We start from the raw sequence: 57,671 nt of genomic DNA on the forward strand, positions 1-57,671 counted from the left end.
TAACGCTGATAATATCAACGATCTGGCTGTTATCCTGCGACACGGACTGCATCATACCGATGGTCTCTTTCATCATCGCTTCACCGCGGTGTGCGCTGTCGCTGGTGCGATCGGCCATCTGGATCGCCTCGTTCGCGGTTTCCGCCGTCTGCTTCACCGCGCTGGCAATCTCTTCTACTGCCGACGCGGTTTGCTGCAGAAAGTCTGCTGTTTCTTCAGAGCGCGTCTGTAGCGCCGCACCTTCTTTGGCAACCTGCTGGCTGATGGTGCTAATTCCGCTGATTTGCGCCCCGACATCGTCAACCAGCGAATTCAGGTTCAAACCTGATTGATTCACCAGGCGCATCATCAGCCCGATGTCATCGATCCTGTCAAAATGGTAATAGTCCGTTTTACGTCCTGAAACCACGCGCTGCATCTGTTGCACAATGGATTTTAACGGACTGGCGATCTGCGCATGAAGATAATAAGCCAGGGAAGTAAACAACAGCACCAGACTTGCCGATTGCACAAATTTATCAGGAAATAAATACACGGCCAGACAGGAGAGTAACGCCGTCGTCGCAATACCAAGATGGATTCGTTTACGGGTGCTGAGACATTTAAAGAGCGAGATAAATGAAAATAAACCGCGTCGAACCAGCAATCCTTTATAAAAACGGTAATGTTTTAATTCGTTATTACGCACTTTTGTATAGAGTTTTTCACTGGCCGCAATCTCCTCGCGTGTGGGTTTATTTCGCACGGAAATATAGCCCGTCAGGGAGCCGCCCTGCCAGACCGGCGTCACGTTTGCTCGCACCCAGTAGTGATCGCCATTATGACGACGATTCTTCACCAGCCCGGTCCAGGTCTCACCTTGCTGCAGGGTAAACCACATGTCGCCAAACGCTTCGGCAGGCATGTCGGGATGGCGGATGAGGTTATGCGGCTCGCCCAAAAGATGCTCTTCTTTATATCCGCTGGCTTCAATAAAAGCGGAATTAGCGTAGGTAATATGACTTTTTGTATCGGTGGTCGACATTAACGTCGAACCATCGTTAAGTAAATACTCGTTTTGTGTAACGGGAGTGTTACGCCTCATGAGTAACTCCATGGTGATGTGCAAGAATAAAAAACAACCGGAAAATGCTCCGGCAAGATGAGGGTGATTATTTTTTATAACTGTCTTGTTCTTATTCTCTCTGAAATTCTGACAGCCTGAAATACCCACCGTTCATTATTTTTAATCTGTTAATTTTGTCGGATGTAATAAAAATGAAAATATTTTCAGGGGCATTTTTGGATGGCGATGCAAATAAATGACATAACCCAAACTGCAAGAGGGAGATCGTCACTCTGGAAAAATTGTCATGCTGAAATAGCGTTTCGTTAACAGGATGAAAACGCTATCATTTGGTCAGTTTTCGTTAACACAGTGAGGCTGAGGTGAAAATTAACGTCATCGGAACCAGCGGGAGCGGAAAAAGCACGCTGGCGAAGCAGATTGCGACCGCGCTGTCTATTCCCTGTATCGAGATGGACAGACTCTACTGGCAGGCTGACTGGCAGGGCACGCCGGACGATGAGTTTCAGGAAAAGCTGGAGCAGGCGCTACAGGCTTCGCCAGACTGGGTGCTCGACGGAAACTACAACCGTACGCGACCGGTGAAATGGCGCAATGTAGACGTGGTGGTGTGGGTGGATTACGGGTTTACCCGCACCCTCAGGCAGGCGGTTACCCGAGCAATAAAACGGGCCTGGCATAAACACGAGCTTTGGCCCGGAACGGGAAATAAAGAGAGTTTCCGGCGCGCGTTCTTCAGCAGAGAATCCATTATCATCTGGACGATCAAAACCTGGCGTAATAACCGCACGCGCTATGAAGCCGATCTGCAAAACCCGCAATACAGCCATATTCGCTTCGTCCGCATTACCCGTCGTGAGCAGGTGGAAACGCTGATCGCCTCCTTAAAGTCTTATTCTTAGCATGGTTTTATATATCTGATTTCCGGCAAACTAAATGTAAATTAATTGTTTCTCAGTGGTGAAATGCGCCTTTAATAATGTCGACATGTTAAGTCAAACGAGAACGCAACATGTCATGGCGAATCAGCATTCTGGATAAAAGCCCCATCGCTGAAAACGAAACGGCTGCCGATGCGCTGGCGCGTACCCTGGCGCTGGCGCAGCAGGCAGAAAATCTGGGCTATCACCGCTTCTGGATTGCCGAACACCACAACACCCCACAGCTTGCCAGCCCTTCGCCGGAGCTGCTGATTGCCTGGATCCTCGGGCAAACCACGCGCATTCGCGTTGGCTCTGGCGGCGTGATGCTCCAGCACTACAGCCCTTATAAAGTCGCTGAGAATTTCAACGTGCTGGCCGCGCTGGCGCCTGGCCGCGTCGATCTCGGCGTCGGGAAAGCCCCCGGCGGATTACCGCTCTCAACCCGCGCGCTGCAGCAGGGCCTGAATCAACAGGAAAAGGGCAGCTTTGCAGAACAGCTGGCTCAGCTCGATCGCTGGATCCGTCCTGAGCATCAGTCAAATGAAGAGGCCGTCCGCGCCACGCCGCTGCCGCCGTTGCCTGCTGAGGGTTTCCTGCTGGGCGCGAGTATCGATAGCGCGCTGCTGGCCGCCGGGCTCGACTGGAACTTTGTGTTTGCCGCGCACCTGAACGGCGATCCGGATCTGTTGCGCGAGGTGGTATCGACCTGGCGTAAGCACAGCGCACGGGACGTGATTGTGGCGGTGCAGGCGATCGTCGCGCCAACGCAGGCCGAAGCAGACGCGCTGGCGCAGAAGGTCGAAGTGTGGGGCGTTGAGCTGGCAAACGGACAGCGTGTCACCGTGGCCAGCGAAGAGCAGGCCTACGCGTTTGCGCGCCAGGCGGGCAGCGAGCCGGTGCGCATCGCACGTCGCGCGCAGTCGCTGCTGGCGGGCACCGCTGATTCGGTTCTGGAACAGCTCAACGCGCTGCATCAGCAGTGGGGCATTGACGAATTTATCATCGACACGCCGGTGGCGGAGGGAGCAACGCGCGTCGCGTCGCTGCGTCTGCTGGCCGAGGCGCGTCTTAACAAGGAGGTCACCGTATGAGCTTTGGCGAACAGCTGATTGCCTGGCGTCGCGAACTGCACCAGAACCCGGAGCTGTCCGGCCAGGAAGTGGAGACCACAACGCGCCTGCGCCAGTGGCTGACGAATGCCGGGATTACCCTGCAGCCTTACGACCTGTCGACCGGGCTGGTGGCGGAAATCGGCTCGGGCAGCAAACTGATTGCGCTACGGGCGGATATTGATGCCCTGCCGATTGAAGAGCGCAGCGGCGTGCCGTTCAGCTCGCAGCGTGCAGGCGTAATGCACGCCTGCGGACACGATATCCACACCAGCGTGATCCTCGGCGCCGCGTTAAAGCTGAAAGAGCGAGAAGCCTCGCTAAACGGCCGGGTGCGGATCCTGTTTCAGCCTGCCGAAGAGAATTTTGGCGGTGCGAAGAGCATGGTGCGCGCCGGTGCCCTGCGCGATGTCAGCGCAATCTTCGGCATGCACAACGAGCCCGGCCTGCCGGTCGGTGAGTTCGCCACGCGCGGCGGGCCGTTCTATGCCAACGTCGACCGCTTTGTGATCCGCATTACCGGTAAAGGCGCGCACGCCGCGCGTCCTCACGAAGGCAACGACGCCATTGTGCTGGCAAGCCAGCTGGTGACGGCGCTGCAAAGCGTCGCCAGCCGCAACGTCAACACGCTGGATTCGGTGGTGCTGAGCGTGACCCGCATCGCGGGCGGCAACACCTGGAACGTGCTGCCGGAAAGCGTCGAGCTGGAAGGCACGCTGCGCACCCATCGCACGGAAGTGCAGCAGAATGTGAAAGCCCGCGTGGGTGAAATCGCCGCCGGGTTTGCCAGCGCCTTCAGCGCGCAGATTGATATCACCTGGTATGCCGGGCCTACCGCACTGGTGAACGATGAGCGCTGGGCTGATTTTGCCACCTCGGTCGCGCGTGACGCCGGATATGAAACCCGGCACGCGGAACTGCATATGGGCGGGGAAGATTTTGCGGTCTATTTGCAGTCAGTTCCCGGCGCGTTTGTCAGCATTGGCAGCAACAGCCCGTTTGGTTTACATCACCCGGCCTTCAACCCTGATGAAGCACTGATTGAGCCCGCTGCCCGCTATTTTGCACAGCTTGCGGAAAAAGCCCTGCAACACGTTTAATTCAGGAGAGGTAAATATGTCTGCAACCCGACAACTGCGGCTGGGCACCATTCTGCATGGTGCATCCGGAAATATGTCCGCGTGGCGCCATCCTGCGGCGATCGCCGACGCCAGTATTAATTTCGACTTCGTGAAAGCGACGGCGTTAAAGGCCGAGGAAGGGAAGCTCGATTTTCTCTTTGTGGCCGATGGTCTCTATATTAACGAGAAATCGATCCCTCATTTTCTGAATCGTTTTGAACCGTTAACCGTGCTTTCCGCACTGGCCAGCATCACCTCGCGCCTGGGACTGGTGGGAACCTTATCCACCTCCTACAGCGAGCCCTTCACCACGGCGCGCCAGTTTGCCAGCCTCGATCACCTCAGTAACGGCCGCGCGGGCTGGAACGTGGTGACCTCGCCGCTGGAAGGGTCGGCGAAGAACTTTTCCCGCGAAAAACACCCCGAACACGCGCTGCGCTATCGCATTGCCGATGAGTATCTCGACGTGGTGAAAGGGCTGTGGGATTCCTGGGAAGGCGACGCGTTTATCCGCAACAAAGAGAGCGGTCAATTTTTTGACCCGGCCAAACTGCATACGCTCGATCACCACGGTGACTTCTTCCAGGTCGCCGGTCCGCTGAATATTGGCCGCACGCCGCAGGGTCGCCCGATTGTATTTCAGGCCGGGGCGTCGGACGACGGGAAAAAACTGGCGGCGAAACATGCCGACGCCATTTTCACCCACCACGAGACCTTCGACGAGGCAAAAGCCTTTTATCAGGACGTAAAACAGCAGCTGGAAACAAACGGCCGCCGCGCCTCGGATCTCCATATTTTCCAGGGCGTCAGCGTGATTGTGGGTAAAGACGCCGATGACGTGGAAAATCAGTACCAGACCACGGCGGCGCTGGTGTCGATTAACGACGCCCTCAATTACCTCGGACGCTATTTTGAACATCACGATTTCAGCCAGTATCCGCTCGACGAGCCGTTCCCGGATATCGGCGACTTAGGCAAAAACAGCTTCCGCAGCACCACCGATGAAATTAAGCGTAATGCCCGAGAGCGCAACTTAACCCTGCGTCAGGTGGCCCTTGAAGCCGCTTCGCCGCGTCCGCGTTTTTCCGGTACGCCGGAAGAGGTAGCCGATGGTCTGCAGGCCTGGTTCGAAGGCTATGCCGCAGACGGCTTCATCATTCAGGGCGGCACGCCGGACACCTTCCCGCGCTTTGTTGACCAGGTGGTACCTGTTCTGCAGGCCCGCGGCCTGTTCCGTTCCGACTACCCGGGCACCACGCTGCGCGAAAGCCTTGGCTTAGACCAACCGAAAAACCAGTACACACAACAATAAAAGAGAACCCCGCTATGCAGAAATCATCGCTTATTCTGGCGCTCGCGCTGGCCTTTACCCCTGCCGTCTGGGCAGAGAACGTCAATATTAACGGCACCGGCGTGAGCATTGAGGCCAATAAAACGCCGATTAATACCGCCAAAAACAATGATGCGGTGGCACAGCTGCCGAAAGACTATCGCTTTGCCGTGCCGGGGAAATTTACCGTGGCGGTGGCGGGCCTCAATCAACCGCCGCTGACGGTTTTCTCCGACGACAACAAAACGCTGCTGGGAAGCGAGGTTGACGTCGCCCGTCTGGTCGCCGACAGCCTCGGGCTGGAGCTGAACGTAGTGCCAACCTCCTGGGAAGACTGGCCCCTGGGAGTGGCGTCCGGGAAATACGATGCGGCCATCAGCAACATAACCGTCACCAAAGAGCGTAAAGAGAAGTTTGATTTCGCCACTTACCGGAAGGATTCCCTCGGCTTTTATGTGAAATCCACCAGCCCGATTACGTCGCTGCAGAAGGCGGAAGACATTGCCGGGCTGCGGATTATCGTCGGCTCTGGCACCAATCAGGAGGCCATCCTGCTGGCATGGAATGCTGAAAATCTGAAGAAAGGACTGAAGCCCTTTACCCCGATCTATACCAAAGACGATGCCGCCCAAACCCTGGCGCTGCAGTCCGGGCGCGCGGATGCCTACTTTGGTCCGAACGTGATTGGCGCATGGAAAGCGGCGCTGAACGGGAAAACCAAACTGGTAGGCAGCGTCGACGGCGGCTGGCCGAAGGCTGCGCACATCGCGGTCACGCTGAAGAAAGGCAGCGGGCTGGTTGAGCCGGTGCAAACCGCGCTGAACGGCGTCATCAAAAACGGCGATTACGACAAAGTGCTGAACCGCTGGGGTGAAGGGGTTGAGCGCATTCCTCAGTCAGAAGTGAACCCGGCGGGCCTGGGTGATTAAGGAGGCGTGATGAGCGAACGATTTCGTGATGTTTCACCGGAAGATGCCGAGCTTCAGCCCATTATCGAGGGGCTGTTCGGGGAATATGCGGCCCGCTACGGGGACTACTTCTCCAAAGATGCGGAAATTGAGCTCACCGAGTGGTATTTAGCGCCGCAGGGGCTGTTTATCGTGCTGGAGCGCGACGGGAAGATTATTGCCACCGGCGCGTACAAACCGTTCGACGAACGCACCGCAGAAATCAAACGCATCTGGACGGACAAAACCCTGCGTCAGCAGGGGCTTGCCGGGCGCGTGGTGCAGGAGCTTGAGCGCAGGGCGGTGCTGGCAGGGTACAGTCAGATCTACCTGACAACCGGCTTTCGCCAGCCGGAAGCGGTCAGGCTCTATCTCAGCCAGGGCTATCAGGCGCAGTTCGATCTAAACCGCGATCCGGAAGAGTACAGCCAGCCGCCGTTTGACGGTCGGCTGCGATTCACTAAAACGCTGGTACGCGAAGTGTTCAGTAAAACCGCATGAGGAACGACGATGAGCAACGTTGAAACCATTAAGGTGGTCCCGGCGCGTTATCCGCTGCGGGCCGTCGGCGCCGCGGTGGCGCTGTTTGTCCTGGCGGTCGTGATTCAGTCAGTCGCCTTTAACCCGCGCTGGGAGTGGGCGGTGTTCGCCCGCTGGTTCTTCGACCCGGTGATCCTCGAAGGCGTCGGGCAGACCCTGCTGCTGACGCTGATCGGTACCGCGCTGAGCGTGGTGTTTGGCGGCATGCTGGCCCTGGCGAGACTCTCTTCTTCCTGGCTGCTGAGCAGCCTGGCGTGGGCCTACATCTGGCTGTTTCGCTCGCTGCCGCTGATCGTCGTACTGATTATCCTGTACAACTTTTCCTATCTCTACGATACGCTCTCGCTCGGCGTGCCGTTTACCGGCATCACCTGGGGCAGCTTTGAAACCATCAACGTGCTGGGGCAGTTCTCTACCGCAGTGGTGGGGTTAACCCTGGTGCAGAGCGCCTATACCGCCGAGATCGTTCGCGGCGGATTCCTCGGGGTCGATCACGGGCAGTATGAGGCCGCCGCCGCGCTCGGCCTGCCGGCCTGGCGCCGCACGGTCCGCATCATTTTGCCTCAGGCGCTGCGCACTATTCTGCCGTCGGGCTTCAATGAAATCATCAGCCTCGCCAAGGGCACGGCGATGGTGTACGTCCTGGCGATGCCGGAGCTGTTTTATACCATTCAGATGATCTACAACCGCACGCAGGAGGTGATCCCGCTGCTGATGGTCGGTGCCGCCTGGTATCTGGCGATCACCACCGTCCTGTCCGCTATCCAGTACGGTGTTGAACGCGCGCTTGCCCGCAGCGAACGCCGCTCTGCGGTTAATCAGAACCGTGCCGCTCGTCGTATCCGTTCCGTCACCACCACGACAGCACAGGAGCCTATCCATGCAAGCCTCTCCTGAAGGACATATCTCGATTACCGGCGTCAGCAAGTATTTTGGACGCCATAAGGCGCTCGACAACGTTTCGCTTGAGATCCCGCCCGGTTCCGTGACGGTCATTCTCGGGCCGTCCGGGTCGGGCAAATCGACGCTGCTGCGCACCATTAACCACCTGGAGCGCGTCGACGAAGGCTTTATTCAGATTGACGGGGACTACATTGGCTACCGTCGTCAGGGCGACAAGCTCTACGAGCTGAAGGAGAAAGAGATCCTCAAACAGCGCGTCAACGTGGGCTACGTTTTTCAGAACTTCAACCTCTTTCCGCACCTCACGGTGTTGGAAAACCTGATTGAGGCGCCCATCGCGCATAAAAAGCTCAGCAAAAAAGAGGCGGTGGAAAGAGCGTACAGCCTGCTGGACGTGGTCGGGCTGCGGGACAAAGCCGATGCCTGGTCCCGGCATCTTTCCGGCGGGCAACAGCAGCGTATTGCCATTGCCCGCGCGCTGGCGTTACGTCCACGCGTGATGCTGTTTGATGAACCCACCTCGGCGCTGGATCCGGAGCTGGTGGGGGAAGTGCTGGACGTGATCAAAAAACTGGCCCGCTCCGGCACTACGCTGGTGGTGGTCACTCACGAGATCGGCTTTGCCCGGGAAGTGGCGGATCAGGTGGTGTTTATGGTCGACGGAAAAATTGTCGAGCAGGGCAGCAGTGACGAGGTGTTAAACCGTCCGTCACACGCGCGAACGCGCCAGTTCCTGTCAAAAGTGCTGTAAGGAGCGCAGATGAAATACGGACTTCTGGCGGGGCTACTTTTTACGACGGCGAGCCACGCCAGCATCGATCTGCAAGCTAACGAGCAGCCGCTGCCGGTGACGGTGGATCGGCAGGCCGTGGCGAAGATCCCCGCCGGTTATAAATTCGTTGAGCCGGGTACGCTGACGGTCGCCGTCTCGATGCTGAACTCCCCGCCGCTGGCGCTGCTGGCCAGCGATAACCGCACGCGGATTGGCAGCGATCCGGATATCGCCCGCCTGCTGGCGGGCAGCCTGGGGCTGAAGCTAAAGCTGGTGCCGACGGCGTGGGAAGACTGGCCGCTGGGGATCGCTTCCGGGCGCTACGACGTGGCGCTGGTGAACATTGCGGTGACCGAACAGCGTAAAGAGAAGTTTGATTTTGCGACCTACCGCGTCGATTCGCTGGCGTTTTCGGTGAAATCGACCAGCGAGATTCAGTCAATCAAAAGCGCGGCAGATCTGGCCGGAAAAAGGGTGATTGTTGGCTCTGGCACCAATCAGGAGCGCATCCTGCTGGGCTGGAACGAAGAGAACAAAAAGGCGGGGCGGGCGCCAGCGCTGCCGGTCTATCTCCACGACGATGCCTCGGGCAATCTCTATATCCAGTCCGGCAGGGCAGATGTGTTCTTTGGCCCTCAGTCGGTTTCATCCTGGAAAGCCGCGCTCACCGGCAAAACCCGCGTCGTGGGGTTAGGGCCGAAGAAGGCGTTTGTTGCCACGACCACTAAAAAGGGCAATGAGCTGGTTTACGCGCTGCAGGCCGCGCTGGACGGCGCGATTAAGCGCGGAGAGTACCAGAAGGTGCTGGCTCGCTGGGGCGAGCAGGGCGAAGCGGTGGCGCAATCGGATGTCAACCCGCCTGGGATAACCTACTAAGGGTGCTCTACACTTAGGGTTTTCATTCCCGAGGGGGCAACATGATTAAACTCTATGGCGTACCCGGCTGGGGCTCGGCGATCGGTGAAGTGATGCTGACCCTGGCTGATATCCCTTATCAATTTATCAACGTGGACGGGTTTGACCAGCCCGGTCCGCAGCGTGAATTACTGCACAAGCTCAATCCGCTGTGCCAGGTGCCGACGCTGGAGCTGGAAAATGGTGCCATCATGACCGAAACGGCGGCGATTGCCCTGATGGTGCTCGACCGGTGTCCCGATCTCGCCCCGCCCGTGGGGCAGGCTGAACGTCAGCAGTTTCAGCGTTTGCTCATCTGGTTCGTAGCCAACGTCTATCCCACGTTTACCTATGCAGACTATCCCGAACGCTGGGTGCCGGATGCGCCCGAACAGCTGCAGAAAAACTGCATCGAATACCGGAAGTCCCTCTATTTGTGGTTCGAAAGCCAGCTTAAGGCTACCCCGTTTGCGCTGGGGGAACGGCTGACGCTGCTCGATGTGTATATTGTGGTGGCGCGCACCTGGGGGCCCCGTCACGCCTGGTTTGCCGAAAATGCCCCTAAATTCACGGCGATTGCGGACGCCGTATGTCAGCTACCGGAACTGCACAAGGTGTTAAAGGCAAACAAAATTATCTGATAACGTGGAACCCTCATTCACAACCGGAAGCCTGCACATGCCACACGTAGATATCAAATGTTTTCCCCGTGATTTGAACGACGAACAAAAAGATGCACTGGCGGCAGATATTGCCGACGTGATTATTCGCCATTTCAACAGTAAAGACAGTTCCGTGTCGGTGGCGTTGAAGCAGATCGCGCCTGAAGACTGGAAGGCGCAGGTCTGGGATACCGAAATTGGACCGAAGCTGGAGGAGCTTATTAAGAAGCCCGGGTATTCGATGTAAGATCTTCTGCCGGGGGGCGAATAAATCCTCCCCGGCTCGATTTCCCGTTTTTCGCAAAAATCGATAAAAATGCGTTTTGTCTTATCCGCTACAATTAACTTTTCTGACTGGCATATTATTCATCCTTAGGAAAGATCTTCAACAGAATCAATTAAGGACAGACACGTTAAAGGATAATTTTCTGATGACAAAATTACCCCGTTTTTCATTCGCCTTTCTTCATCCCCGTTACTGGCTAAGCTGGGCCGGCATTGCGGCTCTGTGGCTCATCATGCTGCTCCCTTATCCGCTTCTGTTCAGAATCGGTTATGGCCTGGGTAGACTGGCGATGCGCCTGCTTCCGCGCCGCGTCGAGATTGCACGCCGCAACCTGGAGCTCTGTTTCCCGGAGATGAAAAAGGTGGAGAGAGAGTCATTGCTGCAGCGTAATTTTGAATCGGTAGGAATGGGGGTAATCGAAACCGGGATGGCGTGGTTCTGGCCTGCATGGCGAGTGCGGAAATGCTTTACCGTAACGGGTTATGAGCACATGGAGAAAGCCAGAGCGCAAGGAAAGGGCGTGGTGCTGGTGGGAATGCATTTTCTGACGCTTGAGCTGGGCGCGCGGATATTTGGCATGCTTAACCCCGGTATCGGGGTTTATCGTCCTAATAATAATGCCCTGCTGGACTGGCTTCAGACGCGCGGGCGCCTGCGCTCCAACAAAACCATGCTCAATCGCCATGATTTAAAGGGAATGATCCGTTCGCTGAAGCAGAATGAAATTTTGTGGTACGCCCCGGACCACGACTATGGCAAAACCAACAGCGTGTTTGTGCCGTTCTTCGCGGTGCCGGATGCCGCGACGACGGCGGGCAGCTATATGCTGGTCAAAAGCGCTAACCCTGCCGTCATACCCTTTGTGCCGCGGCGCAGGGCGAATGGCACCGGCTACGAGCTGATTATTCTGGAAGATATCAGTGAGGCGTTGCAGGGCGGCGATAAAGAAGCCGTGGCGACGCAGATGAACAAGGCAATTGAGCAGGCCGTACGCATGGCGCCTGAACAATATATGTGGCTGCACCGTCGCTTCAAAACGCGACCTGAAGGTGTACCTGACCGTTATGCTCGCCAGAAACAGGCGGCTACACGGGGTGATATTCTCTCCGCCAGCGAATTTTCTGACCGCTCAGGCGTACAGCACTAAACCCTCAGCAATGCCCTCACCCTGCGGTGAGGGCATGACCAGCGCTACAGCGCAGAACGGCGGTACGGCGCATAGTCTGCCTGCCACCAGGTCTTCTCAATGCGCGCCATCAGGGTTTCATCATCTAAAGACGGCGCCACGCCTTGTTCAATGGCGGCCCGGGCGACGGCGACGGCAATCTGGCGTGAAACCGTTTCAATCTGATCTACCGGCGGCAGCAGTCCGCCTCTTTCCGTGGTCACCAGTGGAGACTGTGCGGCCAGGCTGCGGCTTGCTGCCATCAGCATCTCTTCCGTCACCCGGCGCGCGTTGCAGGCCAGCACGCCAAGCCCCAGACCAGGGAAAATATAGGCGTTGTTACACTGGGCGATCTCGTAGTGCGTATTCTCCCAGAATACCGGAGCGAACGGGCTGCCGGTGGCCACCAGCGCGGCACCCTGTGTCCAGGCGATAAGATCCTGCGGCTGGGCTTCCGCCCGCGAGGTCGGGTTCGAGAGCGGCATGATGATGGGGCGCGGACAATGGCGATGCATCTCTTTGACGATCTCTTCGCTGAACAGCCCAGGCTGGCCTGAAACGCCGATCATCACCGTGGGATGCGCGTTCTTCACCACGTCCAGAAGGGAAATATTCTTCGCGTCCACCTGCCAGCTGCAAACGGCATCGCGCGCGGTAAGCAGGTTTTTCTGGAAATCGAGCAGGTTTGTCATGTCGTCGGTCAGCAGGCCGAAGCGATCGACCATAAAGATCCGGCTGCGGGCTTCGGACTCGGTCAGGCCGTCGTCCACCATCAGCGCCACAATTTTTTCAGCGATCCCGCACCCGGCAGAGCCGCTGCCCAAAAAGACCACGCGCTGATCGCGAATGCGCGTACCCGCGGCATGGGCCGCAGCCATCAGCGTACCGGCGGTGACGGCTGCCGTGCCCTGGATGTCATCATTGAAACAGCACAGCTGGTTGCGGTAGCGCTGGAGAAGTCGCGTGGCGTTTTTCTGCGCAAAGTCTTCAAACTGCAGGAGAACGTTGGGCCAGCGCGCTTTAACGGTGCTGACAAACATATCCATAAACTCAGCGTACTGGTCGTCGCTGATGCGCGGGTGGCGCCAGCCCATGTACATCGGGTCGTCGAGGTGTTGCTGATTATTGGTGCCGACATCCAGCATAATCGGAAGGGTAGAGGCCGGGTGGATCCCTCCGCAGGCGGTATAAAGCGACAGCTTGCCAATTGGAATGCCCATCCCGCCGATACCCTGATCGCCAAGGCCTAAAATACGTTCCCCGTCCGTTACCACTATCACGCGAACGTCGTTACGCGAAAAGCTTTGCAGCATCTCATCAATACGATGGCGGTTAGGCCATGAAATAAACAGGCCGCGCGCGCGTCGATAAATCGTGGAGAAATGCTCGCAGGCTTCACCGACCGTCGGGGTATAGATAATCGGTAACGTCTCTTTCAGATGCGAACGCAAGAGGTTATAAAAGAGAGTTTCATTGGTGTCCTGAATATTTCGCAGGTAAACATGACGCGAAATATCGCTTTTAAAATGGCAGAACTGCACCCAGGCGCGCTCGGTTTGCTCTTCAATGGTTTCAACGTTATGCGGCAATAATCCATGCAGATTAAAATTATCACGCTCTTCTTTAATAAATGCGAGGCCTTTATTTAGTAGCGGGTTTTCCAGCAATACGGCACCGTTATAGGGGGTGTACAGAACTTCTTTCCGGGACATGGTTAACTCCTGAATTTTTTTAACAAAACAGATTAAGAGATTAAATAAATCATGATGCCTTCGGTCACGACCCCGATGGCCGTGCCAATTAATATGGAAGAGGATGCGGTATCAATATAGGTATCGCTGCGCAACGCAAACATCCCCGCCGCAATCGCGGAAGGTGTTGCGCCAATAATTACGACCTGCTGTAGTAAGGTATGGCTCAGGCCAAAGGCGAGCCCGGCGGCGGCCATCATTGCTGGCTGAATTAAGTTTTTAATACTGATATTGGTAAATGTCTGCACGTTCAGTTTTGGACGTTCGCCGTAAAACAGCAGGCCGAGGGCAAACAGGGACAGTCCGCCTGAAACTTTGCCAACCATCTCAATAGGCATGCTGAGAATAGCAGGGATTTGCACGCCGGCCAGGCTGAGCAATACGCCGGAGACCGGGATCCAGACGATAGGGTTGCGTGCCGCTTTGATGAGGTTTTGCACGATCATCGCGCCCGGATGCAGCGCCTCCAGGCCATCATGACCGCTTTTATCACCCATACGAATCAGGACGATAGTCAGGGGGATCATGATAACGCTGGTAATAATATTGCCGATCAGCACGCCGATAAATCCTTCCGGCCCAATCAATACCGCCAGAACCGGTGCGCCAAAGTAGGCCATATCAGGAAAGGCGCAAACCAGAGACTGAATGGCGCTGGTTTTGATATCGTGGCGAAAAACGTAGCGTGAAATAAATAAGGTCAGCAAATACGATCCCATTAAACCGACCACCAAAACGGCCATAAAGGTCAGGTTCTTAATTTTATTTGGATCGGTATGCAATGCACCAATAAAAAGATGAAAAGGAAGGGCGAAACGAATCACCACGGTTGCCATGACGTTTGCATCTTCACGCCGGGAATATCCCAACTTTCCACTTAGCCATCCAAGTAACATAATAAAGACGAGTGGAAACAGTGACTGTAATAGTAATGAAGGCATAGTATTTCCTGTAGGGTATTTTATGTGTTTTATTGCAGCGCTAATCTAGCGCTTAGAAAGCAGGGCAGGAGTGACAAGGGTCACACTCTCTCTGGTTTAATTAATTTCAAAAAGATTGCATTAGTTGAATAACTAATACTTTCGTCAAATATTGATAAGGCGCAAGAAAGCGATGCTGGTCATCATAAATAACTTTAGTTACTTAATGATGAATTAAGTTATTTAAAGATAAAGGGCCGTATTGTTCACATTTCTCCCGGCAGGCTCGTGATAATTTCATATTGAGCCTGGTTTAAGAAAAGGCCATCTAAGTCATTATTTATATTTAAAAACATTTATTCGTATCAGGAATAGCTCCAGTTTATTCCTTTCTCTGTATATCCGAACACAATTTTCAGGTGATTATATGAAAGATAATCCTGTACCGACTTCTGAGCTGTCTACCTCGCGTTTCGCCTTTGGGCTCAACAATACCGAGGTGGGCACGGTCCCGTTGATGCTGTTCGTCGGGATTGCCGCCATTGTGGCGACGTCCGCCTGGGCAGGGCTGCTGCCGAAAAATATGATAGGTGGTCTCGCGGTCATCATGACCCTCGGTTTCGCGTTTGCCAAAGTGGGGCGTCAAATCCCGGTACTCAAAGATATCGGCGGCCCGGCGATCCTGTGCCTGATGGTCCCCTCCGTGCTGGTCTATTTTGGCGTATTCGGGAAACATACCCTTGATACCGTGCATCTGCTGATGAAAGAGGCGAATCTGCTCTATTTCGTCATCGCCTGCCTGGTAGTCGGCAGCATTCTGGGGATGAATCGGGTGCTGCTGATCCAGGGGATGATGCGCATGTTTGTTCCGCTGGTGGCGGGAACATGCATGGCCGTGCTGAGCGGCCTCATTGTGGGCTCACTGTTTGGTTATACGCCTTACCACACCTTCTTCTTCATCATTGTGCCCATCATTGGCGGCGGGATCGGCGAGGGGATTTTGCCGCTGTCCCTGGCCTATTCGGCGATACTGGGGCAGACGCCCGACGTCTACGTTGCACAGCTGGCACCCGCTGCGGTTGTCGGGAATATCTTCGCCATTATTTGTGCGGGCTCGCTGGCGCGTCTCGGCGCGAAACGTCCTGCGCTTTCGGGAAATGGCATGCTTACGCGGAGTAAAGACGACGCCAGCCTGTTTGCCGGGGCGCAAAGCACGCAGCAGACGGATTTTCATCTGATGGGGGGCGGATTGCTGATGGTGTGCGCGTTTTTCATCGTCGGCGGATTGTTTGAAAAACTGGTTCACATTCCCGGCCCGGTGCTGATGATCCTGATTGCCGTTCTGTGTAAATACTTCAGGGTGATCCCTGCCTCAATGGAGCAGGGCGCGCATAGCTGCTATAAATTCGTCTCGGCTGCGCTGGTCTGGCCGCTGATGATCGGCCTCGGGATGTTATACGTGCCGCTAGAGAGCGTGGTGTCGGTCTTTTCGGTGGGATACGTGGTGGTATGCGGTTCGGTTGTGATTGCGATGGCGCTGAGCGGCTACTTTATCGCGTCGCGTCTGAATATGTATCCTGTGGAAGCGGCCATTGTGACCTGCTGCCACAGCGGGCTGGGCGGAACGGGGGACGTGGCCATTTTGTCCGCGTCTAACCGGATGTCGCTCATGCCGTTCGCACAGATCGCCACCCGCATCGGCGGCGCGTCGACGGTGATTTTCGCCACGCTGCTGATGGGCTGGATTATGGCGAATTGATCCGATACGTCAGGATGCTGAATCGCAACGACATTTTCAGGATGTCGCTGCGGTTCAGTCCTTTATAAAACTCACCGCGCTGTATAGAATTACCGCATCCACAGTGACGGGATACCACACGATGACCGGAAGAGTTGATTATCAGATTGAAAAATACCTCCTTACCGAAGCCGCCGAACCGGAGCGCCTGACGCGCCAGTGGGCAGAGGTGATGGAGGAGTGTCGTGAGCAACAGTCCGGTGCAGAGGATCGTCTGCGTCTCGCGCTGCTTAATGTGGATTACGTCACCAGCTTCGAGCTGCCCTTCAGGCTACTCCTTACCCGTGCGCCTCAGCTGATAGACGTTGTCAGAAAAGAGCTTCAGCTCAGCCAGAAAAATGTTCTGTTTAACGGCAAGCGCTTTGGCTGCGTCTATAGCCTTAAAAGGGATCTGGACGGCATACCTGACGAGTTTACCTATCAGCTGAAAACGCGTATCCATCGTAGTGACGCAACAGGATGTAACGAACTGCCTTACCGGCAAATTGCCCAGCAGGTTAAAGCCCCAAAGGAACGCCTCAAGCTGGCGCTGGAAAACGGGCTGTCTGTAACCGCGCTCGACGGACTTTTCTGGTTTGGCATTCAGCGTATCGCGGCCGATGTACAACGGCTACGCAAAACAGGGATGCGGATAGTGACGTCCAACGCCGAGGTGTTTGATACGCTCACCAAAACAACCCGGCGGATCCCAGCCTATAGCCTTGCTCGCCCGGAATGAGTGTCAGTCTCTTACCCGTCGACGGCATCAAACATGATGGAAAATTGCGGCCAGTTTTTTCACAGCGTCTTCTATTTCCCTTTCCGTGTAAGCTGCAAATCCCATCAAAAAACCGGTGGACGCGGGGGGACCTGCATATAAATCGGTAAGCCCAAGCATATCAACACCCGCGCGGCGGGCGGCGGTGGCTATCTCTTTCTCGGATATTCCGTGCTTCAGGTGACAAGGCATTTGCATTCCGCCCGCAGGCGTTTCACAGGTAACATATTCGGAGAGATATTCGTCCATCATACTTGCCAGCGCGTCTCGACGAGCAACGTAAATACTCCGCATCTTACGAACATAGGCGCCAAAATGGCCCCCCTCCAGAAATTTAGCCAGCGTCAGCTGGGTTATTGAGGCGGTGTGGCCATCCATTAACGTCCTCGCCATGGTAAAGGGCTCTATCAGTTCTGAGGGGACGATCGTGTAGGCAATACGTAGCCCAGGGAACAGAGACTTGGTGAACGTGCCTATATAAATTGTCCGGTTGTACGTATCAAGCCCCTGAAGACTGGCCATAGGCTTGCCTTCGTAGTGAAACTCACTGTCATAGTCATCCTCAATGATCCAGGCTCCGTAACGGTTTGCCCATTTAATAACTGCCAGTCGTCGGTCAAGAGAGAGCGTCACCCCGGTAGGGTATTGATGAGAAGGCGTCAGGTAGATCGCCCTGGCTGGCTCGGTCAGAGAATTAAGCCCGTCAACCGAGATGCCTTTTTCATCAAGAGGAACCGGAATACAGCGAAGCCCTGCAGCGTTGAACGCTTTGTGTGCCCCTTGATAGGAGGGATCTTCAATGACAATGCCATCACCGGCGTCCATCAGCGCGTGGGAACAGAGCGCGAGCGCCTGTTGAGAACTTGTCAGAACGATGACCTGTTCCGCCCTCGCGCGCGTCCCGCGCTCAAGATTGACGTATTCCGCAATTGCCCGTCGCAGGCGCTCTATACCCTGGGGTGGACTTTGCTCTAACGCCTGGTGCTGAAACTCCTTCAGCACCTGTCGCTGAAGACGCTCCCAGATCGAAATGGGAAACATGCGGGTTTCAGGAATGCCGGGCGCAAGGGGGCGAGGGGAGGAAAATTCGCGGATCCCGCCGCTTTCATAGATGACCTTTCCACGGACGCTGAGTTTTGCTTTTCGTATCTCAGCGGTTGGCTGATGCTGCCGGGGACGAGGTTTTAAAAAACGCGCGCTGGAAGAGACGAAGCTCCCTCTGCCTGTTTGTCTCTCAATAAAACCTTCGGCATGCAGGCTGGAGTAGGCCGCTTCTATGGTATCCCGGGAAACGCTGAGAGAAGCCGCCAGAGCGCGTGAGGCAGGAAGGGCCTTACCGTGAGATAATACCCCTTCCAGTATTAGCGTCCGTATTGCTCTCTGGATCCTTTCATGAAGCGGTAGCGATCCGTTAGCGGGGTCGATAATCCATGCCTTAACCGTTTCTAGCTGCGCGTGCTTAAACATTACGTTGTCCACTTTTCCTCTGCGTCTCTTGATTCTAAAGCAATAGTGCCTGTAGCAGGATGAAAAATTGGTCTGCCTTCATGATGAAAATTGGCGGGGCAAAACGTGCCATTCAGCGAATACACTCTTCCTGAAACGAATAAACGGGTGACCAAAGAGGCAATATGAATAATACGAGCGTGACAATTGAGGCAGTTAAAGAACATGATTTTGAAAGCTGGATGCCACTGTGGAGTAAATACCAGGAATTTTATAATGTCGACCTCTCTGGGGCCGTCACTCAACGAACCTGGCAGCGATTTTTCAGCCCCGTTGAGCCGCTATTCTGCGTGGTAGCACGATGTAATGGAGACATAGTGGGTTTTGCGCATTATCTTTTTCACCGCTCGACCTGGGCTGAGAGCGATTACTGCTACCTCGAAGATTTATACGTCTGCGAAGCCGTAAGGGGCAAACACATTGGCAAACAGCTAATAGAATATGTTCAGAGAGAAGCGAGAAAACATCACGCCAGCCACCTTTACTGGCATACGCATGAAGCCAATTATCGCGGGCAACGATTGTACGACTGGATTGCGAAGAAAAGTGGAATGATTGAATATCGTATGCAGGTTAGATAAATCCCTTCGCTGACGTAATGCCCCCCTCAAATATGTACGGGGCATTTTTCAGGAAAAAACAGGCATGTCCTTATGATTTGGCCTGTAAAAGTATCTCCATCAGCCCTGGAAAACGGGCATCCAGATCCTCTCTTCGCAACGAAATCATGTTCTCCCGCCCCTGCGGACGCTGCCAGATGACCCCGCTGTCGCGCAGTACGCGCCAGTGGTGTGTCATCGTGGACTTCACCACGTCTTCCGGACGCAGCGCGTTACAGCTGAGTTCGCTGCCATCGGCGAGCCGGCGAATAATCGACAGCCGGAGCGGATTGCCGAGGGCAAACAGCACATTTTCCAGCAATATTTGTTCAGTTTCAGGGTGGTTTGGGATCATCGTTTTCCTGCGTATGGCGTCAGATTGAGCTATATCAACAATAGGTCAACCATTAAAAAATAGTTCGATAATACTCGTACAATAGGACTATTATAGCAAACGAACGAATGCACGACCATCCTGGTCGTCACAAACAAGTCATAAGACTTAAGGAAATATCATGCCCCGACCCATCCCTCTCGAACGTTATCGCAACATCGGTATCTCCGCGCATATCGATGCCGGTAAAACCACCACCACTGAGCGCATCCTGTTTTATACCGGGATGAGCCACAAGCTGGGTGAAGTACACGATGGCGCGGCAACCACAGACTGGATGGCGCAGGAGCAAGAGCGCGGGATCACGATTACCTCGGCGGCCGTCAGCTGCTTCTGGCCGGGTATGGACAGAGGATATGAACCGCACCGGATCAACATCATCGACACACCGGGGCACGTGGATTTCACCATTGAGGTGGAACGTTCCATGCGCGTGCTCGACGGCGCCGTGATGGTGTATGACTCCGTGGGCGGCGTGCAGCCTCAGTCGGAAACCGTCTGGCGTCAGGCCAATAAATATCACGTTCCGCGTCTGGCCTTCGTTAACAAAATGGACCGTCCGGGTGCCGATTTCTTCCGCGTCGTGCGGATGATGCAGGAACGCCTGAAGGCCAATCCGGTGCCGATTGTCATCCCGGTAGGCGCAGAAGATCGTTTCACCGGCGTGGTGGATCTCATCAAGATGCGCACTATTCTGTGGGACGATGCGACGCAGGGCATGGTGTTTACCTATGCGCCCGTGCCGGATGATTTAGTCAGCACCGCCCAGGAGTGGCGTGAAAAAATGGTCTCTGCGGCTGCGGAAGCCAGCGATGAACTGATGGATAAGTACCTGGAAACCGGCGACCTGACGGAAGCGGAAATCATCAAAGGGTTGCGTATTCGCACTATCTCGGGCGAAATCCAGCCGATGCTGTGCGGCAGCGCGTTCAAAAATAAAGGCGTGCAGCGCATGCTCGATGCGGTGATTGAGCTTATGCCGTCGCCGCTGGACGTGCCGGCCATTGATGGCGTGGATGAAAAAGGGCAGCACGCGGAGCGTCATCCGAGCGATGATGAGCCGTTCTCGGCCCTGGCGTTCAAGCTGATGAGCGACCCGTACGTTGGTCAGCTGACCTTTATCCGCGTGTACTCGGGCGTGCTGCGTAAAGGCGACGCGGTGTATAACCCGGTGAAAGGGAAGAAAGAGCGTATCGGGCGTATCGTGCTGATGCATGCCAACGATCGTCACGAGGTGGACGAACTGCGCGCCGGAGACATCGCGGCCTGCGTTGGGCTGAAGGATGTGACCACCGGTGACACGCTCACCGATCCGAACGCCGTCATTACGCTTGAGCGCATGGAGTTCCCGGATCCGGTGATTTCGCTGGCGATTGAGCCGAAAACCAAAGGCGATCAGGAGAAAATGGGGATCGCGCTGCAGCGTCTGGCGGCGGAAGATCCGTCTTTCCGCCTGCATACTGACGAAGAGTCCGGCCAGACCATTATCTCCGGGATGGGTGAGCTACATCTTGAGATCATCGTCGACCGCATGAAGCGTGAGTTTGGCGTCGAGGCGAACATTGGCCGCCCACAGGTAACCTACCGTGAAACCCTGCGTAAAACGGTGAAGGATATCGAAGGCAAATTTGTCCGTCAGTCCGGCGGCAAAGGGCAGTACGGCCATGTGGTGCTGAGCCTGGAGCCGCTGGAGCCTGGAAGTGGTTTTAAATTTGAAGATGCCACTAAGGGCGGCGTGGTTCCGCGCGAGTTTATTCCGTCCGTTGAGAAAGGGCTGCGGGAAGCGATGAACAGCGGCGTGCTGGCCGGCTATCCGGTTGTAGACGTCAAAGCGACGCTGACGTTTGGCTCGTATCATGACGTTGACTCCTCGGAGATGGCGTTCCGCATGGCGGCGATCCTCGGCTTTAAAGAGGGCGCCCGCAGGGCGGACCCGGTGATCCTTGAGCCGATCATGCATGTGGAGGTGGAAACACCGGAAGAGTACGCCGGTAACATCATGGGCGATCTCTCTTCACGTCGCGGTATGGTGCAGGGGATGGCGGAGCAGTACGGAAGCCAGATTATTCGCGCTGACGTGCCGCTGGCAGAGATGTTTGGCTATGCCACGACATTGCGCTCGATGTCCCAGGGACGCGCGACGTATACGATGGAGTTCCATCATTTTGCGGAAGCCCCGCGGAATGTTGCGGATGAAATTATTGCGCGTCGTGCGAAGTAATGCGGTCACCCTCTCCCAATTGGGGGAGGGTTTTCTCAATCCAGCGCCTTCACCATTTTCCCGCTCGCCACAAACGTCCCGGCCCCAAGATGATGCAGGGTATTAAGCTTATCCCCGTCAAACTGCCAGCGTCCGGCGACAAACGCGCGTTCATCAGCTGCCGCTGAAACCACTTCACCAAACAGCGTATCGTATTTTTCTGCCACGGAGGTGACGGGTAGTAACCGACACTCCATCCACGCCAGACATTTTTCTTCAATCATCGGCAGGCCAAGCTCAGGACCGTTCACCACCGGGATCCCGTAGCAGTTGAATTTGTCTTCATCGCGCCCGCTGACGCTACCGACCGCGTATGTCCAGTTGGCCGCCGCCACGCCGGGGATGACGATGCCAAACTTTCCGCTGCGCTCGATCAGCTCGCGTGACCAGGTACTTTTATCCACGACGATCGCGATGCGCGGCGGTTCAAACTCAACGGGCATTGACCATGCGGCGGCCATCACGTTACGTCTGTCGAGGCTTTCATCCCGACTGGTGATAAGCACAGTAGGGCCGTGGTTCAGCAGACGGCTGGCATGACGTAATTCAACAGGGCGAAAGTGGCTCATAGGATCTCCTCATCTACACCGATGATTATGGCGAAAAAGCACGTAAATCAAAGTGAGTGGGTAAAATTAGTTTATAAACAGAACATCACAATTAAAGGAAACTGATGCATGTCCCCATTCCTGACCGCCTATTTCGCCCGCATCGGCTGTACGCAGCCGACACGGGTGGATATCGATACCCTGCGCGCGCTGCATTTACATCACAACTGTGCGATCCCTTTTGAGAATATCGATGTCGTTCTGCCGCGCGAAATCCAGCTTGACGATCGGTGCCTCGTTGACAAGCTGGTCACCGCACGTCGCGGAGGCTACTGCTTTGAGCAAAACGGCCTGTTCGAGCGCGTATTGCGTGAGGTCGGATTTACGGTGCGCAGCGTGCTGGGACGCGTGGTATTAGCGAGTCCGCCGCAAATGCCGCCGCGCACGCATCGCCTGCTGCTGGTTGAGCTTAACGGTGAGCGCTGGATAGCCGATGTCGGGTTTGGCGGCCAGACGCTGACGGCGCCGATTCGCCTGCTCGCTAATGAAGAACAGGAGACTCCGCACGGGCTGTACCGTCTGCTGAGCGAGGGCAACGACTGGGTGCTGCAGTTCCGTCACCACGAGCACTGGCAGTCGATGTACCAGTTTGACCTGACTACGCAGTATTTCAGCGATTACGTGATGGGGAATTTCTGGTCGGCGCACTGGCCGCAGTCGCATTTCCGTCATCATCTGTTGATGTGTCGCCATCTGCCGGACGGCGGCAAGCTGACGCTGACCAACTTCAACTTTACCCACTGGCAGAATGGCCATGTGGAGGAGCAGATCCATTTGCCGGATGCCGAGGCGCTTTATCAGCTGATGCAGGAACGCTTTGGACTGGGCGTTGACGATGCAAAACACGGATTTTCCCTGGCGGAGCTAACGGCGGTAATGGCGGGCTTTGATACACATCCTCAGGCCGGGAAATAATGCGCAAAGAGGGGGCTGTTGGCCCCCGACAACTTCACTTCTGAGACGGGGGAGTAAATAACTCGAGGGTGATTAATTTATCCAGATGATTGTTAAACGCGGTTTCATCCATTTCGGGCATGTTTAAGATATACATCCCGTCAAGACCGCATACTAGGCCAATCAAGCGCCAGGCGATATTTTCTGCCCGATCGCCAGGACGAAATACCCCGGCCTCCGTTCCCGCGCCGATCAGCGCCACCGTTTCCTGATGCCACATCTCCATGGTCATTACATAGGCGCCTTTGATATCGGCATCGCGGCTGGCCAGGATCTGCGCTTCGCGCCACAGGCGAATATAGGGCTCGAACCTGCCGTCATCGCTGCCGAGCATGGCATGAAGCTGCTCCCGCCATCCCGCCTGTTTACCCGCGACATCCGCATCCAACAGCTCGCGAATTAACCGTACGAAGGCCAGCGATTTTAGCTCTCCGCCGGAGGTAAAATGGTGGTGAACCTGTCCGGTCGCAACCCCGGCTTCAGCTGCAACGCGGCGTACCGTCATTGCCGCCAGTCCTTCGGCCAGCGCCACGCGCATGGCGGCCTGTAAGATGGCTTCGCGCCGTTCATCCTTGCTCAGATATCGCATCGTTACTCACTCTCAATGGGAACGAAACGAGTGTAACAAAAAGCTGGACACGCGTTCAACTTTACGTAGGATCGCAATCTGGACATGTGTCCAGGTTTAAAATGAAAAGGAAATTTATGTTTCGTCAGTGGTTAGCGTTAGTGATTATCGTGCTGGTGTATATCCCGGTCGCGATTGACGCGACGGTGCTGCACGTGGCGGCGCCAACATTGAGCATGACGCTGGGCGCCAGCGGTAACGAATTATTGTGGATCATCGATATCTACTCGCTGGTGATGGCGGGTATGGTGCTGCCGATGGGCGCCCTGGGTGACCGGATTGGTTTTAAACGACTGCTCATGATTGGCAGCACGCTGTTTGGCCTGTCGTCGCTGGCGGCAGCGTTTGCCCCTTCAGCAGGATGGCTGATCGCGGCGCGCGCCTCGCTGGCGATCGGTGCTGCAATGATCATTCCTGCCACCCTGGCGGGGATCCGCACGCTGTTTACCGACGCGAAAGATCGCAACATCGCGCTCGGCGTCTGGGCGGCGGTCGGTTCCGGCGGGGCGGCGTTTGGCCCGCTGATCGGCGGTATGCTGCTGGAGCATTTTTACTGGGGATCGGTGTTTTTAATCAACGTGCCGATTGTGCTGGTGGTGGTTTCGCTGGCCGCGCGTTTTGTCCCTCCTCAGCAGGGACGCCCGGAGCAGCCGCTGAATATCAGCCATGCCATCATGCTGATCGTGGCGATTTTGCTACTGGTCTACAGCGCCAAAACCGCGCTAAAAGGCGCGCTGTCGCCGTGGCTGGTAGCTTCCGCGCTGGTGACCGGCTCGGTGCTGCTGTTTATCTTCGTGCGTATTCAGCTGCGCGCCCGCGTGCCGATGATCGACATGCGCCTGTTCTGTCACCGCATCATTCTGAGCGGCGTGGTGATGGCGATGACCGCCATGATTGCCCTGGTCGGGTTTGAGCTGCTGATGGCCCAGGAGCTGCAGTTTGTTCACGGCTTTACGCCGTTTGAAGCGGGCATGTTTATGCTGCCGGTGATGGTCGCCAGCGGGTTCAGCGGGCCGATCGCGGGCGTGCTGGTTGGGCGTTTGGGGCTACGCATTGTCGCTGCGGGGGGCATGGGGCTTAGCGCCGTCAGCTTTATCGGCCTGTCGACGCTCGACTTCAGCACGCAGCAGTGGCAGGCGTGGGGGCTGATGGTGCTGCTCGGCTTCAGTGCCGCCAGCGCGCTGCTGGCCTCGACTTCCGCCATTATGGCTGCCGCGCCGAAGGAGAAAGCCGCCGCCGCAGGGGCGATTGAAACCATGTCCTATGAGCTGGGGGCCGGGTTGGGGATTGCGATCTTTGGCCTGCTGTTGACCCGCAGCTTCTCGGCGTCGATTGAGCTGCCGCAGGGGCTGAACGCCTCGCTCGTCGTCAAAGCCTCGTCATCGATTGGTGAAGCGATGAAGGTGGCGCAGAACCTGACGCCGCATCTGGCTGAGCCGGTGATTGAGGCGGCGAAAAGCGCGTTTATTATGTCCCACAGCGTGGCGCTGGGCAGCGCGGGCGGAATGCTGCTGTTGCTGGCAGTGGGGATCTGGTTTAGCCTGGCGAAGGTCAATCCGCAGTAAACAGCGCAGTAAAACAGGGCGAGCGGTTGGCGCGGGCGGGGCTGATGGGCTATGTTTTTTACAGGATTATCTGACTCTTGCTGGAAAATATGAGCTCTCGCCACAGCAGTGATGCGTCCCAACCGCTTTCCCGGTTAACCCTGCTTGCGGGGGGCGCGCTGGGCGTCGTTTTTGGTGATATCGGCACCAGCCCGCTTTATACCTTCCGGACGGTGCTTTCGCTCTCAGAGCATGACCCTACGCCAGGCGTCATCCTGGGCCTGCTCTCTCTTATTACCTGGACGCTTATCCTGGTGACCTCCATCAAGTATGCCGCCTTCGCCATGCGAATTGATAATCATGGTGAGGGAGGCATTATGGCCCTGATGTCGCTTCTGGTGGAAAAAGGCAAAGGCGGTCGCTGGGTCATTTTTGCTGCCCTCATCGGCGCCGCGTTAATTTACGGAGATGGCGCGATAACCCCGGCCATCTCCGTGCTTTCCGCTCTGGAAGGGCTGGAGATGGTCATTCCGGAGTCCCAGCCGTACATATTACCCCTGACGGTGGCGGTGTTGCTGGCGCTGTTCCTGATCCAGCCTTTTGGTACCGCCCGCATAGGGAAGATATTTGGCCCAGTGATGGCGCTGTGGTTTCTGGCGATTGCGGCTCTGGGCGTGCGGGGGATCGTTCAGCACCCCTCGGTATTGCTGGCCCTCAATCCTGCGTACGGCATCGCGTTTTTGTTTTCAAACGGGTACACCAGTTTCCTGGTCCTGGGCGGCGTATTTCTCTGCGTGACGGGGGCCGAGGCCCTGTATGCAGACATGGGGCATTTTGGCAAAAAGCCCATCTGGCTTGCCTGGTACGGCATCGTCTTTCCTTCGCTGCTGCTCAACTATGCTGGTCAGTCAGCACTGATTCTGGCCGGTGCCGACAGCAAACAAAATCTATTCTATACGCTCTGTCCGCCAGCCTTGCAGGTACCGCTCATCATTCTTGCCGCGCTGGCGACGATCATCGCCAGTCAGGCGATTATTACCGGCGCGTTTTCCATGACGCGTCAGGCGATTCAGCTCGGCTGGCTACCACGATTACGCATCAAGCAGACGGCGGCAGAAAGCTACGGTCAGATTTATATCGGGATAATCAACTGGCTGCTGATGGTAGTAACCATCGGGCTGGTGGTGTTCTTTAAATCCTCAGATAAGCTTGCAGCGGCGTACGGGATTGCCGTGTCATTAACCATGCTGATGACTACGGGGCTGTTGTTTGTGGCGATGCGGGAAGTGTGGCGCTGGAGCCTGGCCAGCAGCGCGGTTATCGCCCTCTGTTTTCTGGTAATTGATGCCACATTCTTATTTGCCAATCTGATAAAGGTCCTGGAAGGCGGCTATATACCGCTGCTGATGGCCGCAGCGATTTGTACGGTGATGCTGATTTGGCACCGCGGCGTTAAGGCGGTATCCGCATCGGTGGGCGAGAAGGGCGTCAGCGTGGACGCGTTCTTTGCTCAGCTTCAGCAAAAGACGGTGCCCAGAGTGGCGGGATCTGCCGTCTTTTTGACCCGCACGCAGAACAATATCCCTCCGGTAATGCGCTGGCACGTCGCGCGAAACCGGGCGCTACAGCAGGACGTGTTGTCGCTGACCATTGATATTCTCAACGTTCCCTACGTCGGGGAAGAGCAGCGTATCAGGGTGGAACAGCGCGCGCCGGGCTACTGGCACGGCGTTGCGCAGTATGGCTTTATGGAACACCCTGATATCCCGCGTTTGCTGCAGGGCGTTAGCGAGATTAACGCGCTTTTTGCCACCGATGACGCCACCTGGTATGTCGGGCATGAAACCATTGTGGCAGGCGAAGGCGGGGCCGGTATGGCGGCCTGGCAACGGCACATATTTGCCTTCATGAAGCGCAACTGCACGCACGTCATCAACCACTACCACCTTCCCAGCGATCGGGTGGTTGAAATCAGCCGCCGCGTTGCCGTCTAGCGTCGCGCGAAAGCAGGGCTGCTTCCGCGCCGTTCTAGCTCTCCTGGGCCGCGGACAGGACGCTATGCAGCAGCACATTCGCCCCTTTTTCCGACCACTCTGGCAGGATCCTCTCCGCTTCGTTGTGGCTGACGCCTTTCACGCAGGGGATAAAGATCATGCTGGCGGGCGCAATTTTGCTGACATAGCAGGCGTCGTGTCCTGCACCGGAGACCATCGGTTTCGACGAATAGCCCAGTTCCGCCACGGCCTTCTCGGAACGCGCCAGGCATTCGGCATCAAACGCGATGGGCGCGTAGTCAAAAATGCGTTCAACGAGAGCCAACACGCCGCGCAGGCTCAGGCTTTCAGCTACCTTATGCAGCGCTGCCTCCATGGCTTCCAGCGCCGCCTGCGCCGGATGGCGAAACTCCACGCTGCATACCACGCGAGACGGCACGACGTTGCGCGAGTTTGGCGTAACCTGCGCCATACCGATCGTCGCACGTCCGTCCGGCGCATGCCGATAGCCAATCTCTTCCACCTTCAGCGCCAGCTCGGCGAAGGCGGTCAGCGCGTCGCGGCGGCTGTGCATCGGCGTGGTGCCCGCGTGGGCGGCAAATCCGTCCAGCGTCAGGGTAAACCAGCGCTGGCCCATGGCCGCGCGGACTAACCCGATATCGATGGCTTCATCTTCCAGAATCAGGCCCTGTTCGATGTGCAGTTCGTAGCAGGCGTGAACCGGAAACGCGCGGGCAGGGGCTTCACCCCGGTAGCCAATGCTCTCCAGCGCTTCACCTACGGTGATACCGTCGATATCCGCGCGGGCATGGGCGTAGGCTTCGCTAAACTGTCCCGTCCAGACCCCTGATGAGAGCATGGCTGGCGCAAAGCGCGCGCCTTCTTCGTTAGTCCAGTTCACCAGCACAACGTCACGCTCGGTCTCAACGTTATTATCGTTAAGGGTTCGCAGCAGCTCCAGCCCGGCCAGCACGCCGTAAACACCGTCGTAGTTCCCCCCCAGCGGCTGGGTATCAACGTGCGAACCGGTCATGACCGGGGCAAGCTGCGGTTTTTTCCCGGCGCGACGGATAAACATATTGCCCATGCTGTCGACGTCACAGGTAAAACCGGCATCCAGCGCCCAGTCGCGCAGCAGGTTGCGCGCAATACGATCTTCCTCGCTCAATGCCAGACGGGTGACGCCACCGGCGGGCGTGCCGCCGATCTGCGCCATCATCTCAAGCGTTGACCACAGCCTTTCGGCGTTGACGCGGATCATGTCTTGTCCTTAGTGCTGCGGTAGCGGAAATCACAGCACGAACCGCCCTGCATGATTGTGGTGGTGCGGGTCAGCTTCACGTCCGGCGCATAGCCAACGATGAATTTTTCATCGCGCGCGCAGGAGAGCAGGTGACCAATCTCGCCCAGCCCCATCTCGTGATACATCTCCGCGTAGCGACAGCGGGTGACGTTGTAGTTGTACTGCTGGTCGTCGGCGTCGATCACCTTCACGTCCAGGGCATTATCTTTCTCCCACAGATACTGTAGGGCGATAAAGCTCTTTACGTCCGCGATGTTGGGCTCTTTGCTGGCAAACGCTTTGCCTGCGTCAATTGCGGCCTGCTCAATAGCCTCGCCAATCACCGCCTGGGCGCGGGTTTTCCCTATCTCGCGCACCAGGATTTCATAAATTGGCTTAATAATTTCGGCTTCAATTTTGCGGCGGGCGAGAATGCCCAGCTCGTTATTATCACTCATCACATTGCCTCGCTGCGTTACTTCGCTTTTGCGCCGCCCAGCACGGTCTGCGGCTGCCATTTGCCGTCGACAACCTTATAGACCGTGAACGACGGCGATTTCAGGTTGCCCTCTTTATCAAACGCAATCTGCCCGGTGACGCCGGAATAGCTGATGGCGCGCAGGGCTGGCAGATAGTCGGAGGGCTCAACGGAGTCTGCTTTTTCCATTGCCGCAACCAGCACGCGGGTAGCGTCATAGGCGAACGGGGCGTGCAGTTCGATATGGGTGTGGTAGCGGGACTGATAGGCCTGTTCGAATGCCTTTCCACCCGGCATCTGGTCAACGGGCAGACCCGGCTCCAGCGCCACCACACCTTCGCCTTCTTTCTGCGCCAGCTTGAGGAACGTCTGGCTGACGAATCCGCCTGCGCCCATCAGCGTGGCGTTCATGCCCAGCTGTTTGATGCGACGGGCCAGCGGTGCGGCCTGGCTGTCGACGCCGCCGAAGAAGATCAGATCGGCGTTTTTACTGCGGATGGCGGTCAGCACGGCGCTGAAGTCCACCGTTTTGTCATCAACATACTGACGATCGACAACCTTCACGCCCTGTGCTTCCAGCGATTTAATGAACTGGTCCGCCAGTCCCTGACCAAAGGCGGTACGGTCATCGATCACCGCAATGCGTTTGGCTTTCAGGGTATTCACCGCGTACTGGCCGGCGAGCTGGCCGCCGTCATCGTCGTGGCCCATCACGCGGAAGCTGGTGTCAAAACCCTGTTTGATATAGGCGTGACCGGTCGCGACCGGTGCCACCTGTGCGATGCCCGCATCGTGATAAACGCGGGCCGCTGGAATGCTGGTGCCGGTGTTCCAGTGACCGACCACGCCCGCCACGCCGCTGTCCACCAGACGCTGTGCGACGGCTACGGCGGTGCGCGGGTCGGACTGATCGTCTTCGGACTGCAGCCTGAAGGTCACCGCTTTGCCACCGATGGTCGGGTGCTGCTTGTTAATGTCGTCAATTGCCAGCTGCGCGCCGTTCTCCAGATCTTTACCGATACGGGCAGACGGGCCGGTCAGCGGCCCCGCCAGACCGATGACCACGGTTTCACCGTCGGCGGCCCACGCGGACGTGGAGGCAAAACTACCGAGCAGAATAGCGGCGCTGAGCGCACTGATTTTTACTGTTTTCATGGTATTTCCCTGATGTTGGCTGGTGTGGTTAAACGGGCATTTCGCCCAAATAAATCTGTGCAATCTGGTCATCGTTAAGCAGCGCTGTCGATTCGCCATGATGAACAATGCTGCCGCTGTCCATCACCCACGCGCTGTCGGTGACTTCCAGCGCGAGACGGGCGTTTTGTTCAATAAGCAGCAGGGCGACGCCGCGCTCGCGCAGCCCGGCGATGACGGCAAAAATGTTCTCGACCATCTTCGGGGCAAGGCCCATCGACGGTTCGTCGAGGATCAGCAGGCGCGGGCGGCTGAGCAGGGCGCGGTTAAGGGCCAGCAGCTGTTGTTCGCCGCCGGAAAGCAGCCCGGCAAGCTGATGCTGGCGTTCACCCAGGCGCGGGAAGCGCTCGAACACCTCGTTCATTTCACGCTTAACGGTGACAGTGTCACGCCTGAGCCAGGCGCCCATCTGCAGGTTTTCCAGTACCGTCATGCGGGAGAAGATCCCGCGGCCCTCCGGGACCATCACCAGTCCGTCGCGAAGCAGGGCCTCCGGGCTCTGTTTACGCACCGCTTTACCGCTGAATTCAATACTGCCGCTAAAGCTTTCCAGCCCGGTAATGGCGCGCACGGTGGAGCTTTTCCCCGCGCCGTTCGCGCCGATCAGCGTAGCCTGCTCGCCCTCGCGCAGGGTAAAGGAGACATCGCGTACGGCCTGAATGCCGCCGTAATGCACGTCCAGACGTTCCACCTTCAGCAATTCAGACATGAGCGTGACCTCCAAGCCAGGCGGCGATTACAGCCGGGTCGCGCCGCACGCTTTCCGGCGTGCCGCTGACGAGCGTTTTGCCGTAATCAAGCACCGTCAGGCGATCGCAGATGCCCATCACCAGCTTGACGTCATGTTCAATCATCAGCAGGGTTTTGCCGTCATCGCGGATGCGGATGAGCAGTTCGCCGAGCGCCACTTTTTCCGCCGCGTTCATCCCGGCGGCGGGCTCGTCCAGCGCCAGCAGGAGCGGATCCGTTGCCAGCGCGCGGGCGATCTCAAGGCGACGCTGATGACCATAGGCCAGATCGCAGGCGCGAGAGTGGGCGAAATGCGCAATGCCGGTGTACTCCAGCCAGTGCCAGGCCAGTTCGCGGGTCTGCTTTTCTTCCTCGCGAGCGCGTTTGTGGCGGCTCAGCGCGGCCCACAGACCGTTACGGGTGCGCACGTGGCGGCCCACCATCACGTTTTCCAGCACCGACATCTCGTTAAACAGCCTGACGTTCTGAAACGTGCGGGCGATCCCGGCGGCGGTGACTTTCTCAATGTGCTTTGGAAAATAGGGCTTATCGGCAATGGAGAATTCGCCGCTGTCCGCCGGATAAAGCCCGGTGATCAGGTTAAAACAGGTGGTTTTCCCCGCCCCGTTAGGACCAATCAGGCCGTAGATCTCGCCCTTGTTCACGGTAATGGAAACGTCATCCACGGCGGTAAGGCCGCCGAAGCGTTTTGTCATGTTGCGTACGGTTAACAGGCTCATGCTTTCGCCTCCTTGTGGCGTACCGGCCAGATCCCGGACGGGCGCACCAGCATCACCAGCACCAGTGCCAGACCGTAAAACAGCTGACGCAGCACTTCTGGGTCAATCAGCACCGTACCGAACAGCGCCTGCTGAACCGGCGCTGCCTGGCTGCGCAGCAGTTCCGGCAGGGCGGTAAGCAGTACCGCGCCGAGGATCACCCCCGGAATGTGCCCCATACCGCCCAGCACCACCATCGCCAGTACGGCAATGGATTCCTGTAACGTGAAGGATTCCGGCGAGACAAATCCCTGAAACGCGCCGAAAAGCGCACCCGCTACGCCGCCAAAGGAGGCCCCCATCGCAAAGGCGAGCAGCTTATAGTTACGCACGTTGATGCCCATCGCGCGGGCCACATCTTCATCCTCGCGGATAGCGTGCCAGGCGCGACCAATACGGGAATGCTGCAGGCGCAGGCAGACAAAAATAATCGCCACAATCACCAGCATCAGCAGGTAGTACCACAGCCACAGGGCGGGTACTTTGAAACCAAACCAGTGGTAGACGCCGCTAAACTTCAGGCCGAACAGGTTCAGCGTATCCACTCCGGTTATGCCCTTTGCGCCGTTGGTGATGTTCACAGGACGGTCGAGGTTGCGCATCAGGATGCGGATAATTTCGCCGAAGCCAAGGGTCACTATCGCCAGGTAGTCTCCGCGTAGCTTCAGCGTGGGCGCTCCCAGTAAAATCCCGCAGACTGCAGCGACGAGCGCAGCCAGCGGAATAATGAGCAGATACGAGGTGTGCAGCCCGTCCGGGAACCAGACGCCGAGAACAGGAAACACCTCCAGCAGGTGTGGGGAGGCCATCAGCGCAGCCAGGTAGGCGCCAACCGCGTAAAAGGCGATAAAGCCCATGTCCAGCAGGCCGGTATAGCCCACCACAATATTGAGCCCCAGAGCCAGCATGATGTAGAGCAGGGCGAAGTCGATAACGCGCACCCAGTAGTTGCCGCCAAGCTGCGTGGCCACCACGGGCGCCACCAGCAGCGCGAGGCAGAACAGGCTCATGCCTGACCAGAATTTGCGCGTCGTCGCCGGAGTCTGGAGTTGAAGTGTTGTCATGGTATTCCTTACGCCCTTTGCGCCACGCGCTCGCCCATCAGGCCAGCCGGACGGAAGACCAGCACCAGGATCAGCACCATAAAGGCAAAGACATCCTGATAGTTGCTGCCAAATACGCCGTGGGTCAGTTCACCCAGGTAGCCCGCGCCCAGCGCTTCGATAATGCCGAGCAGTATCCCGCCGATCATGGCGCCACGAATGTTGCCAATGCCCCCCAGCACGGCGGCGGTAAAGGCCTTGATCCCGGGCAAAAAGCCCATCGAGAAGCTGGCGTTGCCGTAGTTGCTCGCCATCATTACGCCTGCCAGCGCGGCGAACACGCCGCCAATGGCAAACGTCAGGGTAATAATGGCGTTTGGGTTAACCCCCATCAGCGTGGCCACGCGCGGGTTTTCCGCCACGGCGCGCATGCCGCGCCCCAGACGGGTGTATTCGACCAGCAGCCACAGCCCGGTCATCACCGCCAACGCCAGCGCCACGGTGACAATACCGGTAACGGTCACGATGGCGGGCGGGTGCGCTCCGCTGCCGGACGTGACGGCGATAGGGTCCATCGGCAGGATCTGCGGGAACATCAGCGGGTTGCGCGTCCAGATAATCATCGCCACGGTTTGCAGCAGGACGGAGACGCCGATACCCGAGATCAGCGGTGCCAGGCGCGGTGCGCTGCGCAGTCGACGGTAGGCAAAGCGCTCCACGGCTATTGCCAGCAGGGCGCAAACGGCCATGGCAATCACCAGGGCAACGCCAAGCTGCAACAGCAGCGGCATGTGTGGAAAGGTGGTATTCAGGGCGTTTATGGCGGAGAGCGTGGTGAGCGCACCGACCATCAGAATATCGCCGTGAGCAAAGTTAATAATGCGCAAGATGCCATACACCATGGTATAGCCCAGCGCGATCAGCGCGTAGATGCTGCCCAGCATCACACCGTTGATCAGTTGTTGTATGAGTGTATCCAACGTCCGTACCCGCAAAGTGCTCGTTCTGCGGCTACCATCCAATAAATGAATTAAATTGTAAAATACGCATCTATTATTTCTTATGATAAATAAATATTGTTTTATCTTTATGAATTATAAGAAAATAGTTAATGCCTGCTTTTGAGTGAAAAGCCTAAAGAAATCAACATATGAATAAAACAGAACAATTGGCGAGCCTGGCGGCGTATGCAGAAAGCCGACTGGCAAACGATCCGCCGCTTCGGGCCGTACGTGCGTTCGAGGCCATCGCCCGGCTGGGCAGCGTCACGCTGGCCGCGCAGGAGCTAGACATCTCTCCGTCGGCCGTTAGCCATCAGCTCAGGGTGCTTGAAGGGTATCTGCAAATGCCGCTCACGGAGCGTCAGGGGCGCAGGCTGGTGCTGAGCCAGCACGGGCGGGAATATTACCGCTCTATCCGCGCGGCGTTTAACGTGCTGCGCCAGGCGACGGAGCACCTGGCGGAGCAGGCGCAAACGCGTCAGGTCACCATCAGCCTGATCCCACTTTTTGGTATGGGGTGGTTTATCCCACGTTTGCCTGCGTTTATGCGCGCCAATCCGCAAACGGAGATCAACGTGGTGTATGCCAACCATCGTAACTATCTGAGCGACGCGTCGGATATGTCGATTCGTTTTGGCAACGGGCAGTGGGCGGGCTATCAAAGCGAAAAGCTGATTTCCGGTCAGATGGTCCCGGTGTGCAGCCGCGCGTTTTTGCGCATTCACGGCCATATCGACACGCCCGAGCAACTGCTGCAAATGCCGCTGCTGCACGATGAGGAGCGCAGCACATGGGCGCAGTGGTTTGTACAACAGGGGGTGAAGCGCCCCGTGCGCCGCAGCGGTCCGATGTTTGAGGATGGTCTGCTGACGCTGGCGGGCGTTCAGGCTGGTCTGGGGTGTGCGTTAATGCGTGAGCCGCTGATTGCGCCTTATCTTGAGAGCGGCGAACTGGTGAAGATATTTGACCTGCCGATTGATGACGGGCGCGACTATTACCTCTGCGTGCGTACTGACTCAGAGATGACTGAAGACGGCAAGCTGCTGCAAAACTGGCTGCGTCGGGCGGCGGGTGGGGAGTCGTCTGGCGGGTAAAAGAGGGAGATAAAAAAAGCCAGCTTGTGCAGCTGGCTTTTGTACAGACAAGATTTAGAACTGGTAGGTCAGACCCAGCGCAACGATGTTGTCGGTACCGATGCCTGCCTGGCGAGTGAACTGGTTGTCGTCGAGCAGGTTGATTTTGTAATCCACGTAGGTGGACATGTTTTTGTTAAAATAGTAGGTCGTGCCAACATCGATGTATTTAACCAGATCCTGGTCGCCGAAGTTTTCGATGTCTTTACCTTTGGACTGCAGGTAAGCAATGGATGGACGCAGGCCAAAGTCGAACTGATACTGAGCCACAACTTCGAAGTTTTGCGCCTTGTTTGCAAAGCCGTAAATGTCGGTACGCTTGTTGTTAGAGGTACCGAAGCGGGTTGCGTTATAGGTCTGAGAGTACTGCGCCGCAAGGTAAATGTTGTTCGCGTCGTATTTCACGCCACCGCTGTACACTTCCGCGCGGTCGCCTTCACCGTATACGCCAGCCGCATTCTGGTCAGCGGTACGACGTGAAGAGGACATTGCGCCACCCACGCTGAAGCCTTCACCCAGATCGTAAGTCAGGGACGCGCCGTAACCGTCGCCGTTCTGGTTCAGCAGGCTGCGGCCGCTGGTGTTTTCACCGCTTACGCTGCCGTTTTTGCCCTGGTACTGCAGAGCAAAGTTCAGGCCGTCAACCAGACCAAAGAAGTCCTGGTTACGGTAGGTCGCAACGCCGTTTGCACGAGACTGCAGGAAGTTGTCGGCACCGTAGGTGTCACCGCCGAATTCTGGCAGAACGTCGGTCCAGGAAGTCACGTCGTAAATTACGCCGTAGTTACGACCGTAATCAAAGGAGCCTGCTTCCGCGAACTTCAGACCTGCAAACGCCACACGGGTCCAGGACTGGTTGTCGCCTTCGTCTTTGTTACCCTGGATCTGGTATTCCCACTGGCCGTAGCCGGACAGCCGATCGTTAACCTGGGTTTCGCCCTTGAAGCCGATACGCATGTAGGTTTTATCGCCATCTGCGCCAGCGTCATCAGAGAAATAGTGCAGACCTGTTACTTTACCGTACAGATCCAGCTTGTTACCGTCTTTGTTGTAAATTTCGGCAGCGTTAACAACGCCTGCTGCCAGCATGGAAGTGACTGCCACTGCAACTAATTTAAGTTTCATCTTAAATATTCCTTATAATTTTTTTTCAGTATTTCCTGAACCACTGTGAACGATTTCTAAACGAGGCTGTTCGTCAATGGCATGCTATTTTTAAGAATCTCGTAGTCTTATTTCAATAATAAGTTTCAAAATATTAGAGATAATTTCAATTAGTGTGATCTCGATCGTGCGAGAAGGCGGTTATTCAAACAATATGGCCGGAATTTATACGATTAATGGTTATTTAGTCAGTGGGATTATTGCTTTTAAGATAATTTCTGATGGTTTTAGTCTATTGCGTTAAATTTCGCAATTTCCGATGGTTTGGCAGGGGGGTATCGCCTGCTTCTCTTTAAAAACAATGGGTTGATTTAATTTTTCAACGTCTATTTCGTATATTTCATTAAAGCTGCCAGGGCTGAATTATTGCAGGTAATGCTATCCAGAGCGTTAATATTTATCACTGACTAATTTCACTGGGTTGTCAGTTTACGTCAACTCGCTTCAGGTGGCTTTACAGAAGGCGCTCAATATAAACCGAACTTAAACAGACGCTCTATTATTATGATAAATATTCTGAGGTGCGATCACATTTTAAATTTATGTTAATTATGTTGCCGGGTTGAAATTAACCCGGCCGTTGGAGAGGCGCTATTGTCTTGTTGCGTACCAGCAGAGCAACGACCCGGCGCAGACCATCAGCGCCCCTTGCCAGAACGAGAATGAAAGGGGAGAGCTTAGCACCGCGGCGGCAAGCGCGGCAGAGAGCACGGGGGTAAAATAGGATACGGCAGCCAGAACCGTGACGTTCCCGTGCAGAATGCCAATATTCCATGCGGCGTAACCAAACCCAAGCGCGATCCCGCACATGACGAGCTTCACCACCACCGGAAGCGTGAACACCATCTCGGGCTGATCGCTCAGAAAATATTTCACCCACAGGCTTAGCGCGGTCAGCAAAACAAACAGGGTAATACCGTTTTGTCCTTTCGCAAATTTGCTGGTGACGGTGCAATAGGCGGCCCAGATAAAGGCCCCGGCAAACGCCAGCGCGTAGCTCAGAGGGCTGGAAACGACATTGCGGGTTATTTCCTCAAGGTGTAATCCTTCTTCGCCGCCCAATACCCAGCAGACGCCCAGCAGCGAAATGACCAGGCCGGGGAGCACCCACAGGGTAGACTTTTGCCCGTTGAACAAAATCGCAAATACGATCGTCAGGCTTGGCCAAAGGTAATTCACCATACCCACTTCAATCGCCTGAGCGCGCGTTGCGGCATAGCCCAGCGACAGCGCCAGACATATTTCGTAGCTGACAAATAAAACGCTGCCGGCAATAAGATAGCGGAGTGAAAACCGCCTGATATCAGGAAATCCTACCGTCACCAGACACAGTAATCCGCTGAGGGTGTAGATCATCGCCGCACCGCCTACCGGCCCAAGCCCCTCACTCACGCTGCGAATAAGGCCGACCATGGTGCTCCATAACAATATCGCCGCCAGCCCAATAAGCGTTGCTCTCTTTCTGTCCATTACTTGGTCATCGCAATAAAAATCAAAGGAAAAATGTATCGTATTACGCCTGTCGCTGTCGTGAATTATTCTCTTAAACCGTTAATCAAAAAGGGGTAATGAAATGTTCCGGGGGTGACTATTAAGGGGGGGAAGGCAGAGGACCTTGATTTGACGCAAAAAAATCAGGGGCTTTGCTGTTAGTTTGCGGCGCGAAATGTTTTCAGATAACGAGGACAACAATGGACGTCAGCCGCAGACAATTTTTTAAAATCTGCGCGGGCGGTATGGCCGGAACAACGGCAGCCATGCTGGGATTTGCCCCCAAAATGGCGCTGGCTCAGGCACGCAACTATAAGCTGCTGCGCGCTAAAGAGATCCGTAACACCTGCACATACTGCTCCGTGGGTTGTGGGCTTTTAATGTATAGCCTGGGCGATGGCGCGAAGAACGCCAGAGAAGCGATTTACCACATTGAAGGGGATCCGGATCATCCGGTGAGCCGCGGGGCGTTATGCCCGAAAGGGGCGGGGCTGCTGGACTACGTTCACAGCGAAAACCGCCTGCGCTACCCGGAATACCGCGCGCCGGGTTCTGATAAATGGCAGCGTATCTCCTGGGATGAGGCCTTCTCCCGTATAGCAGCGTTAATGAAAGCCGACCGCGATGCCAACTTTATTGAAAAGAACGCGCAGGGCGTAACGGTCAACCGCTGGCTTTCCACCGGGATGCTGTGTGCCTCTGCGGCCAGTAATGAAACCGGCATGCTGACGCAAAAGTTTGTGCGCTCTCTCGGCATGCTGGCGGTAGACAACCAGGCGCGCGTCTGACACGGACCAACGGTAGCAAGTCTTGCTCCAACATTTGGTCGCGGTGCGATGACCAACCACTGGGTTGATATCAAAAACGCGAATGTCGTGGTGGTGATGGGCGGTAACGCCGCTGAAGCCCATCCGGTGGGGTTCCGCTGGGCGATGGAAGCGAAAAACAACAACGATGCGACGCTTATCGTCGTCGATCCGCGCTTTACGCGTACGGCATCGGTGGCCGATATCTATGCGCCGATCCGCTCCGGTACGGACATTACGTTCCTGTCCGGCGTGCTGCTGTACCTGATCGAAAACAACAAAATCAACGCGGAATACGTTAAGCACTACACCAACGCGAACCTGCTGGTGCGGGATGATTTTGCCTTCGATGGCGGGCTGTTTAGCGGCTATGACGCCGAAAAACGTGAGTACGATAAAACGTCCTGGAACTATCAGTTCGATGAAAACGGCTATGCGATGCGCGATGACACCCTGACGCATCCGCGCTGCGTGTGGAACCTGCTGAAGCAGCACGTCTCCCGCTATACGCCGGACGTCGTGGAAAACATCTGCGGCACGCCGAAAGCGGACTTCCTGAAGGTGTGTGAAGTGCTGGCTTCCACCAGCGCCGCCGACAGAACCACCACGTTCCTGTACGCGCTGGGCTGGACGCAGCACACCGTGGGCGCGCAGAACATCCGCACCATGGCGATGATCCAGCTGCTGCTCGGCAATATGGGGATGGCCGGTGGCGGCGTGAACGCGCTTCGCGGTCACTCCAATATTCAGGGCTTAACCGACCTCGGCCTGCTCTCGACCAGCCTGCCGGGCTACCTGACGCTGCCGTCTGAAAAGCAGACGGATCTGCAAACGTATCTTGAGGCCAATACGCCAAAAGCGACGCTGCCGGACCAGGTGAACTACTGGAGCAACTATCCGAAGTTCTACGTCAGCCTGATGAAATCCTTCTACGGCGATGCGGCGCAGAAAGAGAACGACTGGGGCTTTGAGTGGCTGCCGAAGTGGGATCAGGCTTATGACGTCATCAAGTATTTCAACATGATGGATAAGGGCGACGTCACGGGGTATATCTGCCAGGGCTTCAACCCGGTAGCCTCTTTCCCGGACAAAAACAAAGTCGTTCGCAGCCTGAGCAAGCTGAAGTACATGGTCGTTATCGATCCGCTGGTGACCGAGACCTCCACCTTCTGGCAGAACCACGGGGAATCAAACGATGTCGATCCGGCGTCGATTCAGACCGAAGTGTTCCGCCTGCCGTCCACCTGCTTTGCGGAAGAGGACGGCTCCATTGCCAACTCCGGCCGCTGGCTGCAGTGGCACTGGAAAGGCCAGGACGCACCGGGCGAAGCGCGTAACGACGGCGAGATCCTCGCCGGGATTTACCACCGCCTGCGCGAGATGTACCGCACCGAAGGCGGTAAAGGCGCGGAGCCGCTGCTGAAGATGAGCTGGAGCTACAAGCAGCCGGATCGTCCTGAGTCAGAGGAAGTCGCCAAAGAGAACAACGGCGTGGCGCTGGCGGATCTGTATGACCCGAGCGGCAACCTGGTGGCGAAAAAGGGCCAGCTGCTGAACAGCTTTGCGCTGCTGCGCGATGACGGCACCACGGCATCGTCGTGCTGGATCTACACCGGCAGCTGGACGGAGCAGGGCAACCAGATGGCCAACCGCGACAACGCCGACCCGTCCGGGCTGGGCAACACCCTGGGCTGGGCATGGGCGTGGCCGCTGAACCGTCGCGTGCTCTACAACCGCGCATCTGCCGACGTGAACGGTAAGCCGTGGGATCCGAAACGCATGCTGATCCAGTGGAACGGGGCGAAATGGACGGGGAACGATATCCCGGACTACAGCACCGCCGCACCGGGCAGCAGCACCGGGCCGTTTATTATGCAGCCGGAAGGGCTGGGACGTCTGTTTGCTCTAAACAAGCTGGCGGAAGGGCCGTTCCCGGAGCATTACGAGCCGATGGAAACGCCGCTGGGGACAAACCCGCTGCACCCGAACGTGGTCTCCAGCCCGGTGGTGCGTATCTACGAAGACGACGTCCTGCGCCTGGGCAAAAAGGACAAATTCCCGTACGTGGGAACGACCTACCGCCTGACCGAGCATTTCCATACCTGGACCAAGCACGCGCGGCTTAACGCCATCGCGCAGCCGGAACAGTTTGTGGAGATAAGCGAGACGCTGGCGAAGGCGAAAGGCATTGCCAACGGCGATCGCGTGAAGGTGAGCAGCAAGCGCGGCTTTATCCGCGCGGTGGCGGTGGTCACCCGCCGCCTGCAGTCGCTGAACGTGCACGGCCAGCAGGTGGAAACCGTCGGTATCCCGCTGCACTGGGGCTTTGAAGGGGGGGCGCAGAAAGGCTACATCGCCAATACCCTCACGCCAAACGTCGGGGATTCCAACTCGCAAACGCCGGAGTACAAGGCGTTTCTGGTCAACATCGAGAAAGCGTAAGGAGCGATTCAATGGCGATGGAAACACAAGACGTTATCAAACGCTCCGCGACTAACCCGATAACGCCCGCGCCCCGCGCGCGGGACTACAAGGCAGAGGTCGCCAAGCTTATCGACGTCTCCTCCTGCGTGGGCTGTAAGGCCTGCCAGGTGGCGTGCTCGGAGTGGAACGACATCCGCGACGAGGTGGGGCACTGCGTTGGGGTCTACGATAATCCGGCGGATCTGAGCGCCAAATCCTGGACGGTGATGCGTTTTAGCGAAACCGACCAGAACGGCAGGCTGGAGTGGCTCATCCGCAAAGACGGCTGCATGCACTGTGAAGATCCGGGCTGCCTGAAGGCGTGCCCGTCTGCCGGCGCGATTATTCAGTACGCCAACGGGATAGTCGATTTCCAGCAGGACAACTGCATCGGCTGCGGGTACTGCATCGCGGGCTGTCCGTTTAATGTCCCGCGACTCAATAAAGAGGATAACCGGGTATACAAATGTACCCTGTGCGTGGACCGCGTCAGCGTCGGGCAGGAGCCTGCCTGCGTGAAGACCTGTCCGACCGGGGCAATCCACTTCGGCACCAAAAAAGAGATGCTGGACGTGGCGCAGGCGCGGGTCGACAAGCTGAAAGCACGAGGTTACCAGAATGCGGGCGTTTACAACCCGCAGGGCGTGGGCGGTACGCACGTGATGTATGTGCTGCACCATAGCGACCAGCCCGAGCTGTACCACAACCTGCCGAAGGATCCGGCGATCGATACCTCCATTAACCTCTGGAAAGGGGCGCTAAAGCCTCTATCCGCGGCGGGCTTTATCGCCACCTTCGCTGGGCTGATTTATCACTACATCGGTATCGGACCAAACAAAGAGGTGGACGAGGACGAGGAGGAACACCATGAGTAAGTCGAAAATGATAGTGCGCACAAAGTTTGTCGACCGCGCCTGTCACTGGACGGTAGTTATCTGCTTCTTCCTGGTGGCGGTGTCGGGGATTTCATTTTTCTTCCCGACCCTGCAGTGGCTGACCGAAACCTTCGGTACGCCGCAGATGGGGCGCATTCTGCACCCGTTCTTCGGCGTGCTGATTTTCGTGGTGCTGATGTTTATGTTCGTGCGCTTCGTCCACCATAACATCCCGGACAAGCAGGATATCCCGTGGGTGAAAGGGATCGTCGAAGTCCTGAAGGGCAACGAGCACAAAGTCGCGAAGGTGGGGAAATACAATGCCGGGCAAAAGATGATGTTCTGGACCATCATGAGCATGATTTTTGTGCTGCTGGTGACCGGGGTAATCATCTGGCGACCGTATTTTGCGCACTATTTCCCGATACAGGTGATTCGCTACGCGCTGCTGATCCACGCCACGTCGGCCATCATTCTGATTCATGCCATCCTGATCCACATGTATATGGCGTTCTGGGTAAAAGGGTCAATCAAAGGGATGATTGAAGGGAAGGTGAGCCGCCGCTGGGCGCAGAAACACCATCCGCGCTGGTATCGTGATGTGGAACGGCTGGAAGCGAAACAGGAAAGCACGGAAGGATTGAAGTAAGACCTGCGCCGTCGGCTCTGCCCGGCGGCGCTGCGCTTGCACGGGCCTATTCTTTTAAATCAGAACCGCTCTTCCACATAGCGGAACGGGTATTTTGTGGGTTTGACTTTGCCGATTTTGCGCTTCGGTAAATCCACCTTGTCGACGTGAATTTCTTTATACGGTATCTGCGAAAGCAGATGCGAAATAATATTCAGGCGCACGCGTTTTTTATCCTCTGAACGCGCCACAAACCACGGCGCCCAGGCGGTATCGGTGGCTTCAAACATGGCGTCGCGCGCAAGGGTATACTCATCCCACAGGTTAAAGGATTTAATATCCATCGGTGATAGCTTCCAGATTTTACGACCATCGTTAATACGGTCGCGCAGGCGCCGCTCCTGCTCTTTCGGCGTCACCTCCAGCCAGTACTTCAGCAGGATAATTCCGGCATCGACCATCGCTTTTTCCATAACCGGCGCGCCGTCCAAAAATTTCTCCGCCTGTTCCTCCGTGCAGAACCCCATCACCCGTTCCACGCCCGCGCGGTTATACCAGCTGCGATCGAAGATCACGATTTCGCCAGCCGAAGGCAGGTGGGGCACATAGCGCTGGAAGTAGAGCTGGCTTTTTTCCTTTTCCGTCGGGGCAGGGAGCGCAACAACGCGAAACACGCGCGGGCTGACGCGCTCGGTGATCGCTTTAATGGTGCCGCCTTTGCCTGCACCATCGCGTCCTTCAAAAACAATACACACTTTTAACCCTTTGGCGACGACCCACTGCTGGAGCTTAACCAGTTCGACGTGCAGGCGGCGGAGCTCTTTTTCATACTCTTTGGTCTTAAGCGGTGCATTCGATACGACATCAACAGCGACGGGGGCTTTCTTTTTACTTCCCATAATTGTCATCCTCAGGTTGTCCGGTGCGGAAAAAGCGAGGCCGCACTATGAAGTGTAATCCACCTGATATTATGCGTATTGTTTTTAGGTAATTAATGTCACGACACTTTTTTAAGCAGATACAGAGGTATTAACGAAGGTGCTTAGCACCTGTTTCCCTATGCAGATGCAATAAAATCAGCACATTTAATCCCACGCTCTATATGTGGTTAATGTGATAATTTCATTCTTATTTACTTAAAGGAACTAAGAATGAGTTGGAATAAAGACGCTGGGGTTTCTTATCTCCTTCACACGCTCTGGGGTGCTCTCATAGTGAATGTGCTGAGGATGCACTGATGAAAAGAATATTTTTATCATTCGTTTTGTTGCTGGTGGGATGTAGTTCGGCTGCCAATCAAGAACGTAGCGCACAAGACGCTACTGAATCATTTTATAAATCCTATCTTTCCGTATTCGGCAGCGATGAAGCCAGGCCTTATCCTGCCGACGAACTGCGTAAATATGTTTCTGCTGATACGATTGTTCGCATTAATACCATTCAGGAAATCTCTGAACAAGAGTTAATAGAGTCTGACTATTTTACGTATGCCCAAGATTATTCTCGTGAATGGATACCTGCGTTACGAGTGGAAAACGCCAGACCATTTTTAAACGGTGAAGCAGTCCAGGTTATTGAAGGGGCGGGTAACGGGAGAAGCATTCACCTGGAGGTATTTCTTCGTCGTGAAGATGATGCATGGAAAATTTACCGCGTTCGTGACGTAACGAACAATCACGAGCACCCAATTTTCAATGCTGGCGCGATTACACGCGCTAAAGCAGCGGCAGAAAGCACACCGTAAAAACCAGACCTTAAACCCTTTAAAGCCCTGACGCCTGCCGGGGCTTTTTGTTTTCCATTGCCCCGTGTCGCGGTTGGAGAAAACTCCTGAATTAATGGATTAACCTGCCAGCCAGCTGATTTGAACTGGCTCACCATACAAGATTATTCAATAATGCCCGCTGCGAGTGATTAACCCGTGGTTGAGGCATGAAAAAGACAATATTTTCGCTGGCGCTTGGCACATTTGGCCTGGGCATGGCCGAATTTGGCATTATGGGCGTGTTAACCGAGCTGGCGCATGACACCGGTATTTCGATTCCCTCCGCCGGGAATATGATCTCGTTTTACGCCTTCGGCGTGGTGATTGGCGCCCCGATTGTGGCGCTTTTCTCAGGCAGGTTCTCCTTAAAAACTACGCTGCTGTTTCTGGTTGCCATGTGCGCGGTTGGGAACGCTCTGTTTACGTTTTCTACGTCATATTTCTGGCTGGCGACCGGGCGCTTGATTTCCGGTTTCCCGCACGGCGCCATTTTTGGCGTCGGGGCGATAATCCTCTCCAAAATTGCGCCGCCGGGGAAGGTGACGGTCGCGGTGGCCGGGATGATCGCCGGGATGACCGTGGCCAACCTGATGGGCGTTCCGCTGGGGACCTGGCTCGGGCACCAGTTCAGCTGGCGTTATACCTTTTTCCTGATAGCCCTGTTCGATGCGCTGGTGATCCTCTCGGTGCTGATCTGGGTGCCGGACATTCATGACAAATCAGAAATTAAACTGACCGAACAGTTCCAGTTCCTGAAGAAACCGGAGCCCTGGCTGATTTTTGCCGCCACCATGTTTGGTAACGCCGGTGTGTTCGCGTGGTTCAGCTTCGTTAAGCCGTTTATGGTCAACGTTTCTGGCTTTTCCGAAGGCATGATGACGATCATCATGATGCTGATGGGCCTTGGCATGGTGTTGGGCAATCTGCTGAGCGGCAAGCTCTCGGGGCGTTTTAGTCCGCTGCGCATTGCGGCCACCACCGACATGGTGATTGTCGCCTCGCTGCTGCTGCTTTTTGCCTGTGGTGAACTGAAAACGGCCTCGCTGGTGATGGGCTTTATCTGCTGTGCCGGTCTGTTCGCGCTCTCTGCGCCGCTGCAGATCCTCCTTCTGCAAAATGCGAAGGGCGGCGAGATGCTGGGGGCGGCCGGAGGGCAGATGGCGTTTAATCTCGGCAGCGCGATCGGGGCGTACTTTGGTGGGATGATGATTACCCTCGGCTTTAGCTGGCGCTACGTCACGCTGCCTGCGGCGATACTCTCGTTCTCGGCCATGAGCGCGCTGTTGATCTACGGTTACCTGCGGGCCAGACGGGCTCAGGCTAACGCTCACGCGCTAGCCTGATCGAATTCAGGCAAGCCAGGGCTCACCCAGGGTCAGCATCAGTCGGTTCGCCCAGGCGAAGAACGCGGCGGACTGCACCAGGTCAAGCTGGGCTAAGGTGTCCAGCCCCTCTTTTTCAAGCGCGGCAAGGTGCAGCGGCGTGGCGGCAGGAGGCGTAACCGATAGCGCCGCCGCAAAATTGATCTCCGCCTGCCAGCGCGCAGATTGTCCCTCGCTCAGGGATTGTCCTGGACGCACGGCCAGCAGGGCCTCTACCGCAGCGTCATCCTTTGACAGCTGGCTGGCTTTCCGCGCATGGACAGATGCGCAGTAGATGCAGCCGTTAATTTTACTGGCGACCGTTGCGGCCAGCTCGCGCTCGGCGCGCGGCAATCCTCCCGGCGTATAAAAAATCCCTTTATCCGTTAGCGTGCGCTGTTCAAGCACCGGCAGGTTGCGGCCCAGCAGGCGGAAATAGTCGGAATCGGTGTGGCCAAACTTCGCCAGGATCGCAACCTCGTCATCACGAAAATCCGCCAGCGGTTTGGCGGCGATCCACGGTTCCCAGCCCAGTTCCTGCTGGGTGAAGGCGACGGGAGCCGCCTTGCCGGTGGCCGTGGTTGCGGTCGTGTGCCAGACGCCTGCCGCCACCGGGGCATCGCTTGTGGCGACTGGCCTGTCGTTCAGCAGCCGCAGCCCGGCAATCAGTCGGCTCTGGAAGCTGACAAAGGCGATCAGCTGCGCCAGGGTCACGATACCTTCTTTGCTCCATCCCGCCTGGGACAGCGCCTTTAACGATGCGGGCGTGGCTTCGACGGGGGAGAAGGTCAGCAGGCGCGCGAAGTTCAGCGCCGGGGTCAGACGGTCGGAGGTCGGGTCCGCCAGGCCAAACCCCGCATAGTGCGCGGCCAGCGCCTCCGCGTTGTGCCACCTGGCGACTTTTGCCGCGACGGCGAAGCGTTCGTCCAGCGCAAAATCGCTGTCCTGCTGGGTAAATAAGATTTCGTAGCTGCCCTGCGCGTGTCTCGTGGCGGCGTCCCGCGTGGCGCGCGCCTCTGCCAGAGGGGAACCGGGTTTAATTTCCGCCAGCTCGGCGAGAATGTCGTGACTTAATGACATAGGTGTCTCCTCAAAGGATGTGGGGGGCAATATGTTCGGCGATCAGTTCGATAGAGCGCAGCGTGTCGCGATGGGTGGGCTCGACCGAATGGACCTGGAATGAGATGTCCGTGGCGCGCCGGAGAACGGAATCGGCCTGCAGCGAACGCAGCACCGTCTCGGGCGAACCGATGTGGGCGTCGAACTGGCGACGAAAATCTGTGACGGTGTCACCTTTAACCGCGTGTCCGGCAGCGCGATGCTGCTTTGCCTGTTTCGTGAGGCCCGGCGTCGCAACCTTCAGCGCATAGTCATCGCTGTCGGCGACGAACGCGGTACGTGAGGCAAGAATGCGCGGTGCGATGCCCGCGGGCAGCGCCTCAAGGTAGGCATCCACAATCGGGTTCTGGATCGCGTCGAGCGGTAAATCCAACTGGTCTGCCGGGCGCGGCTGCGTGCGGGAGAGCATTAAACCGTGTCCGGCCCGCGCGGCGCGAACGGCACCGTCGACGGAAAAGGTGGCAATCCAGATCCGGTCAGCCAGCTGTGGTGCAGGCGGGTAAAGGTGGTTATCCGGATGGGTGAGCGAATCCCCGCGCCAGGCGCTCTGGATCACATGTAGATGGTCGGCAAAGGCCGCGCCGCGCTGTTCAAAAGTCAGTCCGAACGGCAGGAAAGAGGTCGGCGTGCCGCCCGAACCAAAACCGACTTCGAGACGTCCATCGGCGAGTAAATCCAGCACCGCGGCATCTTCCGCCACACGCAGCGGGTTTTCCATCGGCAGGGTAATGATGGCCGTACCCAGCCGAATGGTTTCGGTATGCGCCGCAACGTGGGCCAGAAACAGCAGCGGCGACGGCAGGCCGCCTTCATTCTCATGGAAGTGGTGCTGAGCAATCCAGGCGCTGTCAAAACCGTGGCGTTCGGCGTGGCGGATCTGTTCGGTTGCCAGACGATAGCGCTCCTTCGGCGTGGCGTCGTCAAGCAGGCGGGTGAAAAATCCCAGGCGTTTTCGCGTCATGCGAACTCCTCCGTAGCGGGTGAAAAATGGGGAATGGCAGCAATCAGCTCGCGGGTATAGTCGTTCTGTGGCGACGTGAATAAGGTTTCGACGTCGCCCTGTTCGACCACCTGACCGCTGCGCAGCACCGTGACGCTGTGGGCGATCCGGCGAACGGTGGAGAGATCGTGCGTGATGAACAGGTAGGTTAATCCCAGCTGCTGCTGTAACTGCTGAAGCAGTGCCAAGATCTGCGCCTGCACGGTGACGTCCAGCGCGGAGGTGGCTTCGTCCAGCACCAGAATAGTCGGCTCCAGAATCAGCGCCCGGGCGATGGCCACGCGCTGGCGCTGACCGCCTGATAGCTCCCTGGCGGTGCGGGTCAGGAGTTCGACGGGCAGCGCAACCCGCTGCGCCACGGTTTCCACTAGCACCTTTCGCTCAGCCTTCGCGAGGCGGGAAAAGTTCTTCAGGGGCTCTTCGATGATGTCAAACAGCGTCTGACGCGGATCGAGAGAGGCGAACGGGTTCTGGTAAACAAACTGGATCTTCTGGCGCAGCTGACGACGGGCCTCGCGGCTGAGGGCGGTGGCATCAATGTCATCAATAATGACCTGTCCGCTGTCGGCCTGTTCAAAACCCAGCAAAATACGGGCGAGGGTGGTCTTCCCCGAGCCGGATTCACCGACCAGCGCATGGGTGCTGCCGCGCCTGACGTCAAACGTCACCCGGTCCAGCGCCTGAAGCTGATGATCTTTGCCCAGCGAGAACCGTTTGCTGATGGCGCGGGCGCGAATGGCCGGTGACGCGAGCGGCAGGCCGGCTACCGGGGCGATGGTCAGGCGCTGGCCCTGGAGATCGCTCAGCAGCTGGCGGGTGTAGGCGTGCTGCGGCGTGCGAACGATGTCGGCGGTGTCGCCGTGCTCCTGAACCTCACCATGGCGAAAAACCAGCAGCCTGTCCGCGCGCTGAGCGGCCAGCGCCAGATCGTGGGTGACAAACAGAACGGCAGTACCCGATTCCCGGCGCAGGATATCCAGCAGATCAAGAATGCGTTTTTGCACCGTCACGTCCAGCGCGCTGGTGGGCTCATCGGCAATGATGACGTCCGGACGCAGCGCTATCGCGATGGCAATCAACACGCGCTGTTTCATTCCGCCGGAGAGCTGGTGCGGATACTGCTTCATGCGCTGTTCGGGGTGGCTCAGGCCGACCTTTGTCAGCAGGGCAAGCACCAGCTCGTCGCGTTGGGCGCGAGTCACCTTATGGTGCAGCTGAATAATTTCCCCGACCTGACCACCGATCGTCTTCACCGGGTTGAGTGAATTACCCGGATCCTGCGGAACCAGGCTGATTCGCGCCCCGCGCAGGGTATCGAGACGCTTCGCTGACCACCGGCTAATCTCCTCGCCGTTGAGCACGATTTTCCCCGCATCGCGACGGGCGTTATCCGCCAGCAGGCCAATGATCGCCTGTGCCGTGGTCGTTTTGCCGGATCCGGATTCGCCGACAAACGCCAGCATTTCCCCTCGCTTGAGGGTAAAGCTGACGTTATGCACCACCTCGCGCCACTGGCGCGCGGTACGGTAGCTGATGGTCAGGTTTTCTACCGAGAGTACGGTCATTTCAGGCCTCCGCTGAACTGCTGGCTGATACGGTTGGTGGCAAGCACGACGGCGATGACGACCACGCCGGGGAAGGTGGTTAACCACCAGGCGGTAGAGAGATAGTTACGGCCTTCGGCGATCAATAAGCCCCATTCCGGCACGGGCGGCGGGGTGCCGTAGCCGAGAAAGCTCAGCGTTGAAAGGGCCAGGATAGCCTGACCAAACTGCAGCGTGGCAAAGGCAAGGACGGCGGTTAAGGCGTTGGGCAGGATGTGTCGCCACAGCACCGCCAGGAACGTCCCGCCGCTGCCAAACGCCGCCTCGACGTAATCCGTATGGCGGATGCGCACCACTTCACCGCGCGCGAGGCGGGCGAAGCTGGCAATGGAGGCCACGCCGACGGCAATGGCGGCGTTAACGGTGCCAAACCCGAGCAGAATAATAACCGTCAGCGAGAGCAGCAGTGACGGAATGGACAACAGCACGTCGACAAAACGCATCAGGAAAGACTCGACGCGTCCGGCGAACGCTCCGGCGATGACCCCCAGACCTGTGCCGACCACCAGCCCCATCGTGACGGCGGCGAGCGCCGCGCTCAGGGAGTGGGACGCACCGTACACAATACGGGTGTAAACATCGCGGCCAAGCTGATCGGTGCCGAGCCAGTGTCCCGCCTGCGGCGCCAGACGTTGCGCTCCGGCGATGCCCTCAATCGGGCTGTAGTGGGTTAACAGGCCGGGCGCCACGGCGGCGAAAATCGCAATGATAATTACCGCCCATGCCAGCCACAGTCCGGGCTGCCACGCGACGCCCTGCCAGCCGGGAACGCGTTTTCGCGCGGCGGCAGCGTAATCGACCAGGCTCATGATGCACCTCCGGTAACAGTTTGCAGACGGGGATCCAGCAGCGGCATAAGCAGGTCCACCAGCAGGTTGATCAGGACAAAACCGAGGGCGGAAATCATCACTACCGCCTGAAGTACGGCAATATCCTGGTTATTCACCGCCTGCTGGGTCAGCTGCCCGAGCCCGCTGCGGCCAAAAACGGTTTCGGTGATCAGCGCCCCGGCAATCAGCTCGCCCAGCAGCAGCCCGGCAATGTTCAGGACAGGCAGCAGGGCGTTGCGGGTCACGTGACGCCACAGCACGGCGGTTTCACTCAGCCCTTTGGCCCGGGCTACGGCAACAAACGGCTGCGTCGCCACCTGGTCGAGGCTGCGCATCAGGATTTGTGCCAGCGGGGCGGAGATCGGGATCGCGACGGTCACGATCGGCAGGATCAGCCCCTGCAGCGGCGTCGGGTTAATCACCGGGATCAGCCGCAGCTGAAAAGAAAAGAGCTGGATGAGGGCAATCCCCAGCCAGAACGTGGGTAAGGAGATAAACAGGACCGGCAGAGACTGGAGGGTATTGCTCAGCCAGCGCAGACCCGGCAGACGCGACGCAAAGGCCAGCGCAAACGCCAGCAGAACCGCGAGTAAAAAGGCGGGCAGGGCGAGGCTCAGGGTATCCGGCAGATTGCTGGCAATCAGCTCGCTGACCGGCACCCCGGCCTGTAACGAATAGCCGAAATCCCCGAGCAGCATCGCCAGCAGCGTATGGCCGTATTGCTGCCACAGCGGGCTGTCCGCGCCGTAGGCCACTCGCATCTCCTCAATTTGCGCCGGGCTTAAGCCCAGGTCCGGGTTCTGAAATTTAATCAGCACCGCGTCGCCCGGCAGCACCTGGAGCAACACGAACGAGAGGGTAAAGGCGGCCCACAGTACCAGCAGCCCGTGCCCAAAGCGTTGAAGAAGTGCGTGGCGCATCGTCAGCTCCTCAGTGTTTCTCAATCCACGCGCCGTAGAACGACGGGCGGCCGACCGCTTCAAAATTGACGCCTTTTAGCCACGGCGCACCGGCAAAGACCTGCGGCTCCTCGAAAATTGGAATGACGTAGGCGTTATCCAGCAGGTAGCGCTGGGCGTCGCCGGTCAGCTGCAGGCGTTTTTGCGGATCGATCTCTGAGGAGATATTTACCAGCAGCGCATTCAGCTTGTCGTCACGGAAGCTTTTGACCTTGTCGCTGGAGCCGCCTTTTTGCAGCAGCGCGTCGCGGTTAGCGGGGTAGAACATGCTTTTCACCACGTCCGGATCGGCGCGTCCCACTTCGGAGACGGTTAACGGGGTTTTCAGCGGATCAAGGTTATCCAGCGTGCGGCTGCCAGCGTCACCAGCCTTCACGCTCAGCGCCACGCCCACCTGTCGCCACTGCTGGGCAACCAGCTGCAGCACCTCTTTGTTTTGCGGCTGCGGCAGGGATTCGTACACCGTCAGCGCCAGCCGCTGGCCGTCTTTGGCGCGGATCCCGTCGCTGCCCGCTTTCCAGCCCGCCTCGTCCAGCAGCTGGTTGGCTTTTGCCGGGTCAAAGGTCAATTTGTCGCTGAGATCGACAAAACCGGCGGCGGAATCGGCAATCACCGACTTCGCCTGCGGATAGTTGGCCGAGAAGAGGGTCTCGACCACCTGTTTTGCGTTGGTGGCATGCAGCAGCGCCTGGCGCACGCGAATATCGGAGACTAGCGGGTTATCCGGGCGGAAGCTGATGCTGTCGTTCACCCCGCGCGTTGGGGCGGCGTAGATTTTATAGCCCTGGTCTGTCGCCTGCTTTTCGTCATACGCCTGGACCTGGCGAATAAAGTCGGCCTGACCGGCCAGCAGGGCGCCGACGCGCACGCTGTCTTCCTGGGTCACGATAAACTTGATGCCGTCCAGATTGGCCGGCCCCTGCTGCGCCAGGTTTTTCGGTCCCCACTGGTAGTCCTTACGCGCTTCCAGCGTCACTTCGCGACCCAGCTTCTCGTCCTTCACCACAAACGGGCCAGAGCCAATGATATGCCGGGCGTCACCCAGCTCTTCAAAGTTGCGCTTCAGCGTGCTGAGCGAGACCAGGCCCGAGCCAATCGTGGCGGTGCCCTGCAGGAACCCCGGCGACGGTTTTTTGAAGTAGAACTTCACGGTCAGCGGGTCGACCACTTCGCTGCGATCGTAGTTATTGATCACTTCTGACACCGGCAGGCGCTGCGCTTTGTTGCCTAAGCCGTAGGTATCAAAGTTCTTCGCTACGGCGTTGGCGTCCAGCGGCGTGCCGTCGGAGAAGGTGATGCCGGGACGCAGCTTAAATGTGTATTCGGTTTTATCGGCGTTGGTGGTCCAGCTTTCGGCTACCCAGGGCTCCACCTGTAACGTTTTCGGGTTCTGCCACGTCAGTTTGTCGGTGATCTGGTTCAGAATGCCGCCGTTCGGGTAGAAGCCGCCGGCAGGCGGGTAAAGGTTGGTATGCGCCTGTTGCTCCAGATAAATCAGAGTGCCGCCTTTGACGGGCGCATCTGCTGCCCACGCTGCGGTGGTCGTCAGAATCAGCGCCGTCAGCAGCGGCAGACGAAATGGGGTTTGCATGGTGAATTCCTTTGTTATCTTCTTGTTAGCGTCGGATTCATCATCGGGCGCGGGGGAAAACAAGGGAACAAAGGAATTAAGATAAGGATTGCCGGAAAATGGCTATAAAAAAACCGCCCCTGTCAGGAGCGGTAATTGAACGGTGGGTGATTATGAACGCAGGTCAATCACCATACGGCCACGGATCTGGCCCTGTTCCATCTCTTTAAAGATGGCGTTGATGTCCTCGATAGGACGCATCGTGACTTTCGGCACGACCTTGCCTTCAGCGGCGAACTGGAACGCTTCCTGCAGATCCTGACGGGTGCCAACCAGCGAACCCACCACCTGAATACCGTCCAGCACCAGGCGCGGAATGTCCAGGCTCATCGCTTCCGGCGGCAGGCCAACGGCGACCACGCGGCCACCGGCACGCACGGCATCTACCGCCGAGTTGAAGGCCGCTTTTGCGACGGCGGTGACGACTGCAGCATGCGCGCCGCCGGTTTTCTCCTGCACAATTTTAGCGGCATCTTCGCTGCGGGAGTTGATGGTGAGATCCGCACCCATGCTGGCCGCCAGCTTCAGCTGTTCGTCGTTAACGTCAAGCGCGATGACTTTGGCGTTAAAGACGTTTTTGGCGTACTGCAGCGCGAGGTTGCCCAGACCGCCCAGACCGTAAATCGCAATCCACTGGCCTGGTTTGATTTCGGACACCTTCACCGCTTTGTAGGTGGTGACCCCGGCGCAGGTGATGCTGCTGGCCGCCGCCGAATCCAGACCGTCCGGCACTTTTACCGCATAATCCGCGGTGACGATGCACTCTTCCGCCATGCCGCCGTCAACGGAGTAACCGGCGTTTTTCACGTCACGGCACAGGGTTTCGTTGCCGGTATTACAATATTCGCAGTGCCCGCAGCCTTCAAAGAACCAGGCCACGCTTGCGCGGTCGCCGACTTTCAGCGATTTCACGCCTGGGCCGACTTCTTTTACGATACCAATCCCTTCATGGCCCAGGATAACCCCGGTTTTATCGCCAAAATCACCGTTCTTCACGTGGAGGTCGGTATGGCATACGCCACAGCACTCCATCTTCAGCAGAGCTTCCCCGTGCTTTAGCGGGCGCAAGGTTTTTTCGGTGACATTAACCTGATGATCCTGAGTGACAACAGCAGCCTTCATGTGTATCTCCTTGTTCATGATGAGTATCTGCATAGCAGGTGTAATACTCCTCAAGGATTAGTGGTTTGGCGCTGTAATGCAAGGCAACGGCAACATAATGTCATTATTTAATCCATTTTCAGAATAAGAATACGGCGTTCCTCTAATAATTTAGGGGGAAAATACTGGCCCGGCGAGAGAGACTCGCCGGGCGCAGACTTACAGCTGTGCTTCTATCTCCTTAATCTCTTTACGCCATTGAGCCTGCAGCTGCGGCTTTTGATGCTTAGGCTTACGCGCCAGATCGTCTTCCAGCAGCGTTTCCAGTGCGACCAGCCGTTCGAGCAGATCGTCATACGGCGAGGATTGAACCGCCGAAGCGGTGATAGCTGGTGCGGTGGATGTCACCAGCCCCGCGCTTTCACGCAGACGCTCAAAGACCGCTTCTGCATCGTGCCACTCGCTCAGCTTTTCCTCTTCAATCAGCCAGAAACGGTTACAGCTTTGGCTAATTAACTGTCGGTCATGGCTGACCAGCAGAACGCCGCCTTCAAACTGCTGAAGGGTTTGCGCCAGCGCCTCTTTGCCTTCCATGTCGAGGTGGTTAGTTGGCTCATCCAGCATCAGCAGGCTGTAGCGGGCAAGCGTCAGGCCCACGAACAGCAGGCGCGAACGCTCACCGCCGCTGAGCGTGCTGACGCTTTGCCCGTGGCGGGACCACGGGAACCCGGCGCTTATCAGGGCCATTTTGCGATTCTGCGGATCCGGTGCGAAAGGCTCCAGCGCGTCGAGAAGCGTGGCGTTGTCTGCAAGCTGATGAAGCGTCTGGTCGTAGTAGCCAGGCGACACGCGCGGATGGATTTTCAGCCCGCTTTCCGCCGGTTCATCCGTAAAATGTCGCCAGATAAGCTTCATCAGTGACGATTTGCCGCAGCCGTTACGACCAACAATCGCCACGCGATCGCCGCTTTTCAGCCGCGCCGTTTCGATGTTAAACAGCGGCGGTAGCCCAGGCGCGGGCGGGACGCCGAGGTTTTCCATCTCCAGTAGACGGTCCGCCCGCAGCGCGTCGCCGCGCAGGATTAGCGTCCACGGGCTGCCCGCCGTGAGCGCGGTCTGGCTCTCTTTGAGCCGTTCGACCTGTTTTTCCATCTGTTTGGCTTTGCGGGCCAGGTCTTCGTTGTCGTAAACCTTGCCCCAGGTCGCCAGACGTTTGGCGCTGGCGGTTACGCGGTCGATCTCCTTTTGCTCCGCCTTGTGGCGCTGCGCGTCGCTTTCATCTTTGGCGTCAAGAGCCTGGCGTGCCGCCGTGCAGGGAAGGGCAAAGTAGTGCAGCGTTTTATCACGCAGGATCCAGCTGCCGTTGGTGACGGCATCCAGCAGCTGTCTGTCATGCGAGACCAGCACAAAGCTGCCCGACCAGTTCTGTAGGAAGTGTTCCAGCCAGAGCATGGTCGGCAGGTCAAGGTGGTTGCTGGGTTCATCGAGCAGAAGCAGGTCTGGCTCGTGAATCAACGCCCGCGCCAGCAGCAGGCGGGTGTGCTGTCCGCCGCTCAGCGTGGAGGATTGCAGCAACATATCCTGCGGCGTGAAGCCCATGCTTGCCAGCAGCGTTTCGGCTTTCCAGCGCAGGCTGTCCCGTTCAGTTGAGGGCAACTGGGCCAGGACGGCATCCAGCATGGTCAGCGGAAAAATAGCGTCCGGGAGATGTTGCTCCACCCGCGCCATCAGGCAGTGCCCGGCCAACGCTACCGTTCCGGCCGCAGGGGAGTCCGTGCCGTCCAGCACCTTCAGCAGCGTACTTTTGCCGCAGCCGTTGTCGCCCAGCAGACCAATGCGGTCGCCTTTTTTCAGCGTAAAGGAGAGTGAGTCGAAGAGCGTGCCAAACGCCGTATCAACGCGTAAAGATTGTGCAGTGAGTAAAGTGCTCATTGTTGCTTACCCAAGAGTTACAGGCATGTTTATGCCTCGTCAAACATCGCTGACGATAACTCAGTAAGCCCGAGAGAAGGGATTTCAGGGGTTGGTGTCTTCGCTCAAGCAGAAGTTATCGCAGCACGATACCGATAACGCTTGAGCTGGTGCGATCGCCAAATGTATGTGAAACATTGAAAATTTCACGATACAGCATAATTGGCCTCCTTATATATTCAGTGGGTTAATGGATGAATGGAGTGTAGCGGGGGAAAAGGGGTTTGGCTAGTGGGTATTCGATGGTGCGGTCTGTTGCCCTCACCCTGACCCTCTCCCACAGGGAGAGGGAAAACACCCGGCCCGTAGGCCCGGTAAGCGAAGCGCCACCGGGCGGAGCGGATTAAATCGACGTACGGCGATAGCTGCGGTATTCAGGCTTCCAGAAGTTGTCGTCGATGGCCTGCTGCAGCGCGTCGGCAGAGGTTTTCACCGCCACGCCCTGCTGCTGCGCCATTTTACCTACCGCGAAGGCGATTGCACGCGACACCTTATGTATGTCCTTCAGCTCCGGCAGCACCAGCCCTTCACCGTTGTTGACCAGCGGAGAGTAGCCCGCGAGGGTTTCGCTCGCCGACATCAGCATCTCATCGGTAATGCGGGACGCGCCGGAGGCGATGACGCCCAGTCCAATGCCCGGGAAGATATAGGAGTTGTTGCACTGCGCAATCGGATAGGTTTTATCCTTCCACACCACCGGGTCGAACGGACTGCCGGTCGCAACCAGCGCGTTACCTTCGGTCCAGGCAATGATGTCCTGCGGCGTTGCTTCCACGCGGGAGGTCGGGTTGGAAAGTGGCATCACGATAGGGCGCTCGCAGTGCTTGTGCATCTCGCGAATAATCTCTTCGGTGAAGAGACCGGTTTGCCCGGAAACGCCGATCAGAATATCCGGCTTCACGTTGCGCACCACGTCCAGCAGGGAAAGGACTTCGTTGTCGGTATCCCAGTTTTTCAGGTTTTCGCGTTTCTGCACCAGCTTCGTCTGGAACGGCAGCAGGTTCGGCATGCCGTCGGTCAGCAGGCCGAAACGGTCAACCATAAAGACGCGGGAGCGGGCCAGCTCTTCGCTTAAGCCTTCGCGCTGGGTCTGGGCGATAATCTGCTCGGCAATACCGCAGCCCGCAGAGCCTGCGCCCAGGAAGACGATTTTCTGGTAGCTCAGCTGGCTGCCGGCTGCGCGGCTGGCGGCGATAAGCGTACCCACCGTCACGGCCGCGGTGCCCTGGATATCGTCGTTAAAGGAGCAGATCTCATCGCGATAGCGGTTCAGCAGCGGCATCGCGTTTTTCTGCGCGAAGTCTTCAAACTGCAGCAGAACGTCCGGCCAGCGGTGCTTCACTGCCTGGATGAAGTCGTCGACAAACTGATAGTACTCGTCGTCGGTAATACGCGGATGGCGCCAGCCCATATAGAGCGGGTCGTTTAGCAACTGCTGGTTGTTAGTGCCGACGTCCAGCACGACCGGCAGGGTATACGCCGGGCTGATGCCGCCGCAGGCAGTATAGAGAGAGAGTTTACCGATGGGGATCCCCATCCCGCCAATGCCCTGGTCGCCGAGGCCGAGAATACGTTCGCCGTCGGTCACCACAATTACTTTGATATTGTGGTTCGGCACGTTCTGCAGAATATCGTCCATGTTGTGACGGTTCTGATAGGAGATGAATACCCCGCGGGAGCGACGGTAGATCTCTGAGAAGCGCTCGCAGGCCGCACCCACTGTAGGGGTGTAGATCACCGGCATCATCTCTTCGAGATGGTTCTGCACCAGGCGATAGAAGAGGGTTTCGTTGGTGTCCTGAATGTTGCGCAGGTAAATGTGTTTGTCGATTTC

The 57,671-nt window shown here is 57.1% G+C and carries 49 protein-coding genes and 1 pseudogene (2 of these 50 only partly in view); 24 read left to right on the top strand and 26 right to left on the bottom strand.

Features of this window, described 5'->3' with window-relative positions:
• Positions 1–1,084: the 5' portion of a methyl-accepting chemotaxis protein gene (locus AC4IBF_RS10035; protein WP_133294517.1), read on the bottom strand. 452 nt of this gene lie to the left of the window's left edge; the window shows 1,084 of its 1,536 coding nt (coding positions 1–1,084); the start codon lies at positions 1,082–1,084; its stop codon lies off the left edge, out of view.
• Positions 1,085–1,428: 344 nt separating this feature from the next.
• On the opposite strand from AC4IBF_RS10035, the gene AC4IBF_RS10040 reads away from it, so the two are divergent.
• The 11 genes and pseudogenes from AC4IBF_RS10040 (at position 1,429) to AC4IBF_RS10090 (ending at position 11,700) form a co-directional block, all read left to right on the top strand.
• Positions 1,429–1,968 carry an AAA family ATPase gene (locus AC4IBF_RS10040; RefSeq protein WP_491463282.1) on the top strand — a complete coding sequence of 180 codons (540 nt, stop codon included), beginning with the start codon at positions 1,429–1,431 and terminating at the stop codon, positions 1,966–1,968.
• A gap of 110 nt (positions 1,969–2,078) precedes the next feature.
• Positions 2,079–3,080, top strand: coding sequence for an LLM class flavin-dependent oxidoreductase (locus AC4IBF_RS10045; protein WP_136194938.1), 1,002 nt, complete (start codon positions 2,079–2,081; stop codon positions 3,078–3,080).
• Complete coding sequence (locus tag AC4IBF_RS10050; protein WP_136194937.1) at positions 3,077–4,198, top strand: amidohydrolase; 1,122 nt, start codon at positions 3,077–3,079, stop codon at positions 4,196–4,198. Before AC4IBF_RS10045 ends, AC4IBF_RS10050 begins: the two co-directional genes overlap by 4 nt.
• 16 nt (positions 4,199–4,214) lie before the next feature.
• Positions 4,215–6,478, top strand: a pseudogene (locus AC4IBF_RS10055) (NtaA/DmoA family FMN-dependent monooxygenase).
• Positions 6,479–6,487: 9 nt separating this feature from the next.
• Positions 6,488–6,997 carry a GNAT family N-acetyltransferase gene (locus tag AC4IBF_RS10060; RefSeq protein WP_491463283.1) on the top strand — a complete coding sequence of 170 codons (510 nt, stop codon included), beginning with the start codon at positions 6,488–6,490 and terminating at the stop codon, positions 6,995–6,997.
• A gap of 9 nt (positions 6,998–7,006) precedes the next feature.
• Positions 7,007–7,933: an amino acid ABC transporter permease gene (locus AC4IBF_RS10065; RefSeq protein ID WP_133294512.1), complete on the top strand. Its 927-nt coding sequence runs from the start codon at positions 7,007–7,009 to the stop codon at positions 7,931–7,933.
• Positions 7,917–8,690 carry an amino acid ABC transporter ATP-binding protein gene (locus tag AC4IBF_RS10070; RefSeq protein ID WP_023311967.1) on the top strand — a complete coding sequence of 258 codons (774 nt, stop codon included), beginning with the start codon at positions 7,917–7,919 and terminating at the stop codon, positions 8,688–8,690. Before AC4IBF_RS10065 ends, AC4IBF_RS10070 begins: the two co-directional genes overlap by 17 nt.
• 9 nt (positions 8,691–8,699) lie before the next feature.
• Positions 8,700–9,587, top strand: a complete 888-nt coding sequence (locus AC4IBF_RS10075) for a transporter substrate-binding domain-containing protein (RefSeq protein WP_491463284.1) — start codon at positions 8,700–8,702, stop codon at positions 9,585–9,587.
• 41 nt (positions 9,588–9,628) lie between these two features.
• Complete coding sequence (locus AC4IBF_RS10080) at positions 9,629–10,246, top strand: glutathione S-transferase family protein (protein WP_491463285.1); 618 nt, start codon at positions 9,629–9,631, stop codon at positions 10,244–10,246.
• A gap of 37 nt (positions 10,247–10,283) precedes the next feature.
• A complete protein-coding gene (gene pptA, locus AC4IBF_RS10085; RefSeq protein WP_136194931.1) occupies positions 10,284–10,514 on the top strand; it encodes a tautomerase PptA in 231 nt (76 codons plus the stop codon).
• 184 nt (positions 10,515–10,698) lie between these two features.
• Positions 10,699–11,700, top strand: coding sequence for a Kdo(2)-lipid IV(A) acyltransferase (locus tag AC4IBF_RS10090; protein ID WP_491463286.1), 1,002 nt, complete (start codon positions 10,699–10,701; stop codon positions 11,698–11,700).
• Positions 11,701–11,744: 44 nt separating this feature from the next.
• Here AC4IBF_RS10090 and AC4IBF_RS10095 read toward each other — a convergent pair whose 3' ends face one another.
• Both AC4IBF_RS10095 and AC4IBF_RS10100 read right to left on the bottom strand, forming a co-directional pair.
• The gene (locus AC4IBF_RS10095) at positions 11,745–13,430 is read right to left on the bottom strand and encodes an NAD-dependent malic enzyme (RefSeq protein ID WP_248174313.1); all 1,686 of its coding nucleotides are present in this window, start codon (positions 13,428–13,430) and stop codon (positions 11,745–11,747) included.
• Positions 13,431–13,462: 32 nt separating this feature from the next.
• Entirely contained in the window at positions 13,463–14,410 is a 948-nt protein-coding gene (locus AC4IBF_RS10100; RefSeq protein ID WP_115875230.1) for an AEC family transporter, read from the bottom strand.
• Between the two features lie 406 nt (positions 14,411–14,816).
• Here AC4IBF_RS10100 and AC4IBF_RS10105 point away from each other — a divergent pair, with 406 nt between their 5' ends.
• Both AC4IBF_RS10105 and AC4IBF_RS10110 read left to right on the top strand, forming a co-directional pair.
• On the top strand, positions 14,817–16,148 hold the full coding sequence (locus AC4IBF_RS10105; protein ID WP_133294506.1) for a 2-hydroxycarboxylate transporter family protein: 1,332 nt from the start codon (positions 14,817–14,819) through the stop codon (positions 16,146–16,148).
• Positions 16,149–16,269: 121 nt separating this feature from the next.
• Entirely contained in the window at positions 16,270–16,905 is a 636-nt protein-coding gene (locus AC4IBF_RS10110) for an ECs1377 family protein (protein WP_133294505.1), read from the top strand.
• 27 nt (positions 16,906–16,932) lie between these two features.
• Here the strand turns inward: AC4IBF_RS10110 and pdxR are convergent, their stop codons facing one another.
• Positions 16,933–18,411 (bottom strand): MocR-like pyridoxine biosynthesis transcription factor PdxR, encoded by a 1,479-nt coding sequence (gene pdxR, locus AC4IBF_RS10115; protein WP_133294504.1) that lies wholly within the window; start codon positions 18,409–18,411, stop codon positions 16,933–16,935.
• Between the two features lie 164 nt (positions 18,412–18,575).
• On the opposite strand from pdxR, the gene AC4IBF_RS10120 reads away from it, so the two are divergent.
• Positions 18,576–19,031 carry a GNAT family N-acetyltransferase gene (locus AC4IBF_RS10120; protein WP_047651034.1) on the top strand — a complete coding sequence of 152 codons (456 nt, stop codon included), beginning with the start codon at positions 18,576–18,578 and terminating at the stop codon, positions 19,029–19,031.
• A 70-nt stretch (positions 19,032–19,101) separates the two neighbouring features.
• On the opposite strand, the gene AC4IBF_RS10125 is transcribed toward AC4IBF_RS10120, so the two are convergent.
• Positions 19,102–19,404 (bottom strand): ArsR/SmtB family transcription factor, encoded by a 303-nt coding sequence (locus AC4IBF_RS10125; protein WP_045354132.1) that lies wholly within the window; start codon positions 19,402–19,404, stop codon positions 19,102–19,104.
• Positions 19,405–19,564: 160 nt separating this feature from the next.
• Between AC4IBF_RS10125 and fusA the strand changes: the two genes are divergently transcribed.
• Positions 19,565–21,664, top strand: a complete 2,100-nt coding sequence (fusA, locus tag AC4IBF_RS10130) for an elongation factor G (protein WP_133294503.1) — start codon at positions 19,565–19,567, stop codon at positions 21,662–21,664.
• A 35-nt stretch (positions 21,665–21,699) separates the two neighbouring features.
• On the opposite strand, the gene AC4IBF_RS10135 is transcribed toward fusA, so the two are convergent.
• Positions 21,700–22,272: a flavin reductase family protein gene (locus AC4IBF_RS10135; RefSeq protein ID WP_133294502.1), complete on the bottom strand. Its 573-nt coding sequence runs from the start codon at positions 22,270–22,272 to the stop codon at positions 21,700–21,702.
• A 108-nt stretch (positions 22,273–22,380) separates the two neighbouring features.
• On the opposite strand from AC4IBF_RS10135, the gene nhoA reads away from it, so the two are divergent.
• Positions 22,381–23,226, top strand: a complete 846-nt coding sequence (gene nhoA, locus AC4IBF_RS10140; RefSeq protein ID WP_136194927.1) for an N-hydroxyarylamine O-acetyltransferase — start codon at positions 22,381–22,383, stop codon at positions 23,224–23,226.
• Between the two features lie 34 nt (positions 23,227–23,260).
• Here nhoA and AC4IBF_RS10145 read toward each other — a convergent pair whose 3' ends face one another.
• Positions 23,261–23,854, bottom strand: coding sequence for a TetR family transcriptional regulator (locus tag AC4IBF_RS10145; RefSeq protein ID WP_115875218.1), 594 nt, complete (start codon positions 23,852–23,854; stop codon positions 23,261–23,263).
• Between the two features lie 116 nt (positions 23,855–23,970).
• On the opposite strand from AC4IBF_RS10145, the gene AC4IBF_RS10150 reads away from it, so the two are divergent.
• On the top strand, positions 23,971–25,458 hold the full coding sequence (locus AC4IBF_RS10150; protein WP_491463287.1) for an MFS transporter: 1,488 nt from the start codon (positions 23,971–23,973) through the stop codon (positions 25,456–25,458).
• An 89-nt stretch (positions 25,459–25,547) separates the two neighbouring features.
• Positions 25,548–27,431, top strand: a complete 1,884-nt coding sequence (locus AC4IBF_RS10155; protein WP_136194925.1) for a potassium transporter Kup — start codon at positions 25,548–25,550, stop codon at positions 27,429–27,431.
• Between the two features lie 34 nt (positions 27,432–27,465).
• Here the strand turns inward: AC4IBF_RS10155 and AC4IBF_RS10160 are convergent, their stop codons facing one another.
• The 7 genes from AC4IBF_RS10160 to AC4IBF_RS10190 are packed head-to-tail and all read right to left on the bottom strand — an operon-like array spanning position 27,466 to position 33,916.
• The gene (locus AC4IBF_RS10160; RefSeq protein ID WP_491463288.1) at positions 27,466–28,692 is read right to left on the bottom strand and encodes a Zn-dependent hydrolase; all 1,227 of its coding nucleotides are present in this window, start codon (positions 28,690–28,692) and stop codon (positions 27,466–27,468) included.
• Entirely contained in the window at positions 28,689–29,171 is a 483-nt protein-coding gene (locus tag AC4IBF_RS10165; RefSeq protein WP_136194923.1) for an L-2-amino-thiazoline-4-carboxylic acid hydrolase, read from the bottom strand. The genes AC4IBF_RS10160 and AC4IBF_RS10165 overlap by 4 nt, the downstream gene beginning before the upstream one ends.
• 17 nt (positions 29,172–29,188) lie before the next feature.
• Entirely contained in the window at positions 29,189–30,346 is a 1,158-nt protein-coding gene (locus tag AC4IBF_RS10170; RefSeq protein WP_491463289.1) for a branched-chain amino acid ABC transporter substrate-binding protein, read from the bottom strand.
• 28 nt (positions 30,347–30,374) lie between these two features.
• Complete coding sequence (locus AC4IBF_RS10175; protein WP_133294494.1) at positions 30,375–31,094, bottom strand: ABC transporter ATP-binding protein; 720 nt, start codon at positions 31,092–31,094, stop codon at positions 30,375–30,377.
• Entirely contained in the window at positions 31,087–31,854 is a 768-nt protein-coding gene (locus tag AC4IBF_RS10180) for an ABC transporter ATP-binding protein (protein WP_136194921.1), read from the bottom strand. The genes AC4IBF_RS10175 and AC4IBF_RS10180 overlap by 8 nt, the downstream gene beginning before the upstream one ends.
• Entirely contained in the window at positions 31,851–32,957 is a 1,107-nt protein-coding gene (locus AC4IBF_RS10185; protein ID WP_115875203.1) for a branched-chain amino acid ABC transporter permease, read from the bottom strand. The genes AC4IBF_RS10180 and AC4IBF_RS10185 overlap by 4 nt, the downstream gene beginning before the upstream one ends.
• 8 nt (positions 32,958–32,965) lie before the next feature.
• Positions 32,966–33,916, bottom strand: a complete 951-nt coding sequence (locus AC4IBF_RS10190; protein WP_133294491.1) for a branched-chain amino acid ABC transporter permease — start codon at positions 33,914–33,916, stop codon at positions 32,966–32,968.
• Positions 33,917–34,086: 170 nt separating this feature from the next.
• On the opposite strand from AC4IBF_RS10190, the gene AC4IBF_RS10195 reads away from it, so the two are divergent.
• Positions 34,087–35,031, top strand: coding sequence for a LysR substrate-binding domain-containing protein (locus tag AC4IBF_RS10195; protein WP_143345165.1), 945 nt, complete (start codon positions 34,087–34,089; stop codon positions 35,029–35,031).
• A 54-nt stretch (positions 35,032–35,085) separates the two neighbouring features.
• Here AC4IBF_RS10195 and AC4IBF_RS10200 read toward each other — a convergent pair whose 3' ends face one another.
• Complete coding sequence (locus AC4IBF_RS10200) at positions 35,086–36,195, bottom strand: porin OmpC (protein ID WP_133294490.1); 1,110 nt, start codon at positions 36,193–36,195, stop codon at positions 35,086–35,088.
• Positions 36,196–36,825: 630 nt separating this feature from the next.
• Positions 36,826–37,704 (bottom strand): aromatic amino acid DMT transporter YddG, encoded by an 879-nt coding sequence (gene yddG / locus AC4IBF_RS10205; RefSeq protein WP_111963630.1) that lies wholly within the window; start codon positions 37,702–37,704, stop codon positions 36,826–36,828.
• A gap of 221 nt (positions 37,705–37,925) precedes the next feature.
• Between yddG and fdnG the strand changes: the two genes are divergently transcribed.
• From fdnG to fdnI, 3 genes are read left to right on the top strand one after another with little or no spacing between them, the layout of a single operon-like run.
• Complete coding sequence (gene fdnG / locus AC4IBF_RS10210) at positions 37,926–40,973, top strand: formate dehydrogenase-N subunit alpha (RefSeq protein WP_491463290.1); 3,048 nt, start codon at positions 37,926–37,928, stop codon at positions 40,971–40,973.
• Positions 40,974–40,984: 11 nt separating this feature from the next.
• Positions 40,985–41,869 (top strand): formate dehydrogenase subunit beta, encoded by an 885-nt coding sequence (gene fdxH, locus AC4IBF_RS10215; RefSeq protein ID WP_136194918.1) that lies wholly within the window; start codon positions 40,985–40,987, stop codon positions 41,867–41,869.
• On the top strand, positions 41,862–42,518 hold the full coding sequence (gene fdnI, locus AC4IBF_RS10220) for a formate dehydrogenase-N subunit gamma (protein WP_136194917.1): 657 nt from the start codon (positions 41,862–41,864) through the stop codon (positions 42,516–42,518). Before fdxH ends, fdnI begins: the two co-directional genes overlap by 8 nt.
• 59 nt (positions 42,519–42,577) lie before the next feature.
• Here fdnI and ppk2 read toward each other — a convergent pair whose 3' ends face one another.
• Positions 42,578–43,396: a polyphosphate kinase 2 gene (gene ppk2 / locus AC4IBF_RS10225; protein WP_111963626.1), complete on the bottom strand. Its 819-nt coding sequence runs from the start codon at positions 43,394–43,396 to the stop codon at positions 42,578–42,580.
• A gap of 338 nt (positions 43,397–43,734) precedes the next feature.
• Here ppk2 and AC4IBF_RS10230 point away from each other — a divergent pair, with 338 nt between their 5' ends.
• Together AC4IBF_RS10230 and araJ are read left to right on the top strand one after the other, a co-directional pair.
• Positions 43,735–44,241 (top strand): YqhG/Tai3 family protein, encoded by a 507-nt coding sequence (locus AC4IBF_RS10230; RefSeq protein ID WP_136194916.1) that lies wholly within the window; start codon positions 43,735–43,737, stop codon positions 44,239–44,241.
• Between the two features lie 188 nt (positions 44,242–44,429).
• On the top strand, positions 44,430–45,605 hold the full coding sequence (gene araJ / locus AC4IBF_RS10235; RefSeq protein ID WP_133294483.1) for an MFS transporter AraJ: 1,176 nt from the start codon (positions 44,430–44,432) through the stop codon (positions 45,603–45,605).
• Between the two features lie 6 nt (positions 45,606–45,611).
• Here araJ and AC4IBF_RS10240 read toward each other — a convergent pair whose 3' ends face one another.
• The 9 genes from AC4IBF_RS10240 to AC4IBF_RS10280 all read right to left on the bottom strand — a co-directional run.
• Positions 45,612–46,703 carry an alkylhydroperoxidase domain protein gene (locus AC4IBF_RS10240; protein WP_274239449.1) on the bottom strand — a complete coding sequence of 364 codons (1,092 nt, stop codon included), beginning with the start codon at positions 46,701–46,703 and terminating at the stop codon, positions 45,612–45,614.
• Positions 46,704–46,713: 10 nt separating this feature from the next.
• A complete protein-coding gene (locus AC4IBF_RS10245) occupies positions 46,714–47,703 on the bottom strand; it encodes a putative FMN-dependent luciferase-like monooxygenase (protein WP_133294481.1) in 990 nt (329 codons plus the stop codon).
• On the bottom strand, positions 47,700–49,307 hold the full coding sequence (locus AC4IBF_RS10250) for an ABC transporter ATP-binding protein (protein ID WP_325849262.1): 1,608 nt from the start codon (positions 49,305–49,307) through the stop codon (positions 47,700–47,702). Before AC4IBF_RS10250 ends, AC4IBF_RS10245 begins: the two co-directional genes overlap by 4 nt.
• Positions 49,304–50,155: an ABC transporter permease gene (locus AC4IBF_RS10255; protein WP_115875177.1), complete on the bottom strand. Its 852-nt coding sequence runs from the start codon at positions 50,153–50,155 to the stop codon at positions 49,304–49,306. Before AC4IBF_RS10255 ends, AC4IBF_RS10250 begins: the two co-directional genes overlap by 4 nt.
• Entirely contained in the window at positions 50,152–51,096 is a 945-nt protein-coding gene (locus AC4IBF_RS10260; RefSeq protein ID WP_133294479.1) for an ABC transporter permease, read from the bottom strand. The genes AC4IBF_RS10255 and AC4IBF_RS10260 overlap by 4 nt, the downstream gene beginning before the upstream one ends.
• 10 nt (positions 51,097–51,106) lie before the next feature.
• Positions 51,107–52,726, bottom strand: a complete 1,620-nt coding sequence (locus tag AC4IBF_RS10265) for a TIGR04028 family ABC transporter substrate-binding protein (RefSeq protein WP_491463291.1) — start codon at positions 52,724–52,726, stop codon at positions 51,107–51,109.
• A 150-nt stretch (positions 52,727–52,876) separates the two neighbouring features.
• Positions 52,877–53,887 carry an alcohol dehydrogenase AdhP gene (gene adhP / locus AC4IBF_RS10270; RefSeq protein WP_115875167.1) on the bottom strand — a complete coding sequence of 337 codons (1,011 nt, stop codon included), beginning with the start codon at positions 53,885–53,887 and terminating at the stop codon, positions 52,877–52,879.
• A 198-nt stretch (positions 53,888–54,085) separates the two neighbouring features.
• The gene (locus tag AC4IBF_RS10275; RefSeq protein ID WP_491463292.1) at positions 54,086–55,798 is read right to left on the bottom strand and encodes an ABC-F family ATP-binding cassette domain-containing protein; all 1,713 of its coding nucleotides are present in this window, start codon (positions 55,796–55,798) and stop codon (positions 54,086–54,088) included.
• Between the two features lie 382 nt (positions 55,799–56,180).
• A protein-coding gene (locus AC4IBF_RS10280) for an NAD-dependent malic enzyme (RefSeq protein WP_023335794.1) crosses the window boundary here: on the bottom strand, positions 56,181–57,671 show its 3' portion. The gene runs 207 nt beyond the window's last position; only the last 1,491 of its 1,698 coding nucleotides appear in the window; its start codon lies beyond the right edge, outside the window; it ends in the stop codon at positions 56,181–56,183.

It is taken from the genome of Enterobacter sp. Taxon_8 (assembly GCF_058354585.1).

Coding starts and splice junctions, on each gene's coding strand:
- AC4IBF_RS10180 (WP_136194921.1), bottom strand. CDS start 31,854: ATGAGCCTGTTAACCGTACGCAACATGACAAAACGCTTCGGCGGCCTT.
- adhP (WP_115875167.1), bottom strand. CDS start 53,887: ATGAAGGCTGCTGTTGTCACTCAGGATCATCAGGTTAATGTCACCGAA.
- AC4IBF_RS10050 (WP_136194937.1), top strand. CDS start 3,077: ATGAGCTTTGGCGAACAGCTGATTGCCTGGCGTCGCGAACTGCACCAG.
- AC4IBF_RS10125 (WP_045354132.1), bottom strand. CDS start 19,404: ATGATCCCAAACCACCCTGAAACTGAACAAATATTGCTGGAAAATGTG.
- AC4IBF_RS10200 (WP_133294490.1), bottom strand. CDS start 36,195: ATGAAACTTAAATTAGTTGCAGTGGCAGTCACTTCCATGCTGGCAGCA.
- AC4IBF_RS10275 (WP_491463292.1), bottom strand. CDS start 55,798: ATGAGCACTTTACTCACTGCACAATCTTTACGCGTTGATACGGCGTTT.
- AC4IBF_RS10090 (WP_491463286.1), top strand. CDS start 10,699: ATGACAAAATTACCCCGTTTTTCATTCGCCTTTCTTCATCCCCGTTAC.
- AC4IBF_RS10105 (WP_133294506.1), top strand. CDS start 14,817: ATGAAAGATAATCCTGTACCGACTTCTGAGCTGTCTACCTCGCGTTTC.
- yddG (WP_111963630.1), bottom strand. CDS start 37,704: ATGGACAGAAAGAGAGCAACGCTTATTGGGCTGGCGGCGATATTGTTA.
- ppk2 (WP_111963626.1), bottom strand. CDS start 43,396: ATGGGAAGTAAAAAGAAAGCCCCCGTCGCTGTTGATGTCGTATCGAAT.
- AC4IBF_RS10155 (WP_136194925.1), top strand. CDS start 25,548: ATGAGCTCTCGCCACAGCAGTGATGCGTCCCAACCGCTTTCCCGGTTA.
- AC4IBF_RS10150 (WP_491463287.1), top strand. CDS start 23,971: ATGTTTCGTCAGTGGTTAGCGTTAGTGATTATCGTGCTGGTGTATATC.
- AC4IBF_RS10120 (WP_047651034.1), top strand. CDS start 18,576: ATGAATAATACGAGCGTGACAATTGAGGCAGTTAAAGAACATGATTTT.
- fusA (WP_133294503.1), top strand. CDS start 19,565: ATGCCCCGACCCATCCCTCTCGAACGTTATCGCAACATCGGTATCTCC.
- AC4IBF_RS10135 (WP_133294502.1), bottom strand. CDS start 22,272: ATGAGCCACTTTCGCCCTGTTGAATTACGTCATGCCAGCCGTCTGCTG.
- fdnI (WP_136194917.1), top strand. CDS start 41,862: ATGAGTAAGTCGAAAATGATAGTGCGCACAAAGTTTGTCGACCGCGCC.
- AC4IBF_RS10260 (WP_133294479.1), bottom strand. CDS start 51,096: ATGCGCCACGCACTTCTTCAACGCTTTGGGCACGGGCTGCTGGTACTG.
- AC4IBF_RS10255 (WP_115875177.1), bottom strand. CDS start 50,155: ATGAGCCTGGTCGATTACGCTGCCGCCGCGCGAAAACGCGTTCCCGGC.
- AC4IBF_RS10145 (WP_115875218.1), bottom strand. CDS start 23,854: ATGCGATATCTGAGCAAGGATGAACGGCGCGAAGCCATCTTACAGGCC.
- AC4IBF_RS10195 (WP_143345165.1), top strand. CDS start 34,087: ATGAATAAAACAGAACAATTGGCGAGCCTGGCGGCGTATGCAGAAAGC.
- AC4IBF_RS10065 (WP_133294512.1), top strand. CDS start 7,007: ATGAGCAACGTTGAAACCATTAAGGTGGTCCCGGCGCGTTATCCGCTG.
- AC4IBF_RS10095 (WP_248174313.1), bottom strand. CDS start 13,430: ATGTCCCGGAAAGAAGTTCTGTACACCCCCTATAACGGTGCCGTATTG.
- pptA (WP_136194931.1), top strand. CDS start 10,284: ATGCCACACGTAGATATCAAATGTTTTCCCCGTGATTTGAACGACGAA.
- AC4IBF_RS10185 (WP_115875203.1), bottom strand. CDS start 32,957: ATGACAACACTTCAACTCCAGACTCCGGCGACGACGCGCAAATTCTGG.
- AC4IBF_RS10230 (WP_136194916.1), top strand. CDS start 43,735: ATGAAAAGAATATTTTTATCATTCGTTTTGTTGCTGGTGGGATGTAGT.
- AC4IBF_RS10165 (WP_136194923.1), bottom strand. CDS start 29,171: ATGAGTGATAATAACGAGCTGGGCATTCTCGCCCGCCGCAAAATTGAA.
- AC4IBF_RS10100 (WP_115875230.1), bottom strand. CDS start 14,410: ATGCCTTCATTACTATTACAGTCACTGTTTCCACTCGTCTTTATTATG.
- nhoA (WP_136194927.1), top strand. CDS start 22,381: ATGTCCCCATTCCTGACCGCCTATTTCGCCCGCATCGGCTGTACGCAG.
- AC4IBF_RS10110 (WP_133294505.1), top strand. CDS start 16,270: ATGACCGGAAGAGTTGATTATCAGATTGAAAAATACCTCCTTACCGAA.
- AC4IBF_RS10070 (WP_023311967.1), top strand. CDS start 7,917: ATGCAAGCCTCTCCTGAAGGACATATCTCGATTACCGGCGTCAGCAAG.
- AC4IBF_RS10160 (WP_491463288.1), bottom strand. CDS start 28,692: ATGATCCGCGTCAACGCCGAAAGGCTGTGGTCAACGCTTGAGATGATG.
- AC4IBF_RS10045 (WP_136194938.1), top strand. CDS start 2,079: ATGTCATGGCGAATCAGCATTCTGGATAAAAGCCCCATCGCTGAAAAC.
- pdxR (WP_133294504.1), bottom strand. CDS start 18,411: ATGTTTAAGCACGCGCAGCTAGAAACGGTTAAGGCATGGATTATCGAC.
- AC4IBF_RS10250 (WP_325849262.1), bottom strand. CDS start 49,307: ATGACCGTACTCTCGGTAGAAAACCTGACCATCAGCTACCGTACCGCG.
- AC4IBF_RS10245 (WP_133294481.1), bottom strand. CDS start 47,703: ATGACGCGAAAACGCCTGGGATTTTTCACCCGCCTGCTTGACGACGCC.
- fdxH (WP_136194918.1), top strand. CDS start 40,985: ATGGCGATGGAAACACAAGACGTTATCAAACGCTCCGCGACTAACCCG.
- AC4IBF_RS10060 (WP_491463283.1), top strand. CDS start 6,488: ATGAGCGAACGATTTCGTGATGTTTCACCGGAAGATGCCGAGCTTCAG.
- AC4IBF_RS10080 (WP_491463285.1), top strand. CDS start 9,629: ATGATTAAACTCTATGGCGTACCCGGCTGGGGCTCGGCGATCGGTGAA.
- AC4IBF_RS10240 (WP_274239449.1), bottom strand. CDS start 46,703: ATGTCATTAAGTCACGACATTCTCGCCGAGCTGGCGGAAATTAAACCC.
- AC4IBF_RS10075 (WP_491463284.1), top strand. CDS start 8,700: ATGAAATACGGACTTCTGGCGGGGCTACTTTTTACGACGGCGAGCCAC.
- AC4IBF_RS10265 (WP_491463291.1), bottom strand. CDS start 52,726: ATGCAAACCCCATTTCGTCTGCCGCTGCTGACGGCGCTGATTCTGACG.
- araJ (WP_133294483.1), top strand. CDS start 44,430: ATGAAAAAGACAATATTTTCGCTGGCGCTTGGCACATTTGGCCTGGGC.
- AC4IBF_RS10175 (WP_133294494.1), bottom strand. CDS start 31,094: ATGTCTGAATTGCTGAAGGTGGAACGTCTGGACGTGCATTACGGCGGC.
- AC4IBF_RS10170 (WP_491463289.1), bottom strand. CDS start 30,346: ATGAAAACAGTAAAAATCAGTGCGCTCAGCGCCGCTATTCTGCTCGGT.